55 protein-coding genes and 1 pseudogene (2 of these 56 cut by a window edge) are annotated in these 57,444 nt (G+C 69.2%); 24 read left to right on the top strand and 32 right to left on the bottom strand.

Annotated features, from left to right (window positions below; translation table 11 throughout):
• The 7 genes from OG329_RS24670 to OG329_RS24640 all read left to right on the top strand — a co-directional run.
• A protein-coding gene (locus tag OG329_RS24670; protein ID WP_405798140.1) for an MFS transporter crosses the window boundary here: on the top strand, positions 1-339 show its final stretch. Its footprint begins 1,038 nt before the window's first position; 339 of the gene's 1,377 nt are visible here — the last part of the coding sequence; its start codon lies beyond the left edge, outside the window; the stop codon is at positions 337-339.
• A gap of 342 nt (positions 340-681) precedes the next feature.
• On the top strand, positions 682-2,328 hold the full coding sequence (locus tag OG329_RS24665) for a hypothetical protein (RefSeq protein WP_405798138.1): 1,647 nt from the start codon (positions 682-684) through the stop codon (positions 2,326-2,328).
• Between the two features lie 918 nt (positions 2,329-3,246).
• The gene (locus OG329_RS24660) at positions 3,247-5,463 is read left to right on the top strand and encodes an ATP-binding protein (RefSeq protein ID WP_405798136.1); all 2,217 of its coding nucleotides are present in this window, start codon (positions 3,247-3,249) and stop codon (positions 5,461-5,463) included.
• Between the two features lie 97 nt (positions 5,464-5,560).
• On the top strand, positions 5,561-5,950 hold the full coding sequence (locus OG329_RS24655) for a roadblock/LC7 domain-containing protein (protein ID WP_381797194.1): 390 nt from the start codon (positions 5,561-5,563) through the stop codon (positions 5,948-5,950).
• A gap of 2 nt (positions 5,951-5,952) precedes the next feature.
• Positions 5,953-6,327, top strand: a complete 375-nt coding sequence (locus OG329_RS24650; protein WP_405798134.1) for a DUF742 domain-containing protein — start codon at positions 5,953-5,955, stop codon at positions 6,325-6,327.
• Positions 6,317-6,967, top strand: coding sequence for a GTP-binding protein (locus OG329_RS24645; RefSeq protein WP_405798133.1), 651 nt, complete (start codon positions 6,317-6,319; stop codon positions 6,965-6,967). The genes OG329_RS24650 and OG329_RS24645 overlap by 11 nt, the downstream gene beginning before the upstream one ends.
• Positions 6,964-7,542 carry a GAF domain-containing protein gene (locus OG329_RS24640; RefSeq protein WP_405798131.1) on the top strand — a complete coding sequence of 193 codons (579 nt, stop codon included), beginning with the start codon at positions 6,964-6,966 and terminating at the stop codon, positions 7,540-7,542. Before OG329_RS24645 ends, OG329_RS24640 begins: the two co-directional genes overlap by 4 nt.
• 85 nt (positions 7,543-7,627) lie before the next feature.
• Here the strand turns inward: OG329_RS24640 and OG329_RS24635 are convergent, their stop codons facing one another.
• From OG329_RS24635 to OG329_RS24605, 7 genes are all read right to left on the bottom strand, one after another.
• Positions 7,628-8,845, bottom strand: coding sequence for an acyl-CoA dehydrogenase family protein (locus OG329_RS24635; RefSeq protein ID WP_405798129.1), 1,218 nt, complete (start codon positions 8,843-8,845; stop codon positions 7,628-7,630).
• 491 nt (positions 8,846-9,336) lie between these two features.
• Positions 9,337-10,392 carry a methyltransferase domain-containing protein gene (locus OG329_RS24630; protein ID WP_405798127.1) on the bottom strand — a complete coding sequence of 352 codons (1,056 nt, stop codon included), beginning with the start codon at positions 10,390-10,392 and terminating at the stop codon, positions 9,337-9,339.
• 97 nt (positions 10,393-10,489) lie between these two features.
• Positions 10,490-10,657, bottom strand: coding sequence for a hypothetical protein (locus OG329_RS24625; protein ID WP_405798126.1), 168 nt, complete (start codon positions 10,655-10,657; stop codon positions 10,490-10,492).
• 86 nt (positions 10,658-10,743) lie between these two features.
• A complete protein-coding gene (locus tag OG329_RS24620) occupies positions 10,744-11,592 on the bottom strand; it encodes a helix-turn-helix domain-containing protein (RefSeq protein ID WP_405798124.1) in 849 nt (282 codons plus the stop codon).
• 25 nt (positions 11,593-11,617) lie between these two features.
• The gene (locus OG329_RS24615; RefSeq protein WP_405798122.1) at positions 11,618-12,142 is read right to left on the bottom strand and encodes a DUF6879 family protein; all 525 of its coding nucleotides are present in this window, start codon (positions 12,140-12,142) and stop codon (positions 11,618-11,620) included.
• Positions 12,114-12,356, bottom strand: a complete 243-nt coding sequence (locus tag OG329_RS24610) for a hypothetical protein (protein WP_405798120.1) — start codon at positions 12,354-12,356, stop codon at positions 12,114-12,116. Before OG329_RS24610 ends, OG329_RS24615 begins: the two co-directional genes overlap by 29 nt.
• 141 nt (positions 12,357-12,497) lie before the next feature.
• Positions 12,498-13,127, bottom strand: a complete 630-nt coding sequence (locus OG329_RS24605) for a TetR/AcrR family transcriptional regulator (RefSeq protein WP_405798118.1) — start codon at positions 13,125-13,127, stop codon at positions 12,498-12,500.
• Positions 13,128-13,176: 49 nt separating this feature from the next.
• Between OG329_RS24605 and OG329_RS24600 the strand changes: the two genes are divergently transcribed.
• Together OG329_RS24600 and OG329_RS24595 are read left to right on the top strand one after the other, a co-directional pair.
• Positions 13,177-14,106, top strand: coding sequence for an NADP-dependent oxidoreductase (locus tag OG329_RS24600; RefSeq protein ID WP_405798117.1), 930 nt, complete (start codon positions 13,177-13,179; stop codon positions 14,104-14,106).
• Between the two features lie 279 nt (positions 14,107-14,385).
• On the top strand, positions 14,386-15,603 hold the full coding sequence (locus OG329_RS24595; RefSeq protein WP_405798115.1) for a methyltransferase domain-containing protein: 1,218 nt from the start codon (positions 14,386-14,388) through the stop codon (positions 15,601-15,603).
• Between the two features lie 55 nt (positions 15,604-15,658).
• Here OG329_RS24595 and OG329_RS24590 read toward each other — a convergent pair.
• From OG329_RS24590 to OG329_RS24565, 6 genes are all read right to left on the bottom strand, one after another.
• A protein-coding gene (locus OG329_RS24590; RefSeq protein WP_405798114.1) for an IS5 family transposase occupies positions 15,659-16,590 on the bottom strand; the annotation gives its coding sequence in 2 pieces (ribosomal slippage) (positions 15,659-16,174 and positions 16,177-16,590; 930 coding nt in all).
• A gap of 53 nt (positions 16,591-16,643) precedes the next feature.
• Positions 16,644-17,306 (bottom strand): phosphotransferase, encoded by a 663-nt coding sequence (locus OG329_RS24585; protein WP_405798113.1) that lies wholly within the window; start codon positions 17,304-17,306, stop codon positions 16,644-16,646.
• A gap of 248 nt (positions 17,307-17,554) precedes the next feature.
• Positions 17,555-18,301 carry an AAA family ATPase gene (locus tag OG329_RS24580; RefSeq protein ID WP_405798111.1) on the bottom strand — a complete coding sequence of 249 codons (747 nt, stop codon included), beginning with the start codon at positions 18,299-18,301 and terminating at the stop codon, positions 17,555-17,557.
• A gap of 11 nt (positions 18,302-18,312) precedes the next feature.
• Entirely contained in the window at positions 18,313-19,245 is a 933-nt protein-coding gene (locus tag OG329_RS24575) for a radical SAM/SPASM domain-containing protein (protein ID WP_405798110.1), read from the bottom strand.
• Between the two features lie 199 nt (positions 19,246-19,444).
• A complete protein-coding gene (locus tag OG329_RS24570; protein WP_405798108.1) occupies positions 19,445-19,783 on the bottom strand; it encodes a hypothetical protein in 339 nt (112 codons plus the stop codon).
• Entirely contained in the window at positions 19,780-20,229 is a 450-nt protein-coding gene (locus tag OG329_RS24565) for an ATP-binding protein (protein ID WP_405798107.1), read from the bottom strand. Before OG329_RS24565 ends, OG329_RS24570 begins: the two co-directional genes overlap by 4 nt.
• A gap of 266 nt (positions 20,230-20,495) precedes the next feature.
• Between OG329_RS24565 and OG329_RS24560 the strand changes: the two genes are divergently transcribed.
• From OG329_RS24560 to OG329_RS24545, 4 genes and pseudogenes are all read left to right on the top strand, one after another.
• Positions 20,496-21,371: a helix-turn-helix domain-containing protein gene (locus OG329_RS24560; RefSeq protein ID WP_405798106.1), complete on the top strand. Its 876-nt coding sequence runs from the start codon at positions 20,496-20,498 to the stop codon at positions 21,369-21,371.
• Positions 21,372-21,376: 5 nt separating this feature from the next.
• A complete protein-coding gene (locus OG329_RS24555; protein WP_405798105.1) occupies positions 21,377-21,586 on the top strand; it encodes a DUF397 domain-containing protein in 210 nt (69 codons plus the stop codon).
• A gap of 187 nt (positions 21,587-21,773) precedes the next feature.
• Positions 21,774-22,377 (top strand): annotated as a pseudogene (locus OG329_RS24550) (helix-turn-helix domain-containing protein).
• Positions 22,378-22,523: 146 nt separating this feature from the next.
• Positions 22,524-22,733, top strand: coding sequence for a DUF397 domain-containing protein (locus OG329_RS24545; protein WP_405798104.1), 210 nt, complete (start codon positions 22,524-22,526; stop codon positions 22,731-22,733).
• Between the two features lie 294 nt (positions 22,734-23,027).
• On the opposite strand, the gene OG329_RS24540 is transcribed toward OG329_RS24545, so the two are convergent.
• The 11 genes from OG329_RS24540 to OG329_RS24490 all read right to left on the bottom strand — a co-directional run bounded on the left by OG329_RS24540 (position 23,028) and on the right by OG329_RS24490 (position 31,454).
• Positions 23,028-24,344 carry a phytase gene (locus OG329_RS24540; RefSeq protein WP_405798103.1) on the bottom strand — a complete coding sequence of 439 codons (1,317 nt, stop codon included), beginning with the start codon at positions 24,342-24,344 and terminating at the stop codon, positions 23,028-23,030.
• Positions 24,345-24,357: 13 nt separating this feature from the next.
• Positions 24,358-24,906 carry a GNAT family N-acetyltransferase gene (locus OG329_RS24535; RefSeq protein ID WP_405798102.1) on the bottom strand — a complete coding sequence of 183 codons (549 nt, stop codon included), beginning with the start codon at positions 24,904-24,906 and terminating at the stop codon, positions 24,358-24,360.
• On the bottom strand, positions 24,903-25,721 hold the full coding sequence (locus tag OG329_RS24530; RefSeq protein WP_405798101.1) for a hypothetical protein: 819 nt from the start codon (positions 25,719-25,721) through the stop codon (positions 24,903-24,905). The genes OG329_RS24535 and OG329_RS24530 overlap by 4 nt, the downstream gene beginning before the upstream one ends.
• The gene (locus OG329_RS24525; RefSeq protein ID WP_405798099.1) at positions 25,721-26,287 is read right to left on the bottom strand and encodes a hypothetical protein; all 567 of its coding nucleotides are present in this window, start codon (positions 26,285-26,287) and stop codon (positions 25,721-25,723) included. Before OG329_RS24525 ends, OG329_RS24530 begins: the two co-directional genes overlap by 1 nt.
• An 83-nt stretch (positions 26,288-26,370) precedes the next feature.
• Entirely contained in the window at positions 26,371-26,784 is a 414-nt protein-coding gene (locus tag OG329_RS24520; protein ID WP_405798098.1) for a hypothetical protein, read from the bottom strand.
• Positions 26,785-26,879: 95 nt separating this feature from the next.
• Complete coding sequence (locus tag OG329_RS24515; protein ID WP_405798097.1) at positions 26,880-27,755, bottom strand: helix-turn-helix domain-containing protein; 876 nt, start codon at positions 27,753-27,755, stop codon at positions 26,880-26,882.
• 32 nt (positions 27,756-27,787) lie between these two features.
• Entirely contained in the window at positions 27,788-28,300 is a 513-nt protein-coding gene (locus tag OG329_RS24510; RefSeq protein ID WP_405798095.1) for a DUF6879 family protein, read from the bottom strand.
• Positions 28,278-28,505 (bottom strand): hypothetical protein, encoded by a 228-nt coding sequence (locus OG329_RS24505; RefSeq protein WP_405798094.1) that lies wholly within the window; start codon positions 28,503-28,505, stop codon positions 28,278-28,280. Before OG329_RS24505 ends, OG329_RS24510 begins: the two co-directional genes overlap by 23 nt.
• Positions 28,506-28,647: 142 nt before the next feature.
• Entirely contained in the window at positions 28,648-29,946 is a 1,299-nt protein-coding gene (locus OG329_RS24500) for an MFS transporter (RefSeq protein ID WP_405798093.1), read from the bottom strand.
• A 91-nt stretch (positions 29,947-30,037) separates the two neighbouring features.
• On the bottom strand, positions 30,038-30,580 hold the full coding sequence (locus OG329_RS24495) for a carboxymuconolactone decarboxylase family protein (protein WP_405798092.1): 543 nt from the start codon (positions 30,578-30,580) through the stop codon (positions 30,038-30,040).
• A gap of 52 nt (positions 30,581-30,632) precedes the next feature.
• Positions 30,633-31,454 carry a hypothetical protein gene (locus OG329_RS24490; protein WP_405798091.1) on the bottom strand — a complete coding sequence of 274 codons (822 nt, stop codon included), beginning with the start codon at positions 31,452-31,454 and terminating at the stop codon, positions 30,633-30,635.
• Positions 31,455-31,680: 226 nt separating this feature from the next.
• On the opposite strand from OG329_RS24490, the gene OG329_RS24485 reads away from it, so the two are divergent.
• Complete coding sequence (locus tag OG329_RS24485) at positions 31,681-32,121, top strand: nitroreductase family deazaflavin-dependent oxidoreductase (RefSeq protein ID WP_405798089.1); 441 nt, start codon at positions 31,681-31,683, stop codon at positions 32,119-32,121.
• A 97-nt stretch (positions 32,122-32,218) separates the two neighbouring features.
• Here OG329_RS24485 and OG329_RS24480 read toward each other — a convergent pair whose 3' ends face one another.
• Complete coding sequence (locus OG329_RS24480) at positions 32,219-32,614, bottom strand: VOC family protein (protein ID WP_405798088.1); 396 nt, start codon at positions 32,612-32,614, stop codon at positions 32,219-32,221.
• Positions 32,615-32,652: 38 nt separating this feature from the next.
• Positions 32,653-33,636 carry a hypothetical protein gene (locus OG329_RS24475; protein WP_405798086.1) on the bottom strand — a complete coding sequence of 328 codons (984 nt, stop codon included), beginning with the start codon at positions 33,634-33,636 and terminating at the stop codon, positions 32,653-32,655.
• 20 nt (positions 33,637-33,656) lie between these two features.
• Between OG329_RS24475 and OG329_RS24470 the strand changes: the two genes are divergently transcribed.
• The 5 genes from OG329_RS24470 (at position 33,657) to OG329_RS24450 (ending at position 40,847) form a co-directional block, all read left to right on the top strand.
• Complete coding sequence (locus OG329_RS24470; RefSeq protein ID WP_405798084.1) at positions 33,657-34,952, top strand: CapA family protein; 1,296 nt, start codon at positions 33,657-33,659, stop codon at positions 34,950-34,952.
• Positions 34,953-35,149: 197 nt separating this feature from the next.
• On the top strand, positions 35,150-37,540 hold the full coding sequence (locus OG329_RS24465; protein ID WP_405798083.1) for a HAMP domain-containing protein: 2,391 nt from the start codon (positions 35,150-35,152) through the stop codon (positions 37,538-37,540).
• Between the two features lie 6 nt (positions 37,541-37,546).
• Positions 37,547-39,226, top strand: a complete 1,680-nt coding sequence (gene pgsB, locus OG329_RS24460) for a poly-gamma-glutamate synthase PgsB (protein WP_405798082.1) — start codon at positions 37,547-37,549, stop codon at positions 39,224-39,226.
• Complete coding sequence (locus tag OG329_RS24455) at positions 39,223-39,705, top strand: poly-gamma-glutamate biosynthesis protein PgsC/CapC (protein ID WP_405798080.1); 483 nt, start codon at positions 39,223-39,225, stop codon at positions 39,703-39,705. Before pgsB ends, OG329_RS24455 begins: the two co-directional genes overlap by 4 nt.
• A 59-nt stretch (positions 39,706-39,764) precedes the next feature.
• Positions 39,765-40,847 (top strand): C40 family peptidase, encoded by a 1,083-nt coding sequence (locus tag OG329_RS24450; RefSeq protein WP_405798079.1) that lies wholly within the window; start codon positions 39,765-39,767, stop codon positions 40,845-40,847.
• A gap of 29 nt (positions 40,848-40,876) precedes the next feature.
• Here OG329_RS24450 and OG329_RS24445 read toward each other — a convergent pair whose 3' ends face one another.
• From OG329_RS24445 to OG329_RS24430, 4 genes are all read right to left on the bottom strand, one after another.
• A complete protein-coding gene (locus tag OG329_RS24445) occupies positions 40,877-42,118 on the bottom strand; it encodes a flavin-dependent oxidoreductase (RefSeq protein WP_405798078.1) in 1,242 nt (413 codons plus the stop codon).
• A 66-nt stretch (positions 42,119-42,184) separates the two neighbouring features.
• Positions 42,185-43,210: an IS630 family transposase gene (locus OG329_RS24440; protein WP_405801992.1), complete on the bottom strand. Its 1,026-nt coding sequence runs from the start codon at positions 43,208-43,210 to the stop codon at positions 42,185-42,187.
• A 196-nt stretch (positions 43,211-43,406) separates the two neighbouring features.
• Positions 43,407-45,209 carry an MFS transporter gene (locus OG329_RS24435; RefSeq protein WP_405798076.1) on the bottom strand — a complete coding sequence of 601 codons (1,803 nt, stop codon included), beginning with the start codon at positions 45,207-45,209 and terminating at the stop codon, positions 43,407-43,409.
• A 192-nt stretch (positions 45,210-45,401) separates the two neighbouring features.
• Entirely contained in the window at positions 45,402-47,360 is a 1,959-nt protein-coding gene (locus OG329_RS24430) for a serine hydrolase (RefSeq protein ID WP_405798075.1), read from the bottom strand.
• A gap of 1,311 nt (positions 47,361-48,671) precedes the next feature.
• Here OG329_RS24430 and OG329_RS24425 point away from each other — a divergent pair.
• The 4 genes from OG329_RS24425 (at position 48,672) to OG329_RS24410 (ending at position 52,999) form a co-directional block, all read left to right on the top strand.
• Positions 48,672-49,391 carry a GPP34 family phosphoprotein gene (locus OG329_RS24425; protein WP_405798074.1) on the top strand — a complete coding sequence of 240 codons (720 nt, stop codon included), beginning with the start codon at positions 48,672-48,674 and terminating at the stop codon, positions 49,389-49,391.
• A gap of 301 nt (positions 49,392-49,692) precedes the next feature.
• Complete coding sequence (locus OG329_RS24420; RefSeq protein WP_405798073.1) at positions 49,693-50,550, top strand: helix-turn-helix domain-containing protein; 858 nt, start codon at positions 49,693-49,695, stop codon at positions 50,548-50,550.
• Between the two features lie 200 nt (positions 50,551-50,750).
• Positions 50,751-50,960 (top strand): DUF397 domain-containing protein, encoded by a 210-nt coding sequence (locus OG329_RS24415; RefSeq protein ID WP_405798072.1) that lies wholly within the window; start codon positions 50,751-50,753, stop codon positions 50,958-50,960.
• 458 nt (positions 50,961-51,418) lie between these two features.
• Positions 51,419-52,999, top strand: a complete 1,581-nt coding sequence (locus OG329_RS24410) for a sodium:solute symporter family protein (RefSeq protein WP_405798070.1) — start codon at positions 51,419-51,421, stop codon at positions 52,997-52,999.
• A gap of 341 nt (positions 53,000-53,340) precedes the next feature.
• Here the strand turns inward: OG329_RS24410 and OG329_RS24405 are convergent, their stop codons facing one another.
• Together OG329_RS24405 and OG329_RS24400 are read right to left on the bottom strand one after the other, a co-directional pair.
• Positions 53,341-54,459 (bottom strand): ADP-ribosylglycohydrolase family protein, encoded by a 1,119-nt coding sequence (locus OG329_RS24405; protein ID WP_405798069.1) that lies wholly within the window; start codon positions 54,457-54,459, stop codon positions 53,341-53,343.
• Positions 54,460-54,535: 76 nt separating this feature from the next.
• Positions 54,536-57,139 (bottom strand): bifunctional FO biosynthesis protein CofGH, encoded by a 2,604-nt coding sequence (locus tag OG329_RS24400; protein WP_405798067.1) that lies wholly within the window; start codon positions 57,137-57,139, stop codon positions 54,536-54,538.
• A gap of 97 nt (positions 57,140-57,236) precedes the next feature.
• Between OG329_RS24400 and OG329_RS24395 the strand changes: the two genes are divergently transcribed.
• On the top strand, positions 57,237-57,444 hold the beginning of the coding sequence (locus tag OG329_RS24395) for a hypothetical protein (RefSeq protein ID WP_405798065.1). 497 nt of this gene lie beyond the right edge of the window; the window shows 208 of its 705 coding nt (coding positions 1-208); its start codon is at positions 57,237-57,239; its stop codon lies off the right edge, out of view.

Genomic DNA, 57,444 nt, shown 5'->3' with positions numbered 1-57,444 from the left:
GCCTTTCTGCCCAGCTATCTGCTTCTTCTGCGCGTCGGTCCCGAGCCGGATCTGTGGACGGTCCTGCTGCCCGCCTCGCTGCTGTGGGGCGTGGGCTTCGCGCTCAGCATCGCGACGCTGATGGTCGCGGGCACCAGCGGGGTGCCCGACGAGGAACAGGGGCTCGCCGCGGGCATGCTCAACAGCTCGCTCCAGGTCGGCGGCGCCATCGGGCTCGCCGTCGTCACGGCGGCGATCGCGCCCGGCACGGAGTTGGCCATGCTCCGGCCGGGGCTGGTGATCATCGTGGCGTTCGGGGTCCTGACGCTGCTGGCCCAAGTGACGCCGAAGTGGAACTGAGACGGCGGACGGGGAGAGTGGAGAGACTGGCGCGACGGAGCGCGAAAGAACACGGAAGCGGAACTGACCGCGCGAGCGGCGAGGGCGGCGCCGCGATGGCCGAGCAGATCCGCACCACCTCCCAACTGCGGTAATAGGAAGCACTGTTGACTAACCGTCGATCCTCTGCCCAGGGTTCTGCTGGACAGCGGCGCGCACTCGGAGTGATCATGTGTCTGCCGAGACGCCAGAATTGGCATTCGAGACCGTGCGTTCAACACCGTGAGGATGAGTCCGCTGGATGGCATTTCCGCTTCGACTATCTGACCGCACCGTTCCGTTTGCCCGAGGAGGGCTCGGCTCGTGACCCGTGACGAGAACGAGTATCCGGTCGAGCGGCACCCGGTCCAACACCCCGTCGGGAGAGCGACCGACCGCACGGCCGACCGCACCACCGATCGCACGGCCGACCGCACCACCGATCGCACGCCCGACCGCACAGCGGGCTCCGCCGAACAGCGCCCGCCGACCCTGCTCCGCGTGCTGCTCGAACGGCTCAACTGGGCCAAGTTCGCCGTCTTCGACGTACAGTTCAGCCTCGCCGCCCGCCGGGCCGCCAAGGAGTACGGCAACAGCCGCGTCGGCAACGTCTCCGTCTCCCGCATCACCTTCAAGCGGTGGCTCGCCGGTACGCAGTCCCCCCAGGGCGACGCGGCGACCGTCCTGGCGTACATGCTCGGCGTCGAGGTGGACCTGCTGCTCCAGCGCGTGCCCAGCCGCGAGGTGGTGCCCGCGCGGCTGCCGCACGGATCGTCGCTCGCCACCGCCCGCTCGATGGACGCCCTGTGGTCCAGCTCCTCCCTCTCCCCCTCCGAGGCCGCGGCCGGCACGGGCGGGCTCTGGTATCTCGACGGTCTGCGGATCTTCGACGGTACGGCGGTGCCCGTCCAGATGTACGAGGCGACCTCCCAGGACGACGTCGTGCTGATCGCCGTGGAGGAGAATCCGCATCTACGCGCGTTCGTGCAGCCCGCGCGGCGGGCCCTGCTGCTCGCCTCGCTCGGCGGGAGCGGCGGCGAGGGGCTGTTCGTGCTCGACTCCGCCCGCGCGCGCTACCAGTTGGACGCCGATCCTCGCGGGACGCTGCCGATACCGAAGCCGTACCGGCTGGACGATCTGACCTTCGGTGTCCTGTGGGCGATGCTCAACCTGGAGGACAGCCTCCTCGCGGACGATCACATTCTCGACAGTGAACGGCAGGAGCTGGAGAGCCATTTAGCGATGCCCCGCTCGGCCGTGGCACGTTCGGCGATGCCCGAGCTGTCCCGGGTGGGAGCGGCCTGGCTGGGCTCGTACTTCTGCGCGCTGCACATCGACCGTCATCTCGGCGAGGTGACCGAACCGCCTTTCTTCTGGACGCGTGAGCAGACGGGTGAGGAAGGCGCGGCGTGGCTTTTCTTCCGGCACAAGCACGAGCACCTCACGCGTGCGGCGGCGCGGCGCGGTGATCCGTCCGTACGGCCGGGGCACGCATTCTGCATACCGGAGAAGTCCGTCAAGGAGAGCGAGCCCTACGAGCGGATCCTGCTGTTTCTCACCATCGCCCTGATGGAGATGCACGGACTGTCCGTGTGGATCTGTGCCGAGGAGGAGTACTCGCAGATCGACGAATTCGTCCTGGCACCCGACGACCGGGTGATCGTGGCCAACTGGCTGCGTTCGGACGGTATTTGGCGTGTCGGCATTACGGATCAGCGCTCCCAGGTCCGTACGTACACCCAGGCGATCGACCATGCCCGCGCACGCAGCGTGATCGAGGGACCCACCTCGGCGCACCGACTGCGGTCCCTGGCAGACTATTTGGCGATCGACTGGCCCTGGCTGCTGCGCCGTTGCCAGGAGTTGGGTGCGTACGGCAGCTCCGGCATGCTCCGGCCGCGCAGCCGGCTGCTGAGCATGGACCAACTGGACGAGGTCCTGCGCTTCGTCGGCGAGCTCGATCCGAAGTGATGCCGGGGCCGGCTCGGGCGCCGCTGACGCCGGGAGCCGAAGGGTCACCCGGAGCAGAAGCGCCACCCGGACCCGAAGCGTCGCTCGGACCCGATGCCTCGTGCCGAACTCGAAGCTCGCGTCGGACTCGAAACTCGCGTCGGTCTCGACCGGCGCTCGATTCGGAGTGATCCGCGTCACGGTCAACCACGCGCAAATCAAGCGTCACTGACGGATATTCACCGTCGCACTCACCAGTTCTCCGCGTTGTGAAGATCCCGCAGGATTGAAGTGCCTTGCCACTGGGCAGAGTTGGGTTGAGGATGACGATGCGCGCTTTGAGAGGTTGTTCCTCAAGCCATGCTCAAGTTCTCGTCATGAGCGACCCTCATACCGATCGCCGCGTACCGCGAAATCGATCGTTTGGCGGTCGTATCTCAGTGATGCCCCGCGCACGCACTCTCTGCGTTCGGGCCAATAGCCGCTTTTGCGTGGTTCACATTGTGAAGCCCCTGGGATCAAGCGACCGTTGAACGACCCCTTCCGGCCGTGGCGGCGAACGCGCCCACGCACCAAGCTTGATATGGCTCTTAATGACGCTGGCATGTGCCTGTCCCGTTCCAACTGCCCGTCTGTGAAGGCTCCTTAAACCCATGGTCCGCTCCCTCATGCCCGCTCCGCCGGCCCGGATGTATCGGCCGGCTGACGCGGCAGCTCCCGAGGGCGGCGGCCGGGACGGTGAGCCCGCGGCCCCCACCCCGACGGCACGCGCCCGAACGGCACACGCCACACCGGCACTCGCCACATCGGCCCACGCCATATCGGCATTCGCCCCGACGGCATACGCCTCAACGGCCCACGCCCCAGGAGCCCCAAGCCGGCACCGAAGCGCGGCCCCTTCACCTTCATCCGCCGGTCCCCGTCGTACCGAGGACATTTATGCCTGAACTCTCTCCGCACGCCGCCCCCGCCGACCGTCGCAACGGTCGGCGGCGCGGTCGTTCCGCTCGGCACACCCAGAACCCCGGGAACACGGCCCAGGGCCACGCCCAGGCTCCCGCCAAGGCCAACCGGAATCTGGCCACCGAGAAGGGTCTGCGTTCGCGGATCCGTTTTCTCGTCCTGCTGCCGGTGGCCTCGATCGTGGTGCTCGGCGCCGGCGCGGCGGCCATGTGGCACTTCGTCGGGAACGACGTGGCGACCTGGTCCGTCATCGGCGCCGCCGCCGTCCTCGCCCTGGTCGCGACGGTCGCCGCCACCCGTAAGGCCGCCACCGTCTCCACCGCCGTGCACGAGCAGCGGGTCACGAACGCCACCTCCGCCCGCCAGTGGGTCGAGCGGTTCGAGTCCGTGACCACCGAGGGCCAGCGGAGCATCGCCCAACTGCTGGAGCAGATCAGCCGCGGCGAGCGGCCCCAGCTCCCGGACACGGCGCCCCCGGCGGTCGGCCAGGGCAATCCGTTCGCGGATCTCGAGCACACCCTGCGCCTGGCGCAGCACCAGGCGCTGGCCGCCGTCGCCGAGGCGGGCGCGCGCCAGCAGGTGGACGTGTTCGTCAACATCGCCCAGCGCCTGCACGCGCTGGTCAACCGCGCGCTGGCCCGGCTGGACGATCTGGAGAGCGAGGTCGAGGACCCGGACCTGCTCGGCGGTCTGTTCGGCGTCGACCACCTCGTCACCCAGTTCCGCCGCCAGGTGGAGAGCCTGGCCGTGATGGGCGGCGCGGTCCCCCGCCGTATCAACAAGCCCGTCCCGCTGCCCACGGTGCTGCGCCAGGGGGTCGCCGAGATCGAGCAGTACGCGCGTGTACGTGTCATCCAGCCGCCCGAGGGCACGCTGCCCGGCTACGCGGCGGCCGAGGTCATCCATCTGCTGGCCGAACTCGTCGAGAACGCGGCCCGGTTCTCCGCCCCGGAGACCCAGGTGACGCTGCGCGCCGAGCGCGTCCCGGCCGGTCTCGCGATCGAGATCGACGACCGCGGGCTGCCGATGGCGCCCGACAAGCTGGAGCGGATGAACCGGCTGCTCACCAGGCCGGACCAGTTCGACATCCGCGAGCAGTTGGAGGACGGCCGGATCGGTCTGTTCGTGGTGGCGCAGATCGCGCGCAGGCACGACATCGACGTCGCGCTGCGCCGCAACATCTACGGCGGCACGCAGGCCATCGTCGTCCTGCCGAGCGCGCTGCTCGACGCCGCCCCGCCGCCGCCCGTCCAGCGGCAGGCGCCGGCGCCGGACGCGGAGCAGGAGCGGCGGGCGGAGCACGCGCAGCGTACGGAGCCGTCCCCCGAGCCCTCGTCGGGCGCGGCGTGGACGCATCCGCAGTCGCACCCCCAGTCCCACCCGCAGTCCCACCCGCAGCAGGCGCCGGGCCAGGTACCGAACCAGGTACCGGGCCAGATACCCCAGCAGTCCCCGTACCAACAGCCGTACCAGGTCCCCCAGTCGACGTCCGACCACCGCAGCCCCCTGCCCGCCGAGGCCGGCGCCCGCGCCTCCCGCGGCGGTCGCGGGACGCACGGTGAGACGTCGACGCCCGTACGCCGCATCGGCTCGCCCACGGCGCACGCGGCGGCGGCAGCCGCCGCGACGGCGACGGCTTCTGCCGGGTCCGGGTCCGGGTCCACCACCGGTGAGGTCCCGCTCCCCCAGCGGCAGCCCACCGCGTACGGCGCGAGCAACGGCCACACCGGCGGCGGACACGCAGGCGGTCTGAACGGTGGCCTCAACGGCGGCCTCAACGCGACGGCCCACAGCGGCTCCCACCAGAGCCAGGGCCCGAGCCAGAGCACCAGCCCCAGCCCGCTCCCGAACGCCGGTCACACCGGCGGCGGCCGGCCCTCCGCCACCGCCTACCCCGACTCCGGCCAATCCAGTGCCGGCCGCTCCACCACCGGCTCTGCCGACGTCACACCCCCCGAGGTCCCCCGATCCACCCAGACCTCACCCCCCAGCGACGCCACCGCTTCCCCCGGTCGTCGGCCTATCCTCCCCCGGCGGAGCGAGACGTACCGCGGACCGGAGTTCCCGCGGCTCGCCGACGCCGACCGGGAGGTCGTCGCCCCGAATCCGGATCTGATGGCTCGTTTCGCCTCGGGCATCAGGCTCGCCAGCTCGGAAGACGGCCCCCAGGGGCCCCCCGACCAGACGAGCTGACGCTGACGCTGCCCGCGGCGGTCGCCCAACCACTTACGGAGTCACTCTCTTGCCAAACGAAGGTTTTTCGGCCCAGCAGCCCGATCTGGACTGGTTGATGGCCGATTTCATCAGGCGCGTGCCGGGTACCGAAGGCGCCGTCCTGGCTTCCAGTGACGGAGTGCGCAAGCATTCCTACGGTCTGAGCATCGACTCGGCGGACAAGCTGAGCGCGATCAGCACCGCGCTGTGCTCCCTGGCCGGCGGCGTCCGTGACATCAAGGGTCCCGCCGACGGCAGGGTCAGGCAGGTGGTGGTCGAGCACGACAACGGGCTGCTTTTCGTGTCCATGGCCGGCCCGGGGGCCGTGCTGGGTGTCCTGGCCTCCGACAGCGCCGATCTCGGTGCCGTCGGTTTCGAGATGGGGCAGCTCGTCAAGAGCGTGCCCGAACACCTCAGTACGCCCCCGCGGCTGCGGCAATCCTCCATCGACGACCGGGTGCACTGATCATGGCGGCTTTAGACGGCACCCCCTGGGTGGACGACGACGAGCACGAGGTTCGTCCGTACGCCCTGACGGGTGGGCGAACGCGGCCCACGAACGAGATGAGTCTGTCGTCCCTCCTCAAGGCACGGGCCACGGCACCGGAGGGCTACCTCAGTCCGGAGGCGGCGCACGCTCTCGCGCTGTGCCGCGGCGAGGCGCGGTCGGTCGCGGAGGTCGCCGCCACCTTGGGCCAGCCGGTCCAGGTGGCCAAGATCCTGCTCTCCGACCTGCTGGACGCCGGTGCGCTGATCATGGCGATGCCCACGAGAACGGCCGACCCGAAAGACCCGAATCTGCTGGAGGCAGTTCTTGAGGGGCTACGAACCTATGTCGTCTGACGATCCCATCGCGCTGAAGATCGTGGTCGGCGGCGGCTTCGGCGTCGGCAAGACGACCATGATCGGATCGGTCAGCGAGATCAAGCCGCTGTCCACGGAAGAGACCCTGACGTCGGCGAGCAGCGGCACGGGCACCGATCGGCTGGAGGGCATAGAGAACAAGGCCACCACCACGGTCGCCCTGGACTTCGGCCGGATCACGCTCCAGAAGCAGAACATGGTGCTGCTGCTGTTCGGCACCCCGGGACAGCAGCGGTTCTGGTTCACCTGGGACGATCTGTCGCTGGGCGCCATCGGCGCGGTCGTCCTGGCCGACACCCGACGGCTGCTGGACTGCTTCGCGGCCGTCGAGTACTTCGAGAGCCGCGAGGTGCCCTTCGTCGTCGCCGTCAACGAGTTCGACGCGGACGACGCCTACCGCTACAGCTCGGAAGAGGTCCGCGAAGCGCTCGAACTCAGGTCTGACGTACCGGTGTTGCTCTGCGACGCGCGTGACCCGGCGTCGGCGAAGCACGTACTGGTCTCACTCGTCAGTTACGCGCACGCGGTCTCGCTCCGCCGCGCGCGGGAGCGGGCCGTCCAGGCCCCGCCCGCCGCACCACCCCTTCAGCACTCCAGCGATCTGGGAGCCACCTCATGACGTACGACACCGAAGCGGGCCTGCATCTCCCCGCGCCCGACGCGGACTTGGCGGGGCGCGAGGCCCGGCTGCGTGAACTGGGTATCGGGGACATGCCCGACGCCGAGTTCGACGCGTTCGCGACACAGCTCGCGCAGGCGGCGGGCGCGCCGTACGCGATGGTCAACTTCATCACCGGCCACCAGTTCTTCGCCGGTCTGCACACGCCGTCCGCCCCCCAGTCGGGCGCGGGCGGTCCGGAGACGGGCGGCGCCCCCGAGGTGAGCCGGATCATGTCCCGGGATCACGGGTACTGCCCGGACGTGCTCAACCGCCGTAAGGCGCTGGTACTTCCGGACGTGTACGCGTATCCGCGGTTCGCCTCGAACGAGGTGGTGGACCTGATCGGTATCCGTACGTACGCGGGCGCCCCGCTCATCGACGAGCGCACGGACACGGTGCTGGGCACGGTCTGCTTCGTGGGTACGGACCCGCGTGGCAAGGAGACGGGCCGCGACACCCTTCAGCTCATCAAGGAGAGCCGCGACGAGCTGATGCGGATGATCTACCAGCGCACGGGTGGCGGCCCGCGCTGAACCGTGTGTCCGGCGACCGGCTCGCCGGGCGGGCGTTGTACGTACGTGTGTACGTACAACGCCCGCCCGCCCGCCGAAGCCCGGTTCAGCCGACAGCGGCTCCCACGCCCACTCCCGCGCCCGCACCCGCGTGGGCGGCCAGTCTGCGTGACCAGTCGCCCTTCGCGGTGCCCAGCGCCGTCTCCGCCAGCCGCTGGAGCTGGATGTCGGACGTGCCGGCCGGGGCGAAGATGTGGAACGCGTCGCGCGTGTAGCGCTCGATGGGGCGGTCCGCCGAGAGGCCGATGGCCGCGTGGACCTCCATGGCGGTACGGGCGGAGTCCATCGCCGACTCGACGTTCACCATCTTGGCGTTCATCAACTCGGCGTCGCACGTGAGCCCTTGGTCGAGCAGATGCACCGCGTGATACGCCGTCAGCCGCGCCGTCATGAACGCCGACTGCATCTTCCCCAACTTCTGCTTGATCGTGGGGAGTTCGGACAGCGGCGCGCCGTAGCGATGGCGGGCGGTGGCGAACGCGACCGTCTCCTCCAGGATCGCCCGGTGGATGCCCAGCGCGACGGCGGTGAGGTTGGCCCGCCCGTAGAGGACGCTCGACGAGTACGCGACGGGCAGCCCGTCGCCCTCGTCGCCCAGCAGATTGGCCGCGGGCACCCGGCAGTTGTCGAAGATCAGCTCGCCGAAGGAGAAGCCGTGCAGCCCCATGGCGGGCCGGTGCGGGGCCAGCGAGAAGCCGGGGCGGTCCGCCTCCACCAGGAAGGCGGAGAGGCCCTTGCTGCCCGGCCCGGTGCGCACGACGACGCCGTGCAGATCGCCGACGTGCGAGTTGCCGACGAACACCTTGGATCCGTTGAGGATGTAGTCGTCACCGTCGCGGTGGGCGGTCGCCTCCATGCCCAGTACGTGGCCTCCCGAGCCCGCCTCGGTCACGGCGATGGTCGGCAGACAGCCGCCGGCCGCGATCTCCGGGAGCCAGGTCTTCTTCTGACTGTCGCTGCCGAAGTGAATGATCTTCGCGACGCCGAGCTGGGATGCCTGCACCATGGCACCCATGGCTCCACTGACCCGCGACAACTCTTCAATAATGACGGTCTTGGCAACGTGTCCGGCGCCCATGCCGCCGTACGCGGGATCGATGGTGACGCCCAGCCAGCCCTGCCAGGCGATGAGCTGTGACAGCTCGTGCTGGACGGCCTTGGACGCCTCCATCTCGGGTATTCGGGGACGGACCTCGGCCTCGGCGAATGCGCGGACCTGGGCCCTGAGACGTTCATGGAATTCCGTGGTGAAATAGCCACTCATGCGCCTGTACAGCCCTCTCGAATGAGACATCTGTCAACTGTCAACATGGTCAGAACTGATCGGTGCTCTCAGATAGGTCAACGGAACCGGAACTCGCCATACCGGCGGCAGGCGCTCCTCCACAGTGACGATTTCCCGCTCTCGTTGCAGCACCGCACCGGGGTCGTTTGTGGATCGTTTGCTGCGATGACTACACCCCGTGTCCGCCTGACTCAGTGCCAATCCGGCCTTTCTCACGTTTTGGCCGACATGGCCCGGCGCACCATCCGAACGGCAAACGACCCCCGTGGGACCCATGAACGACCGTGTTCGACGGCATGAAATGCGCCAAGCGACGTTTGCGGGCTATTCGGGCATGGTTCGGGCACTCTGTGAGCCCGCACGGGCACGGTGAGACACGACGCCGATCGCACGGGGCCGGGCGCCGAACGCCACCGCCCGGCCGGCGCAAACCCCTCCGTCGAACCCGGGCCTTGGTCGCCGTGCCGGGCTCAGACGGCCCAGGAGTCACCCGGATCGTCGAGCCAGACGCGCTGTCCGGCCTCACTGACCGTCAGTCCGAAACGCTCGAAGCCGGGCCGGTCGTGGCGCTCCCACCATCCGTAAGCCCGCTCGACCTCGTCCCACAGCCTGCGGGGCCCGCACTGCACGACCTCGAACTCCGTGTCGCCCGGCACATGGTCGGCGCTGGCCCAGGACGCGGTGTCGGCACCGTAGAGCCACAGCGTGTACGCGCCGCCCTCATACCTCTCCGCCCGCCAGAACGCGGCGGGCACCCGAAGCCCGATGACGAACTGCGCGAGCCAGCTACCGGTTTCGGCGGGAGAGAGGGACGTGGTGCCTCGCTCCCCGTCGGCGGGCCACGGCTTCCCTCTCAGATATGCCTCGAACGGGGGCCGGTGGGTGCGTTGTTGCCGCAGTCGCATGAACGCGGAAGGGCGCGTGAACGTGCCGCTCGCCACCCCGCCGCCGACGACGGTCAGTCGGGCGATCGCCTCACCGCCGTACGTGGTTCCCCAGGGAGCGACGACCATTCCACCGTCCGCCGTCCGGCGGATCCAGGAGTACGGCACCTCCCCGACCGAGCAGGTGGCGATGGTCCGCGTGTACGGAGCGCCCCCGGCATGCCCGAGCCGGCCGTCGCCGACCACGACCAGGGGACTCAGCCGGGCGCGGCGCAGGTTCTCGCGGGCCGTCCGGGCGATGTCGGGGTCGTACTCGACGCTGACGACGTTCGCGTCGCCGAGGCGATGCGCGAGCAGCCCTGCGTTCCACCCGGTACCCGTGCCGATCTCGAGCACCCGGTCCCCGTCACGTACCCCGAGGTCCGCGAGCATCGCGAACACCATGCGGGGCATGGAGTTGGAGCTGGTGGGCTGGGTGCCGAGACCGTCGCCCCGATGCTGTCCGTCGTCCCACTGCGTCGTCAGAGGAATGTCGGAGTACACCGCCGCCCGCCACGCCCCGGGATCCTCGTCGCGGGAAACCAGAGCCTTCTGGCGGGTCCCGTCGGCGATGCCGGGCCAGATCCGTTCAGGGATGAACAACTCCCGGGGCACAGCTTCGAAGGCGGGCAGTCAGTCGTCCGTCAGCGCGTCCGCCCGGACGAGCGCGGAGGCGAGCCCCTGGGGACCCGCCTCCTCCTTACGCGTGGTCATCGCTCCTCTGCTTACCGGTAGCCGGGCCGGAGCCGTCGCTGGTGTTTCCGCCCTCGTCGGAGCCGCCTCCGCCGTGCCCGGCACCGCTGTTGGAGTCGTCCTGCTGGCTTCCGCCCTGTCCGTCACCGGTGCCTCCGCCGTGCTGTCCACCCATGACAATCTCCTCCTGTGAGTTGTGTTCTTGAGGCTAGAAGCGGCTGAACGCCAACGGCCAGGAAGTTGCAGACGATTGCAGACGAATCACTGGAGAGTGCCGATCGCCGCTCGGACCAGCGCCCGCGCATCGTCGCCGTACACGGCCATCTTGGCCAGTTCGGCGAACGCCCTTGCGTACGTGGCGATTTCACTGGGCTGCGTCACGGTGACCTTCGCGGTCAACAGCTCCACGTGCACCCGCTCGTCATCGAACATGGTGAAGGTCTCTTGTCCCCACATGCCACGGGTGGCCGTGCGTGGAATGACCCCCAAGGAGACGGACGGCAGCGCCATGACGGCAAGCAGATGGGCAAGTTGGGTGGACATGGCGACGGCGCCGCCGTAGCGGAAGTGGAGCACGTCCTCTTCCATGATCAGAGCGAAGCGCCGCCCGCCCTCCCGGACCACATGAGAGCGCGCGACGCGCGCCGCCGCGGCCTCGGCCGAATCGTCGGGCAGCCCCCGGAACGCGGCGATGTTGGCCAGCAGGGCGCGGGCGTACTCCTCGGTCTGGAGCACACCTGGTACAACCCGGGAGGAGTAGACGCGGAAGTGTCGTGTCCGCTCGTACAACGGTACGTACGACTCCTGGAGCCTGCGAAGCCCCGTGCGTTGCAGCCGCTTCCACTCGACGTACATGGACACGGCCGTACGGTTCGCGGTCACCAGATCGACCGCCTGGTCCTCCGCGCCACAGGCGCGGCACCAGGCTCGGATGTCGTCGTCCGAAGGCCCCGTCTTCGCGTTCTCCAGACGTGAGGACTTGGCCGGGTGCCAGCCGCACAGCGTGGCTACGTCGCGGCCGCTCAACCCGGCATCGAGCCGCAGTTCTCGCAGACGTGCTGCCAGCGCCGCGCGCGCGGCCTGTGCGCTGGAGGACGGTGAGGTGTGCACGAACGGAGGTCCAGAGATCCGAAAGTCAGGTTGTGAAGTCGTCGTGCGGGATCCCTCGTTGCCACACCGCCTCGAACGCCGAAGCGCAGAGCGCCACCACTGCGGCTTCGTCGGTGACCTCGGGCCCCGCGGACGCCCCGTCACCGGTGAAGTGATTGAACCGCACGGTCCGGCCGTCGAACAGCCAGAAGTCATTGCCGGGCAGCGTGATGTCCGACGCCTGCCGTCGTGGCAGCCAGCGAACCGACTCCCCGGCCTCGATGTTCAGCGCCGTCCCCTCGTACTCGAATCGGATGTACTCGGATACCGGCTCCGACACGATTCGGGCACGCCGTACCGCTACCCCGCGGCCAACTGTCTCCCTTACGAGACTCAACCAGCCCCGCCGCCGCCCCGATCGGTCATGCCGACTGCTGTCGTCGCCGCCCCGCCACGCCTCGAACTCCGCCGCCTCGGCGGCGATGCCGTACACGTCGCGCATCTCCAGGTGCACGGCGGACCGTCGGCAGTCGCTCAGCATCTCAGCGAAGCTCGGTACGTTCTGCGGCATCACATGCCTCTCTGATGAGCGGCACCAACCGTGCCGGAATACGGATGACCGCCTCAGTCTCCGGGATACGGCCAACCGTCAGGCACTCTGCCTCAGTTCGGCTGTCGGCCTTCCATCCCTGGAGTACGAGATCGGCATTCTGGTCGTCCACCCACACCGTTGGACATTCATCGCCATCGGTGTCGGGGTCCTTGCCGAAGAAGAGTAGCGACATGATCGCCTCCGCAGTCGTACGAATACACAGCGTCACATGACCATGGCCTTCAGGGCCTGTCGCGTCAAGATGCGCCTCGAACGCCGCTCGAAGCCGGAGCCGGCTCCGGACGGCAGCAGTGCCCCTGCCCCTGAGAGTCCGCTAGAACATCACCCTCAGCGGCATCCGAACCGCCGGGGGCAGCGGCGGGACGGCCGCCGGCTCGGCCCGCATGCCCTGGAGAAGCAGCGCGGCGAAACGGCGGGAGGCCGCCGCCGCCGCGGCCGGCGAGGTGGTCCGGATACCGGTGTTGGCCATGAGCACCATGACCAGGTCCTCCAGGACGAAGTCCGGGCGCAGCTTGCCCGCCGCCTTGGCCCGGCGGGCGAGTTCGGCGAGATCGGCCAGTGCCTGGTCCCGGTTCGTGGCGAAGTCGACCGCGTGCGGGAAGGCCGCGACGAACGCGGCGGCGAAACCCCGGTCCCGCGCGTGCATCTCGCAGGCTGTCTCGATCACCCGGCAGAAGCCGCGCCAGGGGTCCGGATCGGCCAGCCCCTCGTCCACGAGGGCGGTGCAGGTCGCCATCTGCTCGGTGAAGACCTCGGTGACCAGCGCCTCCTTGGTCGGAAAGTGCCGGTAGACGGTCGCGGGGCCGACCCCTGCGCGCCGCGCGATCTCGCGCATCGCCACGTCCAGCCCGTGCTCGGCGAACGTCGTACGGGCCACGGCGAGGATGCGCTCCCGGTTGTCCCGGGCGTCGGAGCGCGGGGAGTGAGGCAATTGGTTCGTCACCGCTCTCACTTTAGCTAAACGGACGGGGTGTTCCGTTAGCGTCCGAACCATGAAAGCACTCCAATTCTCCGCATACGGTCCCGCAGACGTTCTCGAGGTCGCCGATGTGCCCGAACCGCACCCCGGACCGGGCCAGATCCGGGTGGCCGTACGGGCCTCGGGCATCACTCCCGCCGACTGGTACACGCGCTCGGGCCGCTTCCGCGACATGATCCCGCTGCGCCTGCCCCATGTGCTCGGTGTGGACGCCGCGGGTGTGGTCGACGAGGTCGGCGCCGGGGTCTTCGACGTACGGCCGGGTGACGCGGTCTTCGGCCTGGTCGACCTCGCGAAGCACGGCGGCGCGACCGCCGAGTACGCCGTCCTGGCGCACTGGGCGCCGAAGCCGGACGCGCTGAGCTGGGAGCAGGCCGGCGGCGCCGCCGGGAACGTCGAGACCGCCACGCGTGTCCTCGACCGGCTGAAGGTGGGCCCCGGCATGACCCTGCTCATCGAGGGCGCGGCCGGCGGCGCGGGCACGGTCGCCATCCAGCTCGCGGTGGCACGCGGCGCGACCGTCATCGGTACCGCCGGCGCCCGCAACCACGAGTTCGTCACGGGCCTGGGCGCGACACCGACCACCTACGGCCCCGGCTTGGCCGAGCGGGTCACCGCGCTGGCACCGGGCGGAGTCGACGCCGTCCTGGACTTCGCCGGATCCGGCTCGCTGCCCGATCTGGTGAACCTCGCCGGAAGCCCGGACCGGGTGGTGACCATCGCCGACATGGGGGCGGAGAAGTACGGGGTCCACCTGTCCCGCTCGGCGGGCCCCGGAGCGGACCCGACGGCGACGCACGGCCTGGCCGAGGCCGCCGCCCTCGCCGAACAGGGCCGCTTCACCGTGCCGCTCGCGGCCACCTTCACCATCGAGGAGGGGAGGGCGGCGCACGAGCTGAGCGAGACGGGCCATGCCCGGGGCAAGATCGTCTTCACCTTCTAGACCTTCTGGCGCGGGGTGGTGCGGTGCTGTGGCGAGAGTTCGCCAATGCCTCAACTCGGCGGTCGCGGACTGCTTCACTGACAAGTGAGCTGACATAGCTGTCGCTCACTCGACATCGTTCGAAGACGCGGGGGAGACACTGATGAGAGTTGGGCCGACGTGCTGGAACAGCGATAACGGGGACGACGAGAAAGACAATCTGCCGGGTCAGCCCTGGACTCCGCCCCCACCGCCGCCTCCGGACGGTGGATCACCGGACGGTGATGGGCAGCACCGAAAGTGACACTCGGGTCCGACAGGGAGAGCCGTGCCGGTGATGAACTGGCGCGGCAACTCCTCGACATGGGGATCCTGCCGCCCGAATGGGCGGCAACACTCAGGGCCGTACCGCGATCGCGGTTCCTGCCCGATCTCTTCTGGGCGTACGACATGGCGACCGGCCGCAGTGAGCCCCTGTCCAGGAGCGACGACCCCGGCGGCTGGGAACTTGCCGCTTACAGGGACATCCCGTTGGTCACCCAGTGGGACGACGGGCAGCACACCGGCACCCGGCCGGGGACCGTGGGGACCAGTTCCGCGAGTATGCCGTCGGTCGTCGTGTCCATGCTGCGGGACCTGGACGTGAGCGACGGTACGCGGGTGCTCGAAGTGGGCACCGGTACCGGCTGGAACGCCGGACTTCTCGCCCATCGTCTCGGCAGCGACCAGGTGGTCAGCGTCGAGATCGACGCCACAGTCGCGGCGCGCGCCTCGGACGCGTTGGCCCGTGCCGAACTCAACCCGCGCGTGGTCGTGGGGGAAGGCGCCGACGGCTGGCCGGCCGGGGCACCGTACGACCGCGTGATCGTCACGGCAGGCGTACGGCGCCTTCCGGCGGCGTGGCTGGAGCAGACGCGGCCGGGCGGGATCATCCTCGCCCCCTGGGGCACCCACTACAGCAACCAGGACGCGTTGGTCCGGCTGACCGTGAACGAGGACGGCCGGGCCGCCGGGCCCTTCCTGCGCATGGTCGAGTTCATGAAGCTACGGGATCAACGCCTCGACTGGGACCTGTTCCGCGAGCACGTCCAGGCGTTCCCCGGCGACGCCCAGGTGTCCCGAACTCCGTTCACCCTGGCGGATCTTGGCGATCGTTACGACACGTCGTACTTCGTCACGGGCCTGTGCGTGCCCGAGTGCGCCCATGCCGTCAACATGGGCGCTTCGGACGGATCGGGCGAAGCGGGTGGCGCCAAGGCATGGTTCTTCGACTTCCTCAGCCGCTCATGGGCGGCCGTCGTCTTCGCCGCCGATACGCCGCACGCCACCGTGTACCAGTCGGGCCCCCGCCACCTCTGGAACGAAGTGGAGCGGGCCCTCACCTGGTGGATCGAGAACGGACGGCCCGACCTCGACCGGTTCGGCCTGAGCGTGGACCGGGACGGGGGCACTCGCCCGTGGCTGGACGATCCGTCGAACTTCCTGCCGTTCAGCAACCGCGCCACAGGGCCGCGATGATCGAGCCGCCGACAGCGGTGACAGAGATGACAGCGCCTAGGACTTGTCCGGTCGATCATGTTCGGAGCCAGATGGTGAGGGCGGCGGCGGTTGCGGTGCCGAGGTAGACGTAACGGCGTTTGTCGTAGCGCGTGGCGACCGCCCGGTGCTGCTTCAGCCGGTTGATGGCCCGTTCGACGGTGTTGCGTTTCTTGTACCGCTCTTCGTCGAAGCCCGGTGGCCTTCCGCCACGTGAGCCTTTGCGCAGGCGGGCGGCCTGGCTGTCGGTCTTCTCCGGGATCGTGTGCCGGATACCCCGGCGCCGCAGATACTCGCGGCAGGGGCCGTTGCTGTAGGCCCTGTCCGCCGCGACGCTGTCCGGCTTCCTGCGGGGCCTGCCCGGGCCGGACTTCGGGACGCGGATCTTCTCGAGCACCGGTTTGAACTGAGTGCAGTCCGCCCGCTGACCTGGGGTGACGATCAGGGACAGCGGGCGGCAGTAACCGTCCGCGCTCAGGTGAATCTTGGTGGTGAACCCGCCGCGTGAGCGGCCCAGGCCCTCACCTCCCGCACCACCTCCACCAGGCGGGCGTGCAGACTCTGCCACGCGGTTTCGCCCTGGTGTTCTGGAACTTCGCCCCCCTTTAAGACGAGTGCCGGCGGCGGGTCGGTGCGGGCGCCGGCCGCGTGCTGATGCGCCCGCACGATGGTGGAGTCGACCGAGATGTCCCAGTCAATTTCACCCGCCGCGTCGGCGGCGGCCTGGACCTGCTGGAGCAGACGCTCCCATGTCCCGTCGCCCGACCACAGCCGGTGCCGTTCATAGACGGTCTTCCACGGGCCGAACCGTTCGGGCAGGTCACGCCACTGAACACCGGTCCGGACCCGGTGCAGGATCCCGTCGATCACCTGCCGATGGTCCCGCCACCTGCCACAACGCCCGTTGCTGACCGGCAGGAACGGCCGCAGCCGTTCCCACTCAGCATCACTCAGATCACCCCGCCCCATGTCCACATCAACGACCTGGGCCGGGAATAGTCACATGATCGACCGGACAAGTCCTAGTCGGCGGGCATGTGCAGGAGTTTCGAAGACAGGGTTCGGACAGGTGCCACGAGTTCGGGGTGATCACCGAGTTCCGCGCGGTGCAGCAGGCGGGCGGCGACGTAGAGCTGTGCGCTGCGCCCATCGGGAGTGTCGAGCACAGGGAAGTGGCGAACGACCTTCTCGGCGAGTTCGGGGGCGGTCAGGCTGTAGCAGTAGAGCGTGGCGGCGTCCGTACCGGCAGGGCCCGAGCCCCACAGTTCCCAGTCGAGGATGGCCAAGGGGGTAAGGAGATTGGCCCAGTGCAGATCGCCGTGCACGGTCTCCCAACGCTGAATCCCGATTTCGGCATCAGGGCCGAAGGCGGCCCGGACGCGCCGGTCGACTTTGGCCTGATCGGTGCTTACGCGCTCGGTGGGGGTGTCGGCGAGGACACGGAGAGCGTCGTTGAGGCCCTGCCACCAGCCCTCGGAGGGGTCAAGGCCCGGCCGGGCGGTATCGGTGGGCGAACACGGTGTGCCGGGCACGAACGTCATCACCTCGGCGCGCTGGCGGCGCCACTCACCTTCAGCCCACTCGTGCACGTCGAGCACGCGCGGTTTCGGCACCCCGTGTACGTCGTTGGCGTCGACGTTTCCCGTCCAGCCGTGGCCCTGCGCCCACTGGGTCTGTTCCGACACAACGCGTAGCCAGTAACGTCCGCGTCGTCGTTCCGCGAGTGCGCTGATGGAACGGTCACGCCAGCCGAACACCGGACGGCCTGCGAGAGCGAGACCGAAATGCGCGGCGGCGTGGTCCAGATTTCCCCGCATCCAGACACGGAATCGACGGTCGGCCTCGGCCGGCTCGGCGACTTCGGCCTGCTCCGTGACATGAGGTCCTGTGGCGCCCGGTTCTCCAGGGTCCGTGGCACCCGATTCCGTGGCGTTCATTGGACGATGTGGCGCAGATAGGCGTCTGGACTGTGCAGGTATCGGCGCCAATGGTCGACCAGTTCCAGCTCTCCCCACTTCACCCGTCCGAATCCCTCGTCGCCGACCTCGACAATGTCGGCGCCGGGGGTGCCGGCGAGGACGGGCGAATGGGTGGCACAGATCACCTGCGCGCCGGACTGACCCAACTGGTGCATCAGACCGACGAGTTGAAGGCAGGAGGTAAAGGAAAGCGCTGCCTCCGGCTCGTCCATCACGTAGAACCCCGGGGCATCGAACATGGCCCGGAACATGGTGAGAAAACCCTCGCCATGGCTCATGGCACTGGTGTCCTCGGCCCAGTAGCCAGGCACGCCACCCAGGTTCTCGGTCATGTCGAACGCCGTCTCCGCCCGGAGGAAGAACCCCTTCTTGGCCCGGCGGGGCCCGGCGAGCATCCGAGCACCCGCGCGGGTGGTATCGGCGCGCAGTACCTCTCCCAGAGGTGTCTTGGTCGGATCGGGCCGTCCTCGGAGCCGTGCCAGCCGTCCGCCGGACGCATCAAGCTTGAAACTCTCGGCGATCGCCTCCACCAGGGTGGACTTCCCCGAGCCGTTGTCCCCGACCAGGAAGGTGACCGGGTGAGTGAAGGTGAGCCCGTCCTTGAGAAGTTGGGCAACAGCGGGCACGTTGAACGGCCACTGCCCCCGCTCGGTACGGTCGGGGGCCAGCGCATCCGGTACGAACACCCGGTCGACGAACACGGAGCTCCTAGCTAGTCGTAATTCGGCCGGCAGCCGCCGTTGGGAGAGCAGGGGCCTGCCCCCGTCGGCCAGCACGAGGGGTTACAGGCCGGCCCGCACGACGGCCCGCATCGCGGATCGCACAGCTCCTCACCCTCGCCTTCGCCGTCGCCTTTTCCTTTGCCCATACCGGCTGTCGCAGGCTTCCGTGTGGCGAAGTCCGCCTCCAGATCGGCCCGTGTCTGCCGGGCCTCCGGGCTCGACAGAATATCGACAAGTTCCCTGTCGAGCACGTTCCCGACAGGCAGCCATCGGGAGAAAACGCAGGGCCACACCGCACCGTCCGGGGATACGGCGATCACTCCGGACATACAACGGCCGCATAGCTGCGACGTGTCCGGCTCCCGCTCGCGTACTCCCCGCCCGACCTGACGCAATCGGTCCGTGCCGACGTTACGGATACCGAGATCGGTGAGCTCACTGTGGGCGCCGACCACCCGCTGCCCCGGCTGTAAATCGATGATCCCTGCCCGGATGGGGATGCTTCGGCGGACGGCCTCAGCGATATCGGCTCTCGTTCGTGCGTAGCTCGGTCGCCCGGTAATGGCGGCGTGCTCCGCCGAGTCGTCCGAGTAGTAGCTGGTGGCCAATGACACGCCGGGCCGCTCCAGGACGGGCCACATGCCGGCCGGCACGTGCACGAGGTTGGAGAACACTTCCACTCGGAGACCGCAGTGAAGCGCCCACTCAATGAGAGCCGACAACTCGGGGTGAAGCATCGGCTCCCCACCGATGAACTGAACCATGGTCGCGCCTGCGGAGGCGAGCTGCTCGATCACTCGGCGCCAGTCGTCGGACTCCATCGTTCCATGGGTGCCGCGAGGTCCGGAGTCCGCGTAGCAGTGGGCACATTCCAATTGGCACTTGCCGGTGATCTCCAGCCAGGCGAAATTGACTCCGGTCATGAGATTCCCCTCAGGTGAGTACGGCGGGCGGATCTCGGAACTACGGAATGCGGCCTCACCATCACCCTCGCGATCGCGGAGCGAAGGTGAATCGGCGCGGCTCGCAGCGCCGTTCAGCAACCGCGCCACAGGGCCGCGATGATCGAGCCGCCGACAGCGGTGACCGAGATGAGGTAGAGGGCTTGGGCTTTGGCGTTGCTCACTGATCCGATTCCTTTTCCTTGTGGAGGTCGGCGAACGAGCGCGTGGTCTCGGCCAGCGCGCGCATCAGCTCGTACGCGTGCAGAGACGGAGTGGTCGCGTCGAAGCTGTCGCAGAGGGCGAGCAGTCGGTAGGCGTCCCTGTGCAGCGCGAGTACTCGCGGGGCGTCGGCGTCCCCGTCGTACGCGCACAGCAGGAGTTGCAGATGCCCGCGCAGCTTGAGCGCGGTGACGTCCACCCAGGTGCGCTCGGGTAAGGGCAGTTGGAAGACAAGGGCCTCGGTGACCGTGCGGGAGATGGTCGCGAAGTCGATGGGGCGGTGGCGGTTGGGAGTCACGAGGCGCGCACCTCCCGCGCGGCGACGGTGCACCAGGTACAGGTCCCACGCCGGCCCCACGCGCGAGCCAGCGCGGCGACGAGCAGTATTCCCCGGCCCGTCTCGTCGTCGGCTTCCGGGTTACGGACCTCGATCGGTACGGAGCGGCCGTCATCGACTTCGATCAGCACATCGCTGCTCCGGTCGTACGAAATCGAGAACCGGACACGGTCGGTACGGCCGTGCACCACGGCATTGGTAACGATCTCGCTGACGAGGAGCTGCGCGATCTCGACCGCGTCCTGGTCGATGCCGCCCTCCCGCAGGAGCGTGCCGGTGATGCAGCGCAGATGCGCGACGCGGCGGGTGTGGGGGCGGAACGAGATGCTGAGGCGGACGGTGTCGCCGCCGTCCCGTATGTCGACTGCGGTGGGTGGTGGTGGGGTGGGAGTTGCGCTACGCGTCATGGGGGGCATCGGGAGTCCTTGTCGCTCAATCTCCATGCTCACGCAATGCGTTGAAGTGACTGCGTTGGGTGAGTTCCGGGTATAGCCTCGCATCGGGGCGACAGCCCCGGAAGTGTTCTGGTGGAAATGCGCGAGCAAGTTCTGGCGCGAATTCCTGCTCCTGGGCAGGTCGTTCGCCAGGGGCCGACGACTCCCGCTCACACGCAGAACGTTCCTCGCGGAAGCGAAGTACGTCCCAGGGCGGCGCCCGGGAAGGAGAGCGGATGATGACGGACACGCAGGCGGCGACACCCACGATGTGTCGCTTGCAGCTCGGTAGTGAGCTGCGCCGGATTCGAATCAAGCGAGGGCTGACATCAACTCAGGTTGTGAGGAAGCTCCTTTGGAGCCCTTCCAAGCTCACCCGGCTGGAGACGGGGGACAACGCGACGGTCGAACCCTCCGACATCATGGCGCTCTGCCAGGTCTACGGCGTTGACGAGGCGACGGCCGAACAGCTCAAGGAGTATGCGGCTGTCACGAAGACGAAGCGCGAATGGTGGCAGTCGACGCAGTTTCGCCCGATCATCGGTCCCGGCCCCAAGGCGTTCCTTGGCCTGGAATCCTCGGCCGCTGCCCTGCACGCCTACAACTCGGAGTACGTTCCCGGTCTGTTCCAGACTGCGGACTACGTGCGGGTGCTCCACCGGCATGCCCACGGAGGACGCGCAGATGAAGACATCGACCGTATGGTCGAATTGAGGCTGAGGCGACAGAAGGTTCTTCGCCGGGATCCCCCACTGAAGTTCGCTGTAGTCGTCAACGAAGCGGTGCTGCTCCGGCAAGTAGGGAGCCGTTCAGTGATGAAGGCGCAGCTAGCTCAAATGATCGAGGCCGCCGCCGAGCCGAACGTCAAGGTCCAGGTTGTGCCCTTCAAAGCTGGTGTTCATCGCTCAATGAACGGAGCGTTCACCACTTTTCGCTTCCTGGACGACCTCGCTCTGAAGCCCATTGTGCACTTGGAGCATTTGGCCGACCACTGGGTGCTCCGGCGCAGCGTTGATGTGGAGCTGTATGAGGACGCCTTCAACGAGTTGCAAGCCCTGTCCCCGGGGCCGCAGGAGTCTCTAGGCATGATCGAGAACGCAATGAAGGAGCTTTGATTCGCATGGCAACCACGGCTGACGCGCTTTCCGGCGCCGACTGGTTCAAGTCGAGCTACAGCAACGACGACAACGGTATGTGCCTCGAAGGCGCCCGCCTCCCCGGCGGAGCCATGGCCGTACGCGACTCCAAGAACCCCCACGGCCCCGCTTTCATCCTCACCGGCAACGCATGGACAGCCTTCATCGGCGCCCTCACAGCCGGCGAGTTCTAGCAACGGACGGCCTGTGGGCTGTCTCTTCCAAGAAGCAGCAAACTTCAGCGGCGAGGGTCAGTGGACCGGCCCGCGCATGGAGGTCCGCCACGATCCGGTGCTGGCCGCGCAGTACCTCACGGCGTACGAGGCAGCGTGGAAGCGCGCGATTCCTCACGCGGAGTACCGGCCGAGCTGATCGCGCACCGTGGCTGTCTCCGCGTCTTCCAGTGCCCGGCAGGCCCGGCAAGCTCTCGCGGATCGACTCGGGGGAGATTTGCCGGGATGCCGGGCTGACGGGGCTTGCCCTGGCCGAGCGTTGCGGATGGAGCCGGTCCAAATCGTCCCGGATCATGAACGCCCGTACGCCCCCGTCCGCCGACGACATCCGGGCGTGGTGTGAGGCGTGCGGCGCCGAGGCGGTGGCCGTCCGCATGGAGCGTCAACGGGTCCTGTACGAGGAGGACCGGCGGTTTGCGTTTCTCGTTGAAGAGTCGGTGTTGCGGGGCGGAATCGGCGGCGCCGAGGTGATGTCCGGACAGCTTGGCCATTTGATCTGGATTGCCTCACTCCCCAACGTGAGCTTGGGAGTTGTGCCAATGACGCCGGATCGGGAGCGGTGGCCGGCCGAGGGGTTCTGGATCTACGACGTGGCACGGGTAAACGTCGAGTTGATCTCCGGCTACCTCACGATCACGCAGCCCAGCGAAGTGGCCATGTACGCCGAGACGTTCACGGAGCTGGCAGCGCTGGCCGTCCATGGGGCGCCCGCCCGCGCGCTGATCACGTCGGCTCTGGATGCCCTCGGGTAATTGGCACGCAACCCTGTGCAATCGCCTGTCAGTTGGCGGTTCGTCCTTCCTAGCGTGGTCAATGGACCGCGTCAGGGGCGGAGGACCTACCTGGGCGACGGTCCGGGTACCGATTCCCGCAGCAGGACAGCGGAAGGACAGACACCATGAGCGCGATTCCCGACTTCGAGTTCGTCAAGACGGCCGCCTGCCGTGATGCCAGGGTGGACAACTGCCCCGAGGTGGCTACCAACGTCCCCGGCACGGTCGCGTTGCGCGACAGTGGCCGGCCCGACACCATCATCACGATGACGGCCGCCGAGTGGGTCGCGCTCGCCGACGCCGTGAAAGCTGGTGAGTACGACCTGAGCGCCTGAAGGGAGACCCCGTGAACGAATGCCCTCGCTGCGCCGCCGAATGTCCGAACGACCCGGAGAACGGGTTGCCGTGGTGCGCGCGGTGTGGGGCGTTCTTCGGCCTCTCGCTGCCCGCTTGCCGGGGCTTGTGGTGGTGGCGCAACGCTGCCACCCGCTCACCGGTCCGGCCGCGCGAGCACTGAGATCGCATGCCCGCCTCTCCGGCGGCGCCTGGCCCTCAACCAGGGCGAGTTCTAGGCTCCGTGCCGCAGCCGGTACACAGCACGGCCCGGCCCGGCACGGAGCCGTACCGCATCAGTCGTTGAGGGCGTCCAGCACGGGCTTCAGCGCCACGAACTTGAAGTTCGTGGCGTCCCGGTCCGGCTCGCCCGGCTTGTCGTCGCCGTCCTGGACGACGAGGAGGCCGTGCGGGTACTTCGGGCCGAGCGGCTTGTTGAGGGCGGCGGCTCCGTCGCTCTCCTCGGTGCCGTCCAGGGTTTCGGAGGCGGCGGTCACCTGGAAGCCGCCTTCGTACTCGTTCCTGTCGCTGAACTCGCGGTCGTACGCCGCGAAGCTGTTGTCACCCTGGCTGGAGGCGAGCAGGTAGCCGTCGCCGCCCTCCTGGTGGACCAGGGTCAGGCCCTCGACGTCGGCCGACAGGCGCGTGCCGCCGAAGCCCGGGTCCGCGCCGGGGGCGCACTCATCGGTCTCCTCGTCGTAGGTGCCCGGCACGCCGTACTCACGGACCTTGTCGATCAGCTTCGGCGTGCCCCGCAGGTCGGCGCCCAGGCGCCAGATGCCGATGGTCTCCTGGCCCGCGTAGAGCGTGCCGGTCTCGGGGTCGATGACCATGCCCTCGACCTGGGGCTGTTCGCCCGGCTCGCCGCACGGGGTCCATGTCTGGCCGTTGGGCAGCTTGAAGGCGGACGGCAGCTTGAGACTCCGCACGGTGCGGTACGAGACCGTGCCGCCGGCGCCCGCCGTCAACTCCAGCAGGCGCAGCGTGGTGCGCTCGCGCTGACTGACCACCGCGTACGAGCGGTTGGTGGCCGGGTCGGTCCAGGTGGCGAGGCCGTACGCGGTGCGCTGCTCGTTGATCTCCTCCTGCGAGGCGGAGAAGATCGCCGGCGCCGAGGGGTCGGTGATGTCCGTGAGGGGGGTGCTGGGGTTGTCCCCGTCGACGCGGTAGATCCGCAGCCGGTCGCTGCCGCGATCGCTGGTGACGGCGAGGTCGCTGCGGCCGGAGCCGACCTTCATGCCGTGCACGAGGTCGACGTTGTTGAACCGGCCGGGGGCGTCGTCCGGGCCGGGGGCCGCGGGCGCCGGCACCGACTGCACTTCGCGGGCGTCCAGGTCGTAGACGCGCAGACCGCCCTCCTTGAGCGTGGCGACGACGAGACTGCGGGCCGGGTCGGCGGGGTTGCGCCAGATCGCCGGGTCGTCGGCGTCCGAGTTGCCGCCCGCCTCGTCGTCATACACGGCAGGAGTCTCGGCGGTCGGCCGCACACCGGGCAGTTCGCCGGCCGCAACGGCCGACTGCGGCAGGGCGGTGGCGAACGCGGCGAGCACGGCGAGCGCGGTGAACAGCGTGCGGCGGCCGACGGTCGTGTGCGGCCGGTGAGGCTGAGTCATAAGGAGATCGCCTTCATGTCGCGAGCATGGCAAATCCACCATGCGGCCGCCCGGTGACGGGTGCCCCGTCCCGGACATGAACAGCGTCGGAAGGAGCGGGGACTTGGCGACGTACCTTCCCGTAGTGCGCGAAGCCGCCCGCCGTACCCGTTTGCGTGAACCCCGACTTCAGCAGGACTCGGCCCGAAGCTCTGTTCCCCACGCGGTGCTTGGCGCGCACGGTTGACAGGGACAGTGCGTCGAAAGCGAAGGCCAGCAATTCGGTCACCGCGCAGGTGGCGATGGAGCGTCCCCAGGTGTCGTGACGCACGATGTAGCTCAGGTGGCCCTCGCCGTTGATCACGTTCAGCTTGATGATGGCCACCAACTCGCCCTCGACATCGACGCCGAGGGTGTATCGGAGGCGTGGTCGGTCCGCCGATCGGGCCGTCGCCTCAGCGATGTACGCCGTGGCCTCATCAGCGCCCATCGGACCACGGCCGAGGAACCTCAACGACGGGCCGCTGTAGATTCTCCGGACGCCGGGCGCGTCGCCCGCTTTCAGCTCCCGCAGCCCGATCACGGCAGCGACGCCAGTACGTTGCCGAGTTCCGCCGCTGTGGGGCGGTCATCCGGGCCGGACAGCAGAACCGGGCGCAGTACGTCTTGGAGCGTCGGCCACGGGATCGCGGAATCCAGCGGGATCCTGCCCGTGGCGATGGCCGCCCGACGAACGGCCGGTCCGATGTCCGGCTGAAGGCCGACCGCCGCGTAGTCCAAAGGCCACTTGCCGGTCGCGCAGGTCCACAGCACCCCGGCGAGGGCGTAGACGTCGGACGGTGCGGATGGCTTCACGGGTTGTGGCCCGTCCCTGATCCACGCGGCCAGCTCCGGCGCGACCAGGTGCACGATGCCTCCGTAGAACATCGGCCAGGGGGCCGCGCCTGTGGCGGCGTGCCACGACCATGCGAAGTCGATGAGTCGTACGCCGGTACCCGTGTGGATGCCGTGGGCGGGCTGGAGGTCCCCGTGGACCCATCCTGTGGCGTGGAGACCAGCGACTGCGCGGCACAGCCCGACAGCCTCCGCGAGGACCGGAGCGCGCTCGCCCCGGTCCCTGGCGTCCCGAACCGGCCCGAAGACCTGCCAGGTTGACGGCCCGGCCAGCCACGGCGTGACGTACCAGACGCCCACGGCGGCTCGCCCTGCCACGACGGTACGGCCCGAGAGTTCGTCAAGGACCGCAGCCTCCCGCGCAATGGTCTCCTCGCCTTCCCCGTAACCGAGCTTGACGGCTACGGTCGCCACAACCCCGGCCGCCCTCCACACGGCGGAGCCGCGCCGGTCGGAGATCTCCTTCAACTCGACGGGAGGGCCGCAGATGTCCTCGGCGGCCATCAGCGCTTCTGCGGGGCAGGGAGCGAACTCGCCCATTGTCGAACCGACTTCCAGTCGCAGGGGATCTTCTCGAATACGTCGCGGCCGTCGTCGTCGGCTGCGGCCAGCGCCGTCGAGAGTTCGGGGGTGGTCTTCAGGAAATCCGGGTCTAGCCGTCGCACCGAGGCCCGCACGGGGAGAAATGAGAACGGGGCCGGCGGGATGTTCCCGCCGGACCTGTCCCGCTCCTGGACGCCTCGGGCGAACTTGCCGAACATAATCCCCACCGGCCCGTACAGATGCTTCAGCGCCCAGTGGGGCCACGCCATCAGGTTGCGGTGGTCCACGTCCGACACACCGGCCAGAACGACGATGTTCTCGCAGGCGAGCGCGCTATGCCGCCTCGCCGACCGGCGTACCGACTCGGCGGCCTGGACGGCGGCGTGGAACAACTCGGCTTCGACCGCGTACCGATGGGCTCCCGCCGTGACTTCATAGACCGTCCAGCCCGTCATCCCCCGGGCAGTGGACACTTCGAGGAACGGGCAGTGCTCGTACATCGCCTCGACATACCCCAATACGTCCACGCTTGCAGGATTCTCCGACCGAGGCTCAACGAGGCGGAGCGCCCCGGCGGTAGGCCGGGGCGCTCCGTCGGTCGATGCGGTGATCACCGTGCGGTCGCATTCGGTGCCGTGTCACCGTCGCTGGGCGCCGGTGCGCAGTCCCACTCAGCCACTACCGTGCTGGTGTTGCGATAGCGGGCCAGGGATCGCTCGTTGACCGTGCAGTCCGCATCGGTGAACCAGATCTCCGGCAGCGGGCCGTACATCTCCTCATACGCGGCCACCCAGCCGATCAGCCCGTACCCCGCCGATTCGACGTGGGCCAGTTCTCTACCGGCGTGCTCGGTGGTGAACGCGGCGTGAGCCCGAGGTGCGTCGGCCAATTGGTGCCACACGGCGTCAATCGCCGGTGAGAACATCTCCGGCGCGGTGTGTCCGGCGTCAAGGCGACGGGCGGTGACGGTGAAGAACTTGCCCAACTCGACCATTTCTGCACTGCTCTTGGTGGCGGTACTCATGTGCTCCTCCAACAGGTTGGCTGAGTCCGACATTAAGGATTAGGGAATTGGACCATCAATGAGCTTGCCGGAACTTGCCCGGGTCACCCATGGAATCACCGGAGAGATTCGATGGCCGCGCCGATCAGGTCTCGTGCCGGTGGACCGTAAATGGCGAGTTCCGAAAGGCCGGAGAACGTCTGAGCGTACATGTCGATCTCGTGGGAATGTTTGACACTGAGATGCGCCGAAACCAACTCGACATTCACCTCGGCCTCATCGAAAAGGAAGAATCCCTCGACCGGCCAGAGGCGGGTGCGATCGACAGCCATGGGGATGATGCCGAGGCTCACGGAAGGAAGGGACGCGGTCACGAGAAGGTGCCTCAGTTGGCCCGCCATGACCTCCGGGCCGCCAATGCGATACCGCAGGACGCTCTCCTCCAGGATGATGGCGAAGCGGTGGTCACCCTGATGGAGAACGCGCTGTTTGTCCACACGCACCCGGACGGCCTGCTCCACGTCGTCGGCAAGCCGCCGACGATCGCGGATGGACGTCAACAAGGCCGCGATGTACGGCGCTGTCTGCAGGGGGCCTGGGATGAGCCAGGACGAGTAGATACGGAACCGCCGAGTTCGTTCCCAGAGGGGGAGTACTGATTCCTGAGCATGTTTGAGCCCGGTCTGCTCCATTCGGCGCCACTCGACGTACATGCCCTCGATACCGCGCGCCGTGGTCACCAATTCTTCGGCGAGCTGCGGAACTCCGCAGTGAAGTGCCCACGCACGCAGGTCGGCCTCGGAAGGACGTCGGCTCCCGCTCTCGAAGCGGGAGCACTTCGATTCATGCCAGCCGGCCTTCCGGGCCAACGCACGAGCGGTAAGTCCGGCGTTCTTCCGGATTTCGCGCAGGCGTTGCCCCAGAGCCTGTGTGGCCTCCTTGACGCTTGATGAGGACGGCAGTGCGTCTCGCGGTTGGCGTGGCGATCGCATGTTCGTAGATGTCTCTGTGAATCAGATAGCGATCAGCTCGGCCGATACTCCGCGTGCGGTGTTCCGCGCTCCCATACGGTCTCGAAGGCGGAGGCGCAGAGCTTCGCCACTTCGGGGTCGGTGGTCGATTCGTGTTCCAGGGAGTCGCCGTCACCGTCGAAGTGGTTGACGAGGACGACACTCTCGTCGAACAGCCAGAAGTCGTTTCCGGGGAGAGCGATGTTCGTCGCCTGACGGCGTGAGAGCCAACGGACCTGTTCCCCGGCCGAGATGTTCAGCCCTTCCGTCACCTCGTACTCGAAGCGAATGTACTCGCTGACGGGTTCCGAAACGATACGGGCCCGGCGTACCTCCACCCCTCGGCCGGTCGCCTTGGACACCAACTCGTGCCAGTCGGGCCAGCGCTCGGCCGGGTCGATCCGCTGTCCGGCGTGCCAGTCGATGAAGACGGGGTCCGACTTCATGTAGCCGTCGCGCATTTCCAGATGGACCGCCGAGTTACGGCAGTTCTGGAACAGCTCGTCAAACGTCGGTGTCTTTGCCACTCTTCACCTCCAGGAAGAACTGCGCCATGCGCCTGGGGATCTCCACCACCGTCTCCTGTCCGGGGATGTCCATCTGAGTCAGGCGCTCCTTGTCCAGAACCTTCCAGCCCTGAACAAGGTAGTTCTCCTTGGCATCGTCCAAGTACACCGTGGGAGAGCCACCGTTGGGGCTCTCGGGATCCACGCCGAGTTTGCGCAGGGCCATGATGTTCACCTTCGCTGTCGGTGACGTTCCGTAGGGTCGATGTTGCCGTGCGTCCGCCCCACCGGACAGGGATTTGCCGGAACCTGCCACCGCGAGCGGGCAAGCCGGCCGGTTGCCGTGCCGCGCGCACCGCCGGAGCGTTCTACGCGGCCTTGGTCAGGGTCGACCTGTCCGTCCGGGGCGCGGGCCCGGTGGTGGTCGCGGGGTCGGGCGCGGCCTGGTGTTCGTCGGCGTGTTCGTCGGCGTGTTCGTCGTGGCGTGGCCACAGGAGAAGCGCGCCGACGGTGCCCGCCCCGGCGAGGGCCGCGAGCAGAGACCAGGTGAGGGTGAAGCCGGCGTTCGTGCCGAGCCAGCCCGCGATGGGGTAGGTGATCAGCCAGGCCAGGTGCGACAGGGAGAACTGGGCGGCGAAGGTCTCGGGGATCGCGTTCGGTGCGACAGAGGCGCGCAGGACGCTGCCTGTCGGGGTGATGATCAGCGCCATGCCGATGCCGATCGCCGTCCAGACGATCGCCGTAACGGCCCATGTGGTCAGTTCGGCCACGGTGAGAGCGACCGCGCCGAGCGTGCCGACGACGAGGACCGCGGCCCCGGTCAGCATGACGGTGCGGGCGGCGATCCGGTCGAGCAGGCGGGGCAGTACGAGGGCGGCCAGGAGCGTTCCGCCGCCGGAGGCGGCGAGCATCCATACGACGGCCGACTGCGAGCCGCCGAGTTCGTCACGGACGTAGTTGACGGTGTTGACGACCACGATCGATCCCGCCGCCGCGACCACGAGATTGAGCGCCATGATGCCGCGCAGCCGCGGTGTCCTGACGAACGTCCTGATCCCTGCCGCCGCCTTGTCCCACGCCTTCGTGTGGGCACTGGGACGGGCGTCGGGGATGCGCGTCGGCAGGATGAGCAGAGCGGAGAGGAGGAATCCGGCGGAGGTGCCCAGGAACAGCCAGTTGAAGCTGATGAACGCGAGGGCGACCGCTGCCAGTACGGGGCTGAGCAGGCTCTCCATGGTGGAGGCGACCTGCGAGGCGGACAGCGCGCGCGTGTAGTCGGACTCGTCGGTGACGACGTCGGGGATGACGGCCTGGAACGTCGGGGTGAACGCCGCCGACGCGGCCTGGAGCAGCCCGATCAGGACGTAGATCTGCCAGATCTCGGTGACGAACGGCAGGGCCAGAACCACCGCGGCGCGCACCACGTCGAGCAGGATCATGAAGGTTCTTCTGGGGAAGCGGCCGACGTACGCGGCGGCGAGGGGGGCTATGACCACGTACATGACCATCTTGACGGTCAGGGCGGTGCCGAGAACGGTGCCGGCGCGCGGGCCGGCGAGGTCGTACGCGAGCAGTCCGAGGGCCACCGTGGTCAGGCCGGTACCGAACAGGGCGATGATCTGGGCGCTGAACAGGTAGCGGTAGTCGCGGATGGCGAACAGGCGCATGGCGTGTTCCTTCGGTGTATGTGTGGTGGGCGGGGCGCGGCTTCGGGTCGGAGGCCGGTCACCGCAGAGGAAGGCCGGGGCCGGGGTGTCGTTACGCATCGGTGCCTCCCTTCGGTGTGAGGCCGGCGAGCAGGTTGAAGGAGCCGGTGAGGATGTTGAGTGCGACGACGCCGACGACGTCGGCTATCGCGCGGTCGCTGTAGCCGTGCTCGCGCAACGCGGTGACCTGCTCGTCCGTGATCGACGTCGGTTCGCGGTAGATCTGGAGGGCGAGAGCGATGATCGCCGCGACGGCGGGATCGGCCGAGGTGCCCGCGCGGGCCCGCTCGATCTCTTCCTCGTCGACTCCCAGGGCGCGGGCAGCGCTGACATGCGCGTCGAGGCACAGTCCGCAGCCCTGGAGGACCTGGACGGCGATCGAGATCCGTTCGCTGGTCGCGCGGTGGAGCTTGGCCCGCCCCATGGCCCGGCTGAGCTGGAGATAGCCGCTCAGGACGGCGGGCGAGTGCGCCATCGTGGAGACCATGTCGCCGACCTGGCCGTGGCGGGAGACCAGCTCGGCGAGGAGGTCACGCGAGGCGCCGACCGCCGTATCGGGCGTGAGTCGGGTCAGGCGGGGCGTGACGGTCGGCATGACGGTCCTTTCGGTGTGGAGGCTGTACGGGGCCGTACGCCGGGGCGTCCGGTCAGTGGTGTGCGTGGTCGCCGTCGCGCGTGGTCTCGCCGGTCCGCACCGTGAACTCGGCCGTCCGGACGGTGTCGTTGTGCTGGAAGTCCAGGTACAGGCGGTAGGTGCCGGCCGTGGGCGCGGTCGCCGCGAAGGTGATCTCGGGGCCCGGTTCGGTGACGCCGTCACCGGGCTCGCCTTCCGGGTGGACGTGGAGGTAGCCCAGGTCGCCGACCCGCAGCGCCACCAGATGTCCGTACGCGGCCAGGTAGGGCTGGAGGTCGGTGACCGGCCGCCCGTCGCGGCTGACGGCGAGCGTCAGGTCGCTCGCCTCTCCGGGCACGAGTTCGCCGTCGAGGGTGACGGCGTACTCGCCGGTCCGCGCGGTCCGCGTGGCCTCGGGAAGCGGCCGGGGGTCGTACCGCCCGGCGACCGCGACGTCGATCCCCAGCGTCATGGTCCCGTCGTGGCCGGCCGGGTGGATGTCGGCGAAGAAGCGCCAGTCTCCCGGTTCCAGGGTCACTTCCACGCTCCAGGTGCCCTTCTCGTCCCTCACCGGGTGGACGTGCTGGAACCCGGCGGTGTCCCGTCGTACGGCGATGAGGTGCAGTTCCATCCCGTGCTCGGGCGTGAACCCGGTCACGGGCCGCCCGTCGGGACCGGTCACCCGGAAGGTGACCGTCTGCGCCCCGGCGGAGAGGATCACCGAGTCGAACTCGAGGGTGTAACCGCTCTCGGAGACCGACAGCCCGCCGGGACGGTCTCCGCCGTGGCCGGCGTGGCCGGCGTGCGCGGCGTGGGCGCTGTGGCTGGTCTGGTCGTGGCCGGAGTTGGTCTTCATGGCGCGTCTCCCTCTCTGCGTGATGTGTCTTCTCGCGTTGTCCGCATCCACAGAATAACATACCCCTAGGGGGTATGCATAACGGACACGAGGAGACGTCCATCAAGACGCACGGGAGGGCGCCCAGTCCCCCGCCGTACCGCCGATCAGGTCAGCCCTCTCAGGCTCAGGGGAGCCGCAGCACCGGTGCATCCTCGGCGGGAAGCGGTTCGCGGTGGTCGGCCGGGTGAATGCCGGGTACCTGCGCTGGAGCAGCGAGGAGGAGTTCGCCGGAGGCCGCCCCGTCCCGCCCTGGATGCCCGGTTTCGACGAGCAGTTCGGCGAACGAGGCATGCCGCTCGTCCTGGTGCACAACATCGGGGCCAAGAGCGGGCTCGAGCGGATCAACCCGCTGTTCTTCCAGCCGGTCGACAACGGCTGGGCCGTCTTCGGAACCCACGGCGGCAGTCCGCGTGATCCGGCGTGGTACCGGAATCTGATGGCGAACCCACGAGTCACCGTCGAGGTGGGCACGCAGACCGAGTCGGCCGTGGCCCGGCTCGCGCAGGGCGAGGAGCGTGAGCGGATCTGGGCGAAGGAGGTGGCGCTGGTCCCGAAGTTCGCCGAGTTCGAGGCGGCCTCAGGGAGGCAGGTCCCCGTCGTCGTTCTGGAGCGCGTAGACGGATAGGGCGCGGGCTCACTCCAAGGAGCAGCCTGCCATGACAATGTCCACAGCCCCCGCCCAGCACCCGAAGCTACTCAGACCGGGAATCGAATACAGGCACTCAGCCCGCCGCAGGCGCGGCAGTCGCCGCCCGTTCCGCCTTGTTGCGTTCCACGCAGAACTCGTTGCCCTCGATGTCCGCCAGGGTCGCCCAGCCCCGGCCGTCCGGGCTGCGGTGGTCCTCCACCAGCGTGGCGCCCAGGGCGAGAAGGCGTTCGACCTCCTCCTCGCGGGTGCCGTCCTGGGGTTCGAGGTCCACGTGGACGCGGTTCTTCACCGATTTGGGTTCCGGGACCTCCACGAACAGCAGCGTGATGCCGTCCGCCTCGACCAGCACCTCGTCGTCGCCCGGTTTGTCGTCGTCCGCCACCTTCGTGCCGAGCACGTCCGCCCAGAAGGTGCCGAGGCGGAAGGCGTCGGTGGCGTCGACGGTCACATGTCCTACACGAGAAGTCATGGTGGTCACCCTGCATCACCGGGCGGAGCGCGCGCATGTCAATTCCCGGTGTCCCACTCCCGTACCGCCGTCGCCATCGCCGCCACCGCGCGCGCCGTGCGGGTCGTGTCGCCGCGGACCGTGCGGCTGACCTCGATGTGCAGGAACGGCACGCCCCGCGCCGCCGCCAGCCTGCCCTGTGCGTTGTTGCGGCCTTCGAGCGGGCACGTGCGTTCCCAGGCGCGGCAGACGCGGAACCCGTCGTCGTCCAGCGCGTCCGCGAGCGTGCGCCCCTGGGGGCGGGCCTGGTCGCCGGCGCCGGTGGAGACCACGACGTCGCGGTCGGGGACGCTGCGGTCCGCGTAGCCGTGGACCTGGATGGCGGGGAGCGAGCGGTCGACGAGTCCGGTGGTGACCGCGTGGAACACCGTGTCCTGGCGGTGGGCGACATCGGCCTCGTCGCCGTCGCCCGCGCGGCGGTGGGCGCCCGCGATGACCAGGACCCCGCCGGGGGCGCCGCGCAGCACGCCCGCGCCGAGGCGGTCGGTGTAGGCGTCGGCGACCGGGTGCGGGACCTGGACGCTGTAGCGCGGCGCGGTGTCCAGGTCGACGTACACCCGGCCCCAGCCGCGCCGGGTCTCGTCCCCGCGGTCGGCGATCTCCGCGTAGCGGCGGCCGGGTTCGTCACCCGATCCGTCGCGCACGATCCGTATGCCGAAGTCCACCTCGGCCAGCTTGCGTTCGGCCCGCGCGTGCTCGCCGTCCACGTACAGCGCCACGCCCTCCGCCAGCGTCTCGCGTTCGGCGCGGTCCGGCGGCCGGTAGCGGGCGTCGGCGACGACATCGGTGGCGTACGAGGCGAGCCGGCGCTCCAGACCCGGTGCCGCGCTGTCGGGCGGGCCGGGGGACGGGGCGGCGTCGGTGCGGGATCTGTCGAGCGCCGGGACGATCACGGCTACCGCCGCCGCGAGGACCGCGAGGAGCAGGGCGGTGCGCACGACGTTCGCCGGGACCGTTATCTTCTTGGTCGGATCGGGGCTCATGTTCGAGCGAAAATATCAGGGTGACACCACACATACGCACTTCACGCCGGGGCCGCCGCCTGCCCCGTAGCACCGCCGCGAGCACCGCCGCGCTCGCGTTCGCGCTGCTCGCGACGGCCGCCGCGGGCTGTTCCCTCGTCGGCTCCGACAGCGAATCCGCGGAGCCGAAGGGCGATCCGGCGTTCACCGTCGCCGCCGCGGGCGACATCCTGATCCATCCCCAACTGACCGAGCAGGCGTACCGGGACGCGGGTGTCACCGAGGTCCCCGAGGCGGTCGGCAAGAAGGTCGGGGCCGATGTCCCGGACCCGGACTTCCACAAGATCATGGCCGGGGTGAAGCCCGTCATCAGCGAGGCCGATCTGGCCATCTGCCACTTCGAGCCGGTCGTGGCCGGGCCCAAGGGCCCCTTCCGCAGCTTCCCCGACTTCCTCGTACCGCCGCAGATCACCACCGCGATCAAGGACACGGGTTACGACACCTGCTCGACCGCCTCCAACCACACGATGGACGACGGCCCCGGCGGCGTGACCCGCACCCTCGACGCCCTGGACGCGGCCGGGCTGAAGCACACCGGCTCCGCGCGCAGCGCCGCCGAGGCGGCCAAGCCGCTGATCATGGACGTGAAGGGTGTCAAGGTCGCGCAGATCTCGTACACCCTCGGGTTCAACGGGCGCGAGCTGCCAGCCGACAAGCCGTGGCTCTCCAACAAGACCTCGCTCAAAGCGATCTCCGCCGCCGAGAAGGCCGCGCGCAAGGCGGGGGCGGAAGCGGTGATCCTGAGCATCCACTGGGGGCGGGAGCACCATCCCGACCCCAGCGCCTCGCAGCTCGCGCTGGGCCGGCGGATCGCCGAGGAGACCGGCGTCGACCTGGTCATCGGCCATCACGCGCATGTGGTGCAGCCGATGGAGAAGGTGGACGGCACCTGGATCGCGTACGGCCTCGGGAATCAACTCGCCCGGCACGACGTGCCGTCGGGGCTGACGGAGGAAGGCGCGATCGGCTGGTTCGAGTTCCGCGAGAAGTCCGGTGGCGGGTGGGACGTGGCCGCGCGGTACGTCCCGACGTTCGTCACCATCCCTCCGGAGGAGGGTGAGGAGACCGCGGACAGCGAGCAGTCCACGGACAGCGCCAAGGCGCCGGTCACGGATCACCGGCTGCTGGACATCGCGGGCACGCTGCGCGCGGACAAGGACCTGTCGGAGGAGGAGCGCGCCCAGTACCGGCTCGCCTTCGAACGCACCCGGGGCACGATGCTCAACCGAGGTGCCTCGAAGGACGGTCTGAGACCGCTGAACGATCTGCCGGACTGAGCCCTCACCCGCGGTGACCTCCCGCGCGCGCGTTGACACCGGCGGCCTGCCCAAACGTCGCGTAGATCACACCCGTCACTCTTCGTGCAACCTTCCCCAAGGCCCGTGAGTCGGACCCTTCCGGCTGGGGCTGTTCTCCGCGCGTCCCCACACGCGCACAGCGCCGGCCGATCACGAACATCCGAAAGGGAACGCTCATGGCCGCTTCGCCCGCGAAGCGACGGCACAAGGTCCGTAAACGGGCCGACATGTCCCTCCTGGGCGGTATACGCCCGCCCATCGCGATCCTGTCCGCGCTGCTGCTCTCGCTCGCCGGAATCACCGCCCTCGGCTTCGGCCGCGCGAGCGAGGACTCCGTACCGAAAGCCGTCATGACCTCGCAGCAGCACTTCGCCGAGGACGGCGCGGTCGCCATGCGCGCCTCCATCGACGAGAGCGCCGCCGACCTCGCCAGGACCGCCGGACTGTTCAACGCGGGAGACCCTGCCCAGCCGGACGCCGTGGTCGACAAGATCGGCAGCGTCTACCAGAAGTGGGTGGGCACCGCCGTCGTGGAGATCTCCTCGGGCAAGATGCTCGCGGCGCGCGGCGAGAACGTGCCCGTCGCGGCGATCGACACCGCCAAGCTCTCCGAGAAGGACGGCCTCAGCCCCCGTATGGTGCGCCTCGCCAACGGCGAGACCCGGCTGCTCTCCCTCCAACTGCTCTCCTGGGAAGGCCGCCCCCAGCAACTGCTCATCGCCTCCAGCAGTCTGCGCTTCCCCGGCATCAGCCTCGGCAAGTTCCGCTCCATCGCCGTCATCGACAGCACCGGGCGCATCCTCAGCAGCGACGGCATCCCGGAGAGCGAACAGGTCGTCACCGAGTACCAGCGCACCGGCATCGAGCGCTCCAAGAAGCAGCTCACCGCGTTCGCCAAGATCGCCGCGAAGCGGGCCGAGGAGCACCCCCTCAAGGCCAACGTGCCCGGCGACGGCGGCTACACGGGCGTCAGCGGCAGTCTGCGCGGCGGCACCTTCCAGGGTGACCGCGCCATCGCCGGTTACGCGGCCCTCACCGGCCCGGAGGCCGGCAAGGGCACCGTCGCCACCTCGCTCGGACTGACCGTCGTCGCCATGGTGGACGTGGCCGAGGACCCGACGCGGGTGACCGACCCGCTGTTCGGGCTGCTCGCCGCCGGCGCGCTGCTGCTGATCGGGGCCCTCGCCGTCGGCGTCCTGCTCGGTACGGTGCAACGGCCGCTGCTGCGGCTGTTCCTGGAGAGCCGGCGGCTCACGCGCGGCGATCTGACCCGGCCCGTGCGGGTGCCCCGCCACGGTGAGGCCGCCCGGATCGGGCAGGCGCTGGAGCGACTGCGCCGCCAGCTCCTCGGGGAGCGTTCCGACGCCGACGAAGGCGCGGGAGCGGGAGCGGGAGCGGGAGCGGGGACGGGAGCGGGGGCGGGGGGCCGCCGGGGCCGGATCGGGGCCCGCGCCCTGCTGGCCGTCTGCGGCATCCTGCTGCTCGTGTGGTCCGGCCCGATGCTGCTCCTGCTCAACAGGGCCGACGCCACCGCCGTCGTACCGGAGCAGATCACCAACGACCAGCGTGAGCGCACCGACACCCTCTCCGACCGGGTGCGCCGCTCGCTCAACGAGGGCCACGCGGACCTGGTGTCCGTCGCCGGTCTGCTCGGCGAGCGCACCTCGCCCGAGGACATGACGAAGGTCCTGGACCGCACCCGTACCGACCACACGCGCTACCGCTCCTTGTACGTACGCGCCGCCGATGGCGAGATCCTGGCCCAGTCCGGCGAATCGCCCCGGCTGCCCGAGGACGACAAGGGCGGGACGGGGGACAGCAAGGACGGCAAGGACGGCAAGCCGTTCGCCGACTCCATCGCCGTCCTCAACGACTCCGGTACGGAACCGGTCATCGCGAGCTACGCGGAGCTGCCCGGACGCGAAGGCAGCACCGTCGTCGGCGAGTTCCGCATCGACTTCATCAACTCCCTCCTCAAGCGGCCGGGGCTCGGCGAGATCCGGGTCGTCGACTCCGAACGGCAGGTCATCGGCGGCAATTCGGGCTATCTGGCCTTCGAGGACCTGCCGTCGGCACAACTGGAGGAACTGGCCGCCGGCACCAGCCAGAAGACCGGCGTCAGCGCCCGCGCGGGCGCCGTCGTCTACCGCGACGGAGGCGGCGTACAAGTCGCGGGCGCGGCCCCGTTCGTCGGGGGCGGCGCCGCCAAGTCGCTCGGCTGGATGGTGGTGAGCTGGCAGCCGGCCGCCGGTCTCGCGATCCCCGAGTACAGCCTCCAGAACCGCACCGTCCTGGCCGGTCTGCTCGGTATCACCGCCGCCGCCGCGTGCCTGGGCTGGCTGCACATCGTCGTCGTACGACCGCTGCGCGAAGTGGCCAAGCAGGCCGAGGCGCTGGCGGGCGGCGACCGGCGCACCGTGCTCTATCCGCGCCATCACGACGAGGTCGGCGCCATCGCCCGCTCCCTGGAACTGCTGCGCCAGCAGGTCATCGAACAGCGCAAACGGGACGGCACGGGGACCCCGGTCACAAGCGTCCCCGCCCAGGCACCCGCCGGAAGGAACTGACCGACCGTGCTCTTCCTCTACACCGTGCTGATGGTGTGCTGCGCGTTCCTGCTCGTCGCCGGCGTTGTCGAGCAGCGCCGCCACTTCACCAACCTCAACCGCATCCCCACCCGCGTGCTGGTCAACGGCATCCGCGGCAAGTCCTCCATCACCCGGCTGTGCGCGGGCGCGCTGCGCGGCGGCGATCTGGTCACCGTCGCCAAGACCACCGGCACGGCCGCCCGCTTCATCCACCCCGACGCCACCGAGGAGCCGGTCTACCGCAAGTTCGGCATCGCCAACGTGGTCGAGCAGATCGGGATCGTACGGCGCGCTGCGTCCTACAACCCCGACGCGCTGGTCATCGAGTGCATGGCCGTCATGCCGGCGCTCCAGGAGATCAACCAGTCCAAGCTGATCCGCTCCACGATCGGCGTGCTGTGCAACGTCCGTGAGGACCATCTGGCCGAGATGGGGCCGACGCTGGACGACGTCGCGCGCTCCTTGTCGCGCTCGATGCCGGAGGACGGCATCTGCGTCACGGCGGAGAAGGACCGCTTCGACATCCTCCAGGAGGAGGCGGACGCGCGTAACTGCCAGTTGATCTACGCCGATCCGGAGACGGTCAGCGACGAGGAGCTGCGCGGCTTCAGTTGGTTCACCTTCAAGGAGAACGTGTCCATCGCGCTGAAGGTCGCCGAACTGCTCGGCGTGGAGCGCGAGACGGCGCTCCAGGGCATGTACGACGCTCCGCCGGACCCGGGTGTCCTGTCGGTCGAGCGGTATCTGACGCCGGACGGCAAGCGGCTGCGGTTCGCGAACGTCTTCGCGGCGAACGACCCCGAGTCGACGCTGATGAACATCAACCAACTCCTCGACCTGGGCGCGATCAACCGCCCGCTGAACGTCGTCATCAACTGCCGTCCCGACCGCGTCGAACGCAACGGCCAGATGGGCGAGATCGTCCCCGACCTCCAGCCTGACCAGGTCTTCGTCATCGGCCACCCGGCGAAGAGCGCGATCGACGCGATTCCGGCGGACTGGCGCTCGCGCGCGGTGGACCTGGGTGGTGACAAGCGCGATCCGGAGGAGTTCATGCGCGAGCTGCTGGAGCGGCTCGGGCCGGACTCGTCGCTGGTCGCGATCGGCAACATCCACGGGCAGGGCGAGCTGCTGCTGGAGCACCTGGCGGAGCTGCCGGCGGACGAGACACCCGATCCGGAGGAGACGGCGGTCCCCGCTTCCGCTTCCGACCCGGCCGGTGATCCGGCGGCGACAGCGGCGCTGCCGGTGGTCGTACCGTCCCAGACCCCCCGGCGGGCGATCGAGCCGACCACCGAGCTGGTGGCCCGGCTGACCGCGCAACCGCACACGCCCGCGCCCACGCCCACGCCGGCGCCCCAGCACCCGCGCCACGACGAGACGATGAGGCTCCAGCGCTACTCGCCGCACATCGACCCGTACCAGCCTTACCCCGAGGCGTACGAACAGCGCTACCAGCAGCACCAGCAGCCGGCCCGCCCCCGCGGCCCCTTCGAGCCCGTGCAGATGCCGGGCACGTACGCGAACGAGCCCGCGCCCGCGCCCGGCCACGACACCGGCCACGAGACCGGCCACGGGACCGACCCCGAGACCGGACAACAGCCCCCGTACGGCCGCACCGCAGACTCTCCCCACACTCCGCAGAATCCTGGAGAACCCCGTTGATCCCCGCAGTCCTCACGCCCGAGATCGCCGCCATAGGCATCGGCCTGGGCCTGATGTTCTCCCTGATCTGCTACCTGACGACCAACCTCTCCCCCGGCGGCATGATCACCCCCGGCTGGCTGGCCCTGACCCTCGTGGAAGACCTCCAGCGCGCCGCCATGGTCGTGGGCGTGACCGTGCTGACGTACGTGAGCACGCTTCTCGTCCAGCGCTTCGTGATCCTCTACGGCAAGCGCCTGTTCTCCACCGTCGTCCTCATCGGTGTGCTCCTCCAGGCGACGGTGATGCTCGTGCTGTCGCTGGAGTTCCCGCTGCTGTACGCGAACCAGACGCTCGGCTTCATCGTGCCGGGCCTCATCGCGTACCAGCTCGTCCGCCAGCCCAAGGGGGCGACCATCCTCGCCACCGGCACGGTCACGCTCATGGCGTACGTCGTCCTCACCGCCGGCATCCTGCTCGGCGCCCTGCCCACCACATGACCGGCCGCCCGACCGCCCACGTACCCGAGATTCCTGGACCCTGGAGGAGCTGACCTCTCATGAGTGCCAAGGCCAAGAAACGCGGTGCCCGCCGTTTCCTGCACGCGGCGACCGTCATCGCGCTGCTCGCCGGCAGCGCCTACCTCACCGTCGAACTCCGCAAGGACGAGCAGGCGAAGGCCCCCGCCGTCCAGGCGATCACGGACACCCCGGACCTGACGTCCGGCGGGAAGTCGGAGTCCGGCGAGCAGAAGTGGGAGCGGCTGAAGAACCCCGAACGCTCCGTGCTGCGCTCCGGGAGCGGGGCGGTGCTGGCCACGTTCACGGACGGCGCGCGCACCGCGACCCTGACCGGGCCGAGCCGTACGTTCTCCGAGCCGACGAGCACCAAGTCCCGGGTGGTGACGGAGAACTGGGTGCGGCTGATGCCCGAGCCGTGGATCAAGGACGGGCAGAAGGAGAAGTGGTTCAAGGACTGGTTCGAGGAGTTCTACGGCAGCGAGGAGGACGACCTGTTCGCGTACGCCTTCCAGTACGTCGAGGGCGCCCCGGTCAAGGAGGACGACGAGGGCACACCGTACGCCGGTGACGCCGACTTCGGCCCGATCAACCCCGAGGGCAGCGAGGGCGCGGACTACCGGCTCGAACAGTCGGACTTCTACGACTACCTGGGCATTCCGTACACCTTCCGCGACGGCACCACCATCCAGCCGGAGCAGAAGCGCTACCGCTCCATCGACTGCTCGGGCTTCATCAGGACGGTCTTCGGCTACCGGGGCCGGTTCCCGCTGATGGCCGACGACGACAGCGGTGACGGCCTGCCGCGTACGGCGAACGGAATGGCCCGCTCCAAGACCGGCACGGACATCATCAAGCTGTCGGGACAGACGCCGTTCGAGCGGCCGAAGTCGATCAGCGTCCTGCAACCGGGCGACCTGGTCTTCTTCAAGCTCGACGCGCGGACCAAGGAGCGTCTTGACCACGTCGGGATGTACATGGGCGTGGACACCGACGGCCACCAGATGTTCGTCTCCAGCCGCGAGGAGGTCAACGGCCCGACGATCGGCGACAAGGGCGGGACGTCACGGCTGGACGGCAACGGCTACTACGCGAAGACGATGCGCAGCGCGAAGCGGCTCTGAGGGGCGAAGCGGCTCTGAGGGGCGGGGAGTTACGAGTCACTCCGCACGGTCCACGACGGGTGGGTGTTGACCTGCGCCACCGTGGCGTGGGCCAGGTGCTTGTAGCGGTTGGCGATCTCCTCGGCCCGGCCGGCGGGCAGTGGCCCGCCGTGCGCCGCGGCGCGCGCGATGATCTCCTCCGGTCCCGAATCCCGGTTGGCCAGCACGATCGCGTTGACGGCCGGCCGACGCAGTTCGTCGTAGCGGCGAAGCCCGGCCACCGGGTCACCTGCCTGTGCCAGGCACCAGGCCAGCACGCGGGCGTCGACGATCGACTGCGATCCGCCGTTCATGCCCATCGGGACCATCGGGTGGGCCGCGTCACCGAGCAGGGTGACGCGGCCGAAACTCCAGCGGGGCAGCGGGTCGCGGTCGAGCATCGGATACTCGAAGATCGCCGAGGAGCGCTCGCCCAGCGTCGCCAGATCGATCCACGGCAGTCGCCAGTCCGCCAGGCCGGCGCGGGCCTCGGCCGGGGTGATGCGACGGTTCGAGCGGTCCAGCGGTTCGGCCGGCTGTCCATGCCGTACCTCCAGCACCCAGTTCAGCAGCGCCTCACCACCCCCTGTCACCGGGTCCTCGATGGGATAGGCGACAAACTTCGCTCCGGGGGTGCCGCCCGCCACCACGATCGAACGGCCGTCGAGTATGTGCGGGTGCCGCGCGACACCGCGCCACATGTGGACGCCGTTCCAGTACGAGGGGCCCTCGTCGGGGTAGAGCCGGGCGCGGACCACGGAGTCGATGCCGTCGGAGCCGACCAGCAGGTCGGCGTCCTCCACCGTCGCCGCACCACTCGTGCGGTCCAGGAAATGGGCCCGTACACCGCCCGTGGTCTGCTCGAAGCGCCGGAACAGCGAGCCGGTACGGACGTGGTCCGGCCCCAGGCGCTCCCGTACGGCCGCCAGCAGCATCACATGCAGTTGGCCACGGTGTACGGAGTACTGCGGCCACCGGTAGCCCGCCGCCCGCCCGAGCGGCTCCTCCCACACCGGCTCTCCCGCGCGGTCGTGGTAGCTCAGCCGGTTCGGAGGCAGCGCGATGGCGGCCAGTTCGCCGGCGAGACCGAGTTCGGCCAACTCCCGTACGGCGTGCGGCAGCAGGTTGATCCCCACACCCACGGGCTCGACCGTCCGCGCGGCCTCGTACACCCGTGGCCGGAACCCGGCGGCGTGCAGGCTCAGCGCACAGGTCAACCCGGCGATTCCGCCGCCCACCACATTGACTCTCATCCGTCCGTCCCCGGCCCTTCGTCGACGTCGCAACGCGAACTTGCCTGCGGGAGTGCGGAGTTGATGCTAGTGAGCTGGTTCGGAGATGCGTGAGCAGTAGCGGCAGATGCGGTCGAGGATCTGGTCGGCGGTCCTGGTCCACTTGAACGGCTGGGCATCGTCGTTCCAGATCTTGATCCAGTTTTCGAGTGCGGCCTTGAGATCGTCGAGAGAACAGAACACCCCACGCTCGAGACAGCGCCGTTCCAGCTCCGCGAACCACCGCTCGACCTGGTTGATCCACGACGAGTATGTGGGAGTGAAGTGCATCTGGAAGCGAGGATGAGCGAGCAGCCACTTGTGCACCACAGGTGCCTTGTGGGCGGAGAGGTTGTCGCAGATCACGTGGACCGCCAGGCCCCTGTCGGTCTGGCGGTCGATCTCGTCGAGGAAGTCGCGGAAGTCCACGGCACGGTGCTGTGCGGACAGTTTCGTGATCACCTTGCCCGTCGCGGTGTTCAACGCGGCGAACAGATCGACGGTGCCGTGCCGGACGTAGTCGAAACTCCGCCGCTCGGGCACTCCCGGAATCATGGGCAGCACCGGCGCGGTCCGCTCAAGGGCCTGGATCTGCGGTTTCTCGTCCACGGCGAAGACGACGGCCTTCGCCGGCGGAGCGAGATACAGACCGACGACGTCACGGACCTTGTCGATCAGGAACGGATCCGGGGAGATCTTGAAGGTCTCGGTCCGCCACGGCTGCAGACCGAAGGCATGCCAGATCCGCAGCACACTCGCGGGGGAGATCCCCACGGCCTTGGCCAGTTCCCGCTTCGACCAGTGCGTCCCGCCTTCGGGTGTCTGCTCCAGGGTGCGGACCACCACCTCTTCGACCTGGGCATCGGTGATGCTCCGCGGTACCCCGGGCCGAGGCTCATCAGCGAGCCCGTCGAGCCGGTCGCGCAGGAACCGTGAGCGCCACTTGGCGACCGTGCCCCGGTTCACCCCCAGCCGGGCCGCGACCGCCAGGTTCGGCCCGCCCTCCGCGCACGCCAGCACGATCCGCGCCCGCAGGGCCAGACCCTGCGCGGTCGTCCGGCGCTTGACCCACATACTCAACACCTGCCGCTCGGCCTCGCTCAGGACCAACGGCTCCAGCCTGCTGTCACCCACAACCGACAGCAGACCGAAGCCAGTCGGCACCCGTCAGCCGAACCCGCGAATTGGTGCGCAAAGCGACTCACGTGGTGCCCAACGAACTCACAACCAGATCACTAGCGGTCAGCAGTCAGCGGCCGACGGTCCGCTGTCAGTCCCCTTCGCGAAGTTCCTCCGGGCAGGGCGTGCCCGGACGCAGTTGGTACGGGGCCGAGATGCGGTACGTCCCCGGGCGCGGGGCCAGCAGCTCCGTCCACTCGTCGCCGTCGGCGTTCTTCTCCGCCCGGAACAGACAGCCGTTCGGGTTGGTGAACTTCTTGGGGCCGTCGTCCCCGTCCGCCTTCGACGCCTCCGTCTCCTCGGGGCGGTCCAGGCTCTCGCCCTTGTCGTCCACGACGGCGAGCCAGCGCGAGTACGGGATACGGATCAGCACCCGCCCGGCGGTCTTCACCTCTATCGTCAGCTCGTTGGCCGACGCCTCCCGCACCACCGCCGGCGGGTCGGCGAGCGGCATCGGGTCCTGGACCTCGTAGAGCTGCCAGTTGGCGTCGCCCCACAGATGGTTCAGATAGGGCAGGCCGCGCTGTACCAGCTCCGCCTCCAGGCCCGCGCCGTTGTCCGGCCGGCCGGTGGGCAGCACCACGTAGCGCACGGCCCAGCGGTCGAGCCAGGCGCGGTAGTTGTCGTCGGTGAGGCTGTCGTCGTAGAAAAGCGGGTTGCGCTCCATGTCGGCCTGCCGGTTCCAGCCCCGGGCGAGATTGACGTACGGCGCGAGCGCCGACGCCTCGCGGTGGCTGCTGGCCGGGACGACCTCCACCCGGCCGCGCTCGGCGCCGACCTCCTGCAACTCGTTGACCAGCGGCGCCAGTTCACGGGTCCAGGACGCGGTGGGCGCGGTGCGGATGATGTCGTCGACGCCCTTGAACCCGATCCAGAAGTTGAAGGCGGCGAAGGCCAGCACCAGCGCGTACCACTTGCGTGAGCGCGGCACGGCGTACGGCAGCGCGGCGAGCAGCACCACACCGCCGACGATCATCGCGAGCCGTGACACGTTGGAGCCGATCTGGGAGTCGATGACCCAGGTGAGCAGGGTCCCGATGCCGTAGACGGCGGCGGCGGTACGGACGGTGCGCCAGTCGCTCGGCACGAGGAAGAAGACGATGACGGCGAAGAGGAAGGGCAGCGACGCCGTCCCGAGCGACATCGGCTGCGTGCCGGAGAACGGGAACAGCCAGGCGGAGAGCGCGACGACGGCGACCGGGGCGAGCCCGACCGCGTACGCCCCCGGACGCCGCTTGTTGAGGAACAGCGCGGCGGCGACGACACCGAGGAACAGCCCGGCCACGGGGCTCGCGGCCGTCGCCAGCCCGGCGAGCGGGGCGGCGACGACGCCCTTGGCCCAGCGCTTGTAGCGCCAGCGGTGCGGCCAGCAGAAGACGGCGGCGACGGCGCCGAGCGCGAACATCGTGCCGAGGCCGAAGGTGACGCGGCCGGAGAGCGCGTTGCACAGGAAGGCGAAGACCCCGGCGAAGGAGCAGGCCAGCGGATTGCGGACGGCCTTGACGCGGTAGAGGATCAGCGAGGTCAGGGCGGCCGAGACCGTCCCGACGATCATCATCGTCGTACGGACGCCGAGCAGCGACATCAGGTAGGGCGAGACGACGCTGTACGAGACGGGGTGCATCCCGCCGTACCAGGCGAGGTTGTACGCGGAGTCCGGGTGACGGCCGACGAACTCGGCCCAGGCGTCCTGCGCGGCGATGTCGCCGCCGCTGTTCGCGAGGAAGAAGAACCAGAGGACGTGCGTGATGCCGGCGACCGCGCCCGTGAGCAGGACGGGGTGGCGCAGGAGCCGGCTGCGCAGGTCCTTGGCGATGCCTGCCTTGTCTTCCGTTCCCGGTGATTCGGGCTCGGTGGTGCTGCCGTCCGCGCGTGTCGGCTCAGCGGTGGTCACTGCGGCTCTCCCCGTCTTCACCGTCAGCCCGGTGTGCCGACCCTGGAGGAAGTAAGGACGCCGTCCCCGCGTCCCGAGTTGCCCGGCTGCCCTGATCTCGGACGCTAGCACGGGGCCGGGGTCGGGGAGGACGCCATTTTTCTGCGCCAGTTTCTGGCGCCCTCCCGTGCCGTGCCGCCGGGCTCCGGCCGCTCAGCCGACCCGTGTCAGCTTGTCGCCGAACGTGGGCTCGGCGAGGTCGCCCTGAAGCGCGACGGCCACCTTCACCTGGCTCTTGCCCTCGCCCACGGTGAGCGTGCCGACATGCGTCCCGGCGGCGGCGGACTGGGGCAGGTCCTTGCCGTCGTCCGTCAATTCGAGCTTGACGGTGAGGCCCGACCAGCCGACGGCCTTGACGTCCTCGGTGGCGACGACGGGCGCCGTCGTCCCCATGCCGTTGTCGACCTCGCCGACGACCTGGCCCTTCTTCACTATCGTCGCGCCATCCAACTCTTCCTGAGTCGCGAGCATGACGTCCTTGCTCACCGCGTTGACGGTGTCGATGATCGGCGACTTGTGCTGGCCGAGGACCGCGCCGACGACGAGCTGGTCGGTGTCGCCGACCATCTTGTGCGCGGCGAACAGGAGATTGCCGCCCGCCTTGGTGGTGGAGCCGGTCTTGATGCCGAGCGCGCCGTCGTACGGGACGAGGGTGTTGTAGTTGCGCCAGCTCTTGCCGGACGGGTCCGTCCACTCGGGGAGCTTGGTGATGTCCATCAGCGCCTCGATCTCCACCAGCTTCTGGCCGAGCTTGACCTGGTCCTCGGCGGAGCTGACCGTCGTCGCGTCGAGGCCGGACGGGTCGGTGTACGTGGTGTTCTCCATGCCCAGCTCCTTGGCGGTGTCGTTCATCTTCTTGACGAACGCCTCCTCGGAGCCCGCGTCCCAACGGGCCAGCAGCCGCGCGATGTTGTTCGCGGACGGAATCATGAGGGCGGCCAGCGCGTCGTGCTGGGTGAGCTTGTCGCCCTCGTTCACGGTGTTGAGCGTCGACTCGCCCTGCGCGTCGAGCCCGCCGTCCGACTCGGCCTTGGCGTCGACCGTGATGGACGGGCCCTTGGCGCCCTTCTTCAGCGGCTTGTCCTTCAGCACGACGTACGCGGTCATCGCCTTGGCCACGCTGCCGATCGGCACGGCCTTCTGCTCCCCGAAGGAGTCGACGGTGCCGAGCCCGGTCGCCGCCATGAAGCCCTGGCCCTCGCTGGGCCAGGGGAGCGCGGGCCGGTCGCCCTCGAAGGTGTACGTCGACTTCGTCGTCAGGTTCAACGAGGGCGCCGGGAGCGGGCGCATAACCTGTACGACCGCAAAGATGATCAGTACGAGTACGAGCAGCGGCGTCCAGATCTTGACCCGCCGGACGACGGTCCGGGCCGGGGTCTCGGGCGGCGCGGGCTTGTTGGTCAGCTCGGCGAGCAGATCGAGCGGCGGCAACGGCGGCATGGGCTGCTGCCGGGTCCGCTCGGCCTCGGCCACACCGCTGCCGGGAGCCACCTGGTCCGCCCGGAGGGGCACGAACTTGCTGGTCCGCTCGGCGGGAAGCTCGGGCGCGGCGGCCGGGGGCCGCGGCGGAAGCTTGAGCATGGCGGTGGGCTGATCGACGCGGGGCTGCTGGACCGCCTTGAAGACGGCGGTCTTGCGATCGCCCCCGGGCTCGCCGGTGCCGGCACCGGACCCCGCCGGGGCGACGTCGCCCTTGCCCCCGGACTCGTCCCGACCGCCTGCCGGCCGGGCCGGGGCGGTGCCGGGCTTCGCCGGGGCGGCTCCCTGACCGCCCGCCGATCGGGCACTCCCGGCCTGCCCGGCATCGGGCTCGGCCCCACCCTGGTCCGCTGCTCCGGACTCACGCCCGGTCCCAACTGCCGACCGGGCGGGCGCGGCGCCGGACTTCGTCCCGGACGTAGCCGCCGGCTCCGCCGGGTTGGCGGGGGTTGAGTCGGCCTTGTGCCCGCCCCTGTCCGCTCCGGGCCCGCGCCCGCTCCCGAACCCGTCCCGGCCGTCTGCCGGCCGGGACGGCCCGGCGTCGGGCCTCGACCCGGACTGCGCACCGGACGTAGCCGCCGGCTCCGCCGAAGTGACGTCCGCCGCCGTGTCGGCGGCGGACTGACCAGCCACCGGCGAGGCAGACGCCGAACCCGGCCCGGACTCGGGCTCGTTTTCCGGCTTCGCCGGGACAACTCCCGCCGCCGCGCCAGCGGCAGACTCTCCGCCCGCCGGGCGGGCGGAGGCGGAGCCGCCCGCAGCCCCGAACCCGTCCCGGCCGCCCGCCGAACGGTCAGGCACGGCCTCGGGCCTCGACCCGGACTGCCCACCGGACGTAACCCCCGGCGAGGCAGACTCCGACACCGAACCCGGCCCCGACTCAGGATCGTTTTCCGGCTTCGCCGGGACAACTCCGGCCTGGCCGCCCGCCGGGCGGGCGGAAGGGGAATCGGCCCTGGGCCCGGCCCCGTCCGTTCCGGGCTCACGCCCGGACCCGTCCCGGCGGCCCGCCGACCGATCAGGCACGGCGTCGGGCCTCGACCCGGACTGCGCACCGGACGTGACCTCCGGCTCCGCCGAAGCGGCGTCGGCGGCGGACTGACCAGCCACCGGCGAGGCAGACTCCGGCGCCGAACCCCGCCCGGACTCGGGCTCGTTTTCCGGCTTGGCCGGGGCAACTTCCGCCGTCGCGCCAGCGGCGGACTCTCCGCCCGCCGGGCGGGCAGGTTCAGCCGCCGGCCCGGCAGACGTTCGGCCGGACGTGGCTTCCGCTTCCGCGTCGGCGTCAGGCTCCGCCGGGTCCCGCATCGGCGAGGTGAAATCGATCGTCCGGCCGGACGTGGGTTCCGCCAGAGCCGCATCGGTGGGGTTTGCCGGAGCAACTTCCGGGTCCTCGGCGGAGTCGGCCGACGCCGCGGACTCGGACTCCGGTTCGGTCGTGGATTCCAGTTCGGGCGGGGCCGCGGGCCGTACCGGTTCCGAGGGGTCCGTCGAAGACCCCTCCGCGGCCGCCACACGCGCCTCAGTGGCCTCAGGAGCCGCAGGCCCGCCCCTCGCCCCCCGGACCGTGAAAACGGCCGTCGAGTGGTCGACAGGGGCCTCCGGGGAACCACCCACCCCCGCGCCCGCGTCATCGGCGGCGCGGAAGACCGCGAATCTCGGGTCCTGTTCATGTTCCCGCGTCGCCTCCCCCGACGACTTCCGCTGCTCCGACTTGTCGGGGGACTCGCCCGCCACCGTGCCTCCTCATGCGTGTGCGACGACGTGCCGCGCGCCGCGCCGCCACACTCTCCGAACCGATTATCAGTGTCCTGTGCGAAACCACAGCCCAAGTGCCAGACGAGAACGACATACATAACGGTTCCCGCACAAAGCGACCAGGCACTCTCGACAGACCAATGTGAGAGGGGTCACCCTGTCATTCATCCACGCGGGGAGGCATGGATGGGCAGGAGCCGCAGAACAATTCCGGAGGAGCTGCTGTTGCTGGCTCTGGACCCGGCCACGGGTACCACAGCGCAGCCGCAGTCGCTCGACCTCGGCCTGGCCGGGGCGCAGCTAGTAGAGCTGGCTCTGGCAGGACGGATAGCCCCTGACGGGGATCGTATCGCCGTGGTGATGCCACGGCCGACCGGAGATCCGACTCTGGACTCCGCGCTGGAACTGCTGCGCCGACGCGGCAGCCCGGTTCGCGCAGTTCACTGGATCGGCGGGCCCCGACTGGGGCTCCGCCAGATTTACCTCTCGCATCTGGAGCGGTGCGGCATGGTTCATGCCGTGGCGGGCCAGATGTGCGGAGTGCTGCCGACGACTCGCTACCAGGCGACGGAGACGGCGATCAGCCGCGACATCAGGTCACGGCTGGACAGTGCGATCCGCACCGGAGTACCCCCGGACCCGCGGACCGCGGCGCTCGCCGCACTGGCCCACGCGGTCGGTCTGGGCAAGCACCTGTACCCCGGTAACGAGGGGCGCTCGTCGCGCTCCCGGCTCCGGGATCTGATCAGACACGACCCCATGGGCGGTCTCGTGGCGCATGCCGTGATGGACGTCCAGAACGGTGTGGCCGTACAGCCGCGCCGCAATCCCGCACCGGGAGGCCGACCGCCGGCCGTACCGATGCAACCGCACCGCGCGGGCATGGCCCGCGTCGCGGCGCACTGAGAGAGCCGCACAGAGAGCCGCACCGAAAGAGCACCAACACGTACCGACCGACGTCCCCGAAGACCCGGTTCGGGAGCCGCAAGAGACGCGCGGGGCCAGCCGTACGACAGGCTGCCCCGCGCGTCGCGCGCATCGCGCTCATCGCACCCATCCCGATACGTGTCGCACGGACGGATACACGACCTGGCCACAGTGTGTCCACTTACCGTCATTTTCCAGCGCGGCCGGGGCCATCGGTGGCAGTCTGCAGAGGCGTAGACACACAGCGCTACGCAGTTACTCAGCAGGAGGTGCAGTTTCCGTGGCGTCCAACGTCAATCCCACGGTCAGGCGACGCCGATTGGGCCAGGAGTTGCGCCGGCTCCGTGAGGTCAAAGGCATGACGGCCGAGGAGGTGGCGGAGCGCCTGCTGGTCTCCCAGTCGAAGATCAGCCGACTTGAGAACGGCCGCCGGTCCATCAGTCAGCGCGATGTCCGCGACCTGTGCGGTGTGTACGAGGTCGAGGACAACCGCATCGTGGAGTCGCTGATGCAAATGGCCAAGGACTCGCGCCAACAGGGCTGGTGGCACGCCTTCGGCGACATCCCGTACAGCGTCTACATCGGTCTGGAGACCGACGCGGCCTCACTTCGTGTGTACGAGCCGCAGGTCGTGCCCGGTCTGCTCCAGACCCGGGGCTACGCGGAGGCGCTGATCACCGGCGCGCTCCCGGAGACCGCGCCGACGGACGTCGAGAAGCGCGTCAGTGTACGGATCCGCCGCCAGGAGCGGATCAACGCTCCCGAGCAGCCGCTGCGGCTGTGGGCCGTCATCGACGAGTCGGCGCTGCGCCGGGTGGTCGGCGGCAAGCAGTTGATGCGTGAGCAGTTGGAGTTCCTGGTCGAGCTGTCCCAGCTTCCCCATGTCACGGTGCAGGTGCTGCCGTTCGGCATGGGCGCCCATCCCGGCATCAGCGGGCATTACGCGATTCTCGAATTCCCGGACGCCACGGATTCGAGCGTGGTCTACATCGAGGGCGTCACCAGTGATCTTTATCTGGAGAAGGCGAACGACGTCCAGAAGTACAGTGTGATGTACGAACACCTCCGCGCGCAGGCGCTGAATGCGGACCAGACGCGCGAGTTCATCTCGGACATCGCCAAGGAATACGCCCGCTAAGGCGCTTACTCACCAGGGCAGTTCGGGAAGATCGAGGCGGCAGAATACACCCGGTGGACTCGTACCGGAAGAGTCCACCGGGATATCCCATCCGGTCGAGTGAACACCCGCCCCACGCATCGATTCTGACTAGTAGCGTCGATCTTGCCAGCGAGAAGTTGGCGCGTTGACACCACTTGCTGAATCGGAGCGAACCGAACATGGCAATTCTTCAGGGCGCTACGGAAACCTGGACCAAGTCCTCGTACTCCGGCGGAAACGGCGCATGTGTCGAGGTCAAGTCTCCCGTCGTGGCGGCGGTCGCCGTACGGGACTCGAAGGCCCCGGAAGGTCCGTCGATCACCTTCGTCCCCGGATCGTGGACCACTTTCGTGCAGGAGATGAATCAGGGCGCTTTCGATCTCGGCTGAGTGCGCCGAGGTCGTGGTCTTCGCCTGATCCCGACTCCCGACTCCCGACTCGTACAGCGCCACCTGGCACCACCCGCGCCACAGCACGGAATGAGCCCTCTCGACCTGTCCGCCGTCCTGGCCGAGGGGGCTCTGCCATGCCCTCATTTCACACAGACTCCCTCTCGGCCGCACGGGACCCGCATCCCGCGCGGCCATTGCTGTTCCGCCTGACGAAGTGCCAGCCCATCGTGTGGTCCCGGCGCGGTCGCGACAACGGTCCGTGAGGTCAAGAGCGAGCAAAATCGTTCGGCTTTCTGATTCCCGTTCATACTTGTGACCATTGGAACCCTTGACCCGCTGCCGCGAGTAGCGGTTCAATCCCCCGTAGTCCCCGCTCCCGCACGGGGCACCGCTGAACCGGACGTACTGACGAAGAGCACCCCCCCGTTCACAAGGCGGACCCCTGGAGGGGGCACATGAACAGTCTCGACTGGACCGTGCTCATCGGATACTTCGGCGTGATGGTCGCGATCGGCGTCTGGTCCCACAAGCGCGTCGGCGACGTCCACGACTACTTCACAGCCGGCGGCAAGATGCCATGGTGGCTGTCCGGCATCTCGCACCACATGTCCGGTTACAGCGCGGTGATGTTCACCGGGTACGCGGCCATCGCGTACACCTACGGCGTCACGTCGTACGTCACCTGGTCGTTCCCCATCGCCATCGGCATCGCGATCGGGGCGAAGCTTTTCGCGCCACGGCTCAACCGGGTGCGCTCGCGGCTGCATGTCTCGTCGCCGCTCGAATATCTCAAGAACCGCTACAACCTGCCCACCCAGCAGGCCCTCGCCTGGTCGGGCGTACTGCTGAAGATCGTGGACGTCGGCGCCAAGTGGGCCGCGATCGCCACCCTGTTGTCCGTCTTCACCGGTGTCTCGCTCAACATGGGCATCCTGATCACGGGCGCGGTCACCGCGATCTACTGCACCGTCGGCGGACTGTGGGCCGACGCGCTGACCGAACTGGGCCAGTTCATCATCCAGTTCATCGCCGGCATCGCGATGCTCGTCGCCGTCCTGGCGGAGCTGGGCGGGTTCAGCAGTCTGTGGAACGTCTGGGACGAGCCCGAACTCCAGGGCCACACCGAGCCGTTGGCCGGGCCGTACATGATGGTCTTCCTGATCGCGTATCTGTTCATCAAGACCTTCGAGTACAACGGCGGTATGTGGAACCAGGCGCAGCGCTACATGGCCACGGACTCCGCGAAGTCCGCGACGCGCTCCGGGGCGCTGTCGGCCGTGCTGTGGCTGATCTGGCCGCTGGTGCTGTTCTTCCCGATGTGGGTCGCGCCGGTCCTCATCGATACGGACGTGCCCGCCGACAGTTACGCGCTGATGGCCGAACAGCTCCTGCCGCACGGTCTGTTGGGGCTGGTCATCGTCGGATTCTTCTCGCACACGATGGCCATGTGCTCGTCGGACGCGAACGCCATCGCGGCGGTCGTGACCCGCGACATCATGCCCGCGCTGTCGCGCAAGGCACGGGAGTGGGACACCCGGGTCGGGCTGCTGGCCGCCCGCTGGACCACGCTGCTCTTCCTCGGTCTGTCGATGGGCATCGCGACGCAGGTCAACTCGCCCTTCTTCGGCGACATCATCACCGTCGTCATCAAGTGGGTCGCCGGGCTCATGGGGCCGATCGCGATCCCGCTGATGCTGGGTCTGCTGCCCTGGTTCCGCAAGAGCGGTCCCACGGCCGCGCTGGTCAGTTGGGGGGTCGGTCTGGTCACCTTCTGGCTGGTCAACTACCCGATCAGTTGGAACGTGGACGGTGGGGTGCCGCTTCAGTACCAGGTGTCGATCCCGCTCGCCGTATCGCTGGTCCTGTACGTCGTGATCGGCTTCATCAAGCCGGAGGACACGCCGGAGCGGGACGCGGTGCTGGAGAAGATCAACAACGACGACGACGGTTCGGACGCGCGCGTGACGGTGCCGGTGCCCGCGCCTGCGGAGCCGGGCGACGAGAAGCGGCTCGGCCGCGAGGGCGCTTCCGGCTGACGGGTGGCGGCTGACAGGGCCGTCTCCCGGCCTGGTGCCGGGCCCGGACGAGCTTCACCGGGCCCGGCCGGTGGGCCGGTTCGTCCTCAATCGCCGGACGGGCTGAGATTCGACCGGCCGGTGGGTGGTGTCCTCAAACGCCGGACGGGCTTGAGTTGCCCGCCGGACAGGCTGAGAATCCCGCCGGCCGGTGGGTGGTGTCCTCAAACGCCGGACAGGCTTGAGTTGCCCGCCGGACGGGGGAGATTCATCCGGCCCGTGGGTGGTGTCCTCAATCGCCGGACGGGCTTGATTGGCCGCCGGACAGGCTTGAGTTGGCCGCCGGGCGGGCTTCAATGCCCTCACGTTCCCCGGGGATACCGTGTCAGCCAGCCCGACGAGGTGATCGCCGGGGCGTGGAGTGCCGGGCCCTGCGTCATCTCCATCGCGAAGTCGTCCGCCATCTCCAGCAGCGTCCCGCGGCCCTCCAGCTCCGCCAGCCACGCGGGCGGCAGCGCCGTCTCCCCGTGCATCGCCCCCAGCAGCGCCCCGCACAGCGCCCCCGTCGCCGAGGACGGCCCGTCGTGGTTGACGGCCAGCCGCAGGCCGTGGCGTACGTCCTCGGCGACCAGCGAGCAGTACACGGCCACCGCCAGCGAGTCCTCCGCCGCCCGGCCCTCCGCGAGCACCGAGACGCGCCCCGGGGTCGGGATGCCCTGCCGTACGGCTCCGAGAGCCTGCCCCAGCGCGTCGGTGACCGGCTGGTGGCCGGGGCGGCTGGTCAGCAGCGCCAGGGACCGCTGCACGGACGCGTCGACGCTGTCGCCGCGCGCGACGCCGTGCACGATCACGGCGAACGCGCCCGCCGACAGGTACGCCGTGGGATGGCCGTGCGTCTGCGCCGCGCACTCCACGGCGAGCTGGCACACCAACTCCGGCTCCCAGCCCACCAGCAGCCCGAACGGCGCCGAGCGCACGAGCGCGCCCGCGTCGCGCGCCGTGGGGTTCTTGGGCTTCTCGAGCGTGCCCATCAGCTCGTCGCCCAGCCCGGTCAGACAGGACACGGAGGCGTCGCGGCGCGCGTACAGCCACTCCTGCTGGGCGAGCCAGCCGTTGTCCTTGCGGCGTTCGTCGGGGCCCCAGTCGCGCTGCGTGGCGGCCCAGCGCAGATGGGCGCGGTGCACGTCGGTCGGCGGGTGCCAGGCGCCGGTGTCGCGCCGGACCTGGGCGCGGATGAGGCCGTCGACGGTGAAGAGGGTGAGCTGGGTCGCGGCGGCGACCGCGCCGCGCCGCCCGTAGGCGGGGGCGAAGTCGGTGACGCCCTCCGCCCCGTACGCGCTCCGGGTCTCGTCGAGGGTGAGCGTGTCGACCCCCGCACCCAGCGCGTCGCCGATGGCTCCCCCGAGAAGGCACCCACGGACGCGGCTGCGGAAGTCCTGCTGCTCCGCCCGGCCCCATATGGCGGTGGCTGGTCTGCTCACGCGTCCCCCTCCCGTGTCGTGGAACGCACACCTGGCGCAGCACTTTAATCCAATGGGACAGGGGCGGCGGCCGGGCCTACTCCGGCAGCAGCGGCAGCAGTTCCGGCAGGTGTCCGTCCGACGCCGCGGCCGCCCGTACGCGCTCCTCGGGCACCTCCCCGTACAGCGTCGTCCGCGGCCTGGCCGGGCGCCCGGCGGCCTCGGCGATCGCGATCAGGTCCTTGACCGAGCGGTACGAGCCGTAACTGGAGCCCGCCATCCGGGAGATGGTCTCCTCCATCAGCGTCCCCCCGAGATCGTTCGCGCCCGAGCGCAGCATCTCGGCGGCGCCCTCCGTACCGAGCTTGACCCAACTGGTCTGGATATTGGTGATGTACGGGTGAAGAAGCAGCCGGGCCATCGCCATCACCGCGCGGTTGTCGCGGGTGGTGGGGCCAGGGCGGGCGATGCCGGCGAGATAGACGGGCGCGTTGGTGTGGATGAACGGCAGCGTGACGAATTCGGTGAAGCCCTCGCGACCGGCCTCAAGTGCCTTGCGCTGCATGCCGGCCAGCGTGCGGAAGTGCCCGAGCCAGTGGCGGGGCTGGTCGACGTGGCCGTACATCATCGTGGAGCTGGAGCGGATGCCCAGCGAGTGCGCGGTCTCGACGACCTCGATCCATGTCGCCGTGGGCAGCTTGCCCTTGGTGAGGATCCAGCGCACCTCGTCGTCCAGGATCTCGGCGGCCGTGCCGGGGATCGAGTCGAGTCCGGCCTCCTTCGCGGCGGTGAGCCAGTCGCGGATCGACATCCCGGTGCGGGAGGCGCCGTTGACGACCTCCATGGGTGAGAAGGCGTGGACGTGCATCCCGGGGACGCGTTCCTTGACGGCGCGCGCGATGTCGAAGTACGCCGTGCCGGGCAGGTCGGGGTGGATACCGCCCTGCATGCACACCTCGACGGCGCCGACGTCCCACGCCTGTGCGGCGCGGTCGGCGACCTGGTCGAGGGAGAGGGTGTACGCGTCGGCGTCCGTACGGCGCTGGGCGAAGGCGCAGAAACGGCAGCCGGTGTAGCAGACGTTGGTGAAGTTGATGTTGCGCGTGACGATGTACGTGACGTCGTCGCCCACGACCTCGCGGCGCAGTTCGTCGGCGATGTGCGTCAGCGCGTCGAGGGCGGGGCCGTCCGCGTGCAGGAGGGCGAGCGCTTCGTCGTCGGTGAGCTTCGTGGGGTCGGCGGCTGCTGTCGTCAGCGCCTGCTTGACGTCGGTGTCGATGCGCTGGGGCACCATGCCGGGCGCGGCGGCCTCGCGCAGCGCGTCCCAGTCGCCGTAGACGTGGTCGAAGTCGTCGCGGCGGTCGCCGGTGCGGCCCTCGGTGTCGATGGTGCGGTGCAGATCGGTACGGCCGGTGGCGGTGAACCCCTCGTCGGGCTCCTGCCAGGGCAGTCCGGCCGGGGTGACGTCGGTGCGGGCGAGTCCGGTGGCCGGGTCGGCGAGGGCGCGCACGTGCGGCATCACGCGCGGGTCGAGCCAGGGCTCGCCGCGCTGGATGAACTCCGGGTAGATCGTGAGCCGTTCACGCAGCTCGAACCCGGCGGCGGCGGTGCGCTCGGCCAGTTGGTCGATATGCGGCCAGGGGCGCTCGGGGTTGACGTGGTCGGGGGTGAGCGGCGAGACGCCGCCCCAGTCGTCGATGCCAGCGCCGATGAGGAGCGCGTACTCCTCGTCCACGAGGTTGGGCGGGGCCTGGATCCGGGCGGCCGGGCCGAGGATGTGGCGGGCGACGGCGATGGTCGCCGCCAGCTCCTCCAGCTCGGCGTCGGGCATGGCGCGCATCGCGGTGTCGGGCTTGGCGCGGAAGTTCTGGACGATGACTTCCTGGATGCCGTGGTAGGCGCGGGCGGTGCGGCGCAGCTCGAAGACGGAGTCGGCGCGCTCGTCGTAGTCCTCGCCGATGCCGATCAGGATGCCGGTGGTGAACGGGACGTTGGACCGGCCCGCGTCCTCGAGCACCCGCAGCCGTACGGCGGGCTCCTTGTCCGGCGAGCCGTGGTGCGGGCCGCCGGGTTCGGACCACAGACGGGTGGCGGTGGTCTCCAGCATCATGCCCATGCTGGGCGCGACGGGCTTGAGCCGCTGGAAGTCGGTCCAGCTCAGCACGCCGGGGTTGAGGTGCGGGAGGAGTCCGGTCTCCTCCAGGACGCGGATGGCCATGGCCCGTACGTACGCGAGTGTGTCGTCGTACCCCTCCGCCTCAAGCCATTCCTTCGCCTCGGGCCAGCGGTCCTCGGGCCGGTCGCCGAGCGTGAACAGCGCTTCCTTGCAGCCCATTTCGGCGCCCTTGCGGGCGATGTCGAGGACTTCGTCGGGCGACAGATACATCCCGTGCCCGGCGCGGCGGAGCTTGCCGGGCACGGTGACGAAGGTGCAGTAGTGGCACTTGTCGCGGCAGAGGCGGGTGAGCGGGATGAAGACCTTGCGGGAGTACGTGATGACGCCGGGCCGTCCGACGGCTTCGAGCCCCGCGTCACGCACCCGCGCGGCCGATGCGGCGAGATCCGTCAGGTCGTCGCCGCGCGCCTGGAGCAGGACGGCGGCCTCGGCGGCGTCGAGCGCGACACCGTCCCTGGCTCGTTTGAGGGCGCGGCGCATGGCGTTGGCGGTAGGGGCGGAGGGGGCCGTGGCGCTCGTCGTCATGGGTCCGAGCATACGAGCGGGGTCGGACGATTCCGGCTGCGAGATGAGTAGATGAGCGGATGCCCACATTCGGGTGTGCGGGAATAACTTCACTCACATGAGTGAAGCGAAGGACGACACCAGCAAGGACGACACCGGCGAGTCGACCGCGCACAACAGGGGTGGCGCGCTGCTGGGCGTCGGGATCGGGTGCGGGCTGCTGGTCGCCGTGCCGGTGCTCGTCGTGCTCGGCTTCCTGATCACGTACGCGGTGCAGCGCGGGACGCCGGAGGAGTACGAGCGTGTCGACCCGCAGGCGATGATGA

The organism is Streptomyces sp. NBC_01506 (assembly GCF_045040295.1).
In the GTDB taxonomy this organism is placed as follows: Bacteria; Actinomycetota; Actinomycetes; order Streptomycetales; family Streptomycetaceae; genus Streptomyces.
This window is presented reverse-complemented; position numbering and strand designations above follow the sequence as displayed.

Bases quoted from the DNA above. Each gene is read 5' to 3' on its own strand.
- OG329_RS24660 (WP_405798136.1), top strand. From the start codon at position 3,247: ATGCCTGAACTCTCTCCGCACGCCGCCCCCGCCGACCGTCGCAACGGT.
- OG329_RS24655 (WP_381797194.1), top strand. From the start codon at position 5,561: ATGGCCGATTTCATCAGGCGCGTGCCGGGTACCGAAGGCGCCGTCCTG.
- OG329_RS24650 (WP_405798134.1), top strand. From the start codon at position 5,953: ATGGCGGCTTTAGACGGCACCCCCTGGGTGGACGACGACGAGCACGAG.
- OG329_RS24645 (WP_405798133.1), top strand. From the start codon at position 6,317: ATGTCGTCTGACGATCCCATCGCGCTGAAGATCGTGGTCGGCGGCGGC.
- OG329_RS24640 (WP_405798131.1), top strand. From the start codon at position 6,964: ATGACGTACGACACCGAAGCGGGCCTGCATCTCCCCGCGCCCGACGCG.
- OG329_RS24635 (WP_405798129.1), bottom strand. From the start codon at position 8,845: ATGAGTGGCTATTTCACCACGGAATTCCATGAACGTCTCAGGGCCCAG.
- OG329_RS24625 (WP_405798126.1), bottom strand. From the start codon at position 10,657: ATGGGTGGACAGCACGGCGGAGGCACCGGTGACGGACAGGGCGGAAGC.
- OG329_RS24615 (WP_405798122.1), bottom strand. From the start codon at position 12,142: ATGCCGCAGAACGTACCGAGCTTCGCTGAGATGCTGAGCGACTGCCGA.
- OG329_RS24610 (WP_405798120.1), bottom strand. From the start codon at position 12,356: ATGTCGCTACTCTTCTTCGGCAAGGACCCCGACACCGATGGCGATGAA.
- OG329_RS24600 (WP_405798117.1), top strand. From the start codon at position 13,177: ATGAAAGCACTCCAATTCTCCGCATACGGTCCCGCAGACGTTCTCGAG.
- OG329_RS24575 (WP_405798110.1), bottom strand. From the start codon at position 19,245: ATGACCGGAGTCAATTTCGCCTGGCTGGAGATCACCGGCAAGTGCCAA.
- OG329_RS24565 (WP_405798107.1), bottom strand. From the start codon at position 20,229: ATGACGCGTAGCGCAACTCCCACCCCACCACCACCCACCGCAGTCGAC.
- OG329_RS24560 (WP_405798106.1), top strand. From the start codon at position 20,496: ATGACGGACACGCAGGCGGCGACACCCACGATGTGTCGCTTGCAGCTC.
- OG329_RS24555 (WP_405798105.1), top strand. From the start codon at position 21,377: ATGGCAACCACGGCTGACGCGCTTTCCGGCGCCGACTGGTTCAAGTCG.
- OG329_RS24545 (WP_405798104.1), top strand. From the start codon at position 22,524: ATGAGCGCGATTCCCGACTTCGAGTTCGTCAAGACGGCCGCCTGCCGT.
- OG329_RS24540 (WP_405798103.1), bottom strand. From the start codon at position 24,344: ATGACTCAGCCTCACCGGCCGCACACGACCGTCGGCCGCCGCACGCTG.
- OG329_RS24530 (WP_405798101.1), bottom strand. From the start codon at position 25,721: ATGGCCGCCGAGGACATCTGCGGCCCTCCCGTCGAGTTGAAGGAGATC.
- OG329_RS24520 (WP_405798098.1), bottom strand. From the start codon at position 26,784: ATGAGTACCGCCACCAAGAGCAGTGCAGAAATGGTCGAGTTGGGCAAG.
- OG329_RS24515 (WP_405798097.1), bottom strand. From the start codon at position 27,755: ATGCGATCGCCACGCCAACCGCGAGACGCACTGCCGTCCTCATCAAGC.
- OG329_RS24505 (WP_405798094.1), bottom strand. From the start codon at position 28,505: ATGGCCCTGCGCAAACTCGGCGTGGATCCCGAGAGCCCCAACGGTGGC.
- OG329_RS24500 (WP_405798093.1), bottom strand. From the start codon at position 29,946: ATGCGCCTGTTCGCCATCCGCGACTACCGCTACCTGTTCAGCGCCCAG.
- OG329_RS24495 (WP_405798092.1), bottom strand. From the start codon at position 30,580: ATGCCGACCGTCACGCCCCGCCTGACCCGACTCACGCCCGATACGGCG.
- OG329_RS24490 (WP_405798091.1), bottom strand. From the start codon at position 31,454: ATGAAGACCAACTCCGGCCACGACCAGACCAGCCACAGCGCCCACGCC.
- OG329_RS24480 (WP_405798088.1), bottom strand. From the start codon at position 32,614: ATGACTTCTCGTGTAGGACATGTGACCGTCGACGCCACCGACGCCTTC.
- OG329_RS24475 (WP_405798086.1), bottom strand. From the start codon at position 33,636: ATGAGCCCCGATCCGACCAAGAAGATAACGGTCCCGGCGAACGTCGTG.
- OG329_RS24465 (WP_405798083.1), top strand. From the start codon at position 35,150: ATGGCCGCTTCGCCCGCGAAGCGACGGCACAAGGTCCGTAAACGGGCC.
- OG329_RS24450 (WP_405798079.1), top strand. From the start codon at position 39,765: ATGAGTGCCAAGGCCAAGAAACGCGGTGCCCGCCGTTTCCTGCACGCG.
- OG329_RS24445 (WP_405798078.1), bottom strand. From the start codon at position 42,118: ATGAGAGTCAATGTGGTGGGCGGCGGAATCGCCGGGTTGACCTGTGCG.
- OG329_RS24440 (WP_405801992.1), bottom strand. From the start codon at position 43,210: ATGTGGGTCAAGCGCCGGACGACCGCGCAGGGTCTGGCCCTGCGGGCG.
- OG329_RS24425 (WP_405798074.1), top strand. From the start codon at position 48,672: ATGGGCAGGAGCCGCAGAACAATTCCGGAGGAGCTGCTGTTGCTGGCT.
- OG329_RS24415 (WP_405798072.1), top strand. From the start codon at position 50,751: ATGGCAATTCTTCAGGGCGCTACGGAAACCTGGACCAAGTCCTCGTAC.
- OG329_RS24410 (WP_405798070.1), top strand. From the start codon at position 51,419: ATGAACAGTCTCGACTGGACCGTGCTCATCGGATACTTCGGCGTGATG.
- OG329_RS24400 (WP_405798067.1), bottom strand. From the start codon at position 57,139: ATGACGACGAGCGCCACGGCCCCCTCCGCCCCTACCGCCAACGCCATG.